Origin of the sequence: Lacticaseibacillus pantheris DSM 15945 = JCM 12539 = NBRC 106106, assembly GCF_001591865.1 — a bacterium.
Lineage (GTDB): Bacteria > Bacillota > Bacilli > Lactobacillales > Lactobacillaceae > Lacticaseibacillus > Lacticaseibacillus pantheris.
Genome location: NZ_BCVS01000001.1, coordinates 1 through 57,671, shown reverse-complemented (window position 1 = coordinate 57,671; position 57,671 = coordinate 1). Strand labels below are relative to the sequence as shown.

The following is a 57,671-nucleotide window of genomic DNA, read 5'->3' as shown; positions in this document are numbered from 1 at the left end:
GGCCGATATCAATTTGGCCATTAGTTCAGGAATCAAGCAACAGTTGATTGCCCGAGGGGTGTCCAGCGATAGTATTGAAGTCGTCTATAACCCGGCAACAATACCGGACACTGTAGTTGCTAAGCGTGAAGATACTCTTGCCGCTCAACCACTCCGGCTCCTATACGTTGGCAGAATTGTGTGGGCGGGTCAGAAGAACCTTAAATTACTCTTATCTGCACTTGTGGAATTTAAGGCGGACTGGCGCCTAGAGATTTTTGGGACGGGTCAGCAGTCTGATATTGATACCCTTAAAAGTTTTGTTAGTGGACATGAGTTGGAGGACAAGGTTTTTGTGCGTGGTTGGAGCGACAGCCCTTTTGAACATGCCTTGCCTGCTGATTACCTCATCTTAACGTCCAAATACGAAGGGTTCCCAATGGTCTTAATTGAAGCAGCCGGTTTGGGACTGCCATTAATATCGAGCGACTGTCCCACTGGTCCGGATGATATTGTCGTTGATGACAACGGATTCCTGTTCACAAATGACAGCCAGCAAGATTTGGTGGAAACTTTAGGTAATGCTCTGGCTACACGTGATACCTTTAAGCCAGAGGTTGTCCGAGATTCAGTTGAAAAATTTGAAACCGGTAAGTACTTTGAACGAGTTAGTGCAATTTTGAGTGCAGTCTAAGTAGAAAAGGGGAAATTACAAAATGGATTATTTAATCGTAGGTTCAGGTCTGTACGGGGCCGTTTTTGCAAATGAGGCTGCTAAGGCCGGTAAAACCGTCAAGGTGATTGAAAAACGTGATCACATTGCGGGTAACATTTACACCAAAGAAGTTGATGGTATTCAGGTACATATGTACGGTGCCCACATTTTCCATACCTCTGAGGACCGGATTTGGGACTACGTGAACCAGTTTGCTACCTTTAACCGGTATACGAACCAGCCAATTGCTAATTACCACGGCGAAATTTACAACATGCCCTTCAACATGAACACGTTCAACAAGTTGTGGGGTGTGGTTACACCAGACGAAGCAAAGGCGAAGATTGACGAACAGCGCCAAGTGTTGGGTGGCAAAGAGCCTGAGAATCTGGAAGAGCAGGCCATTTCGCTTGTTGGTACGGATATCTACGAGAAGTTAGTCAAGGAATATACCGAAAAGCAGTGGGGCCGGCCAACAACTGAGTTGCCAGCCTTCATCATTAAACGTCTGCCAGTTCGCTTTACTTACGACAACAACTACTTCAACGACAAGTATCAAGGAATCCCTGTTGGTGGTTATACGCAAATTGTAGAAAAGCTGCTCGACCACCCTAATATCGAAGTTGAACTCAATGCTGACTACTTTGCCAATCGGGATAAGTACAATGCAATGGCCGACAAGATCGTGTACACTGGCATGATTGATCAATTCTACGATTACAAGTTTGGTGAACTGGAATACCGGTCACTGCGGTTTGAGACCGAAGAATTGGACACCCCTAATTACCAAGGCAACGCGGTAGCTAACTACACTGATAAGGATCATGCCTTCACCCGGATTATTGAACACAAGCATTTTGAAGGTGCTGACACCGCAAAGACGATTATTACGCACGAGTACCCACAAACGTGGCACAAAGGTGATGAGCCATATTACCCGGTCAACGATGACAAGAACAGCGCACTCTACCGTAAGTATTACGAATTGGCCCGTCAGGACAACGATCGCGTGCTGTTTGGTGGCCGTTTGGGGATGTACAAGTACTTCAACATGGACCAAGTAATCGGGGCGGCACTATACGCGGCGAAAAAAGAGTTGAAATAGATGAAAATTGTCAAAAATTACCTCTACAACGTGGGCTATCAAGTCTTTATTTTGATAGTGCCGCTACTGACCACACCGTATATTAGCCGTGTGCTTGGTAGCTATGGTGTTGGGGTTAACGCGTACACAAATTCTGTCGTCACATACTTTGTTCTCTTTGGGAGCATCGGCGTGACGCTTTATGGTAACCGTACGATTGCATATGAACGTGATGATTTCAAAAAACGCAGTCAGTCGTTTTGGGAAATTAACTTTATGCGGTTTATCACCATCATTGGTGCGTACGTCGCGTTCGGTATTTTTTTCATGTTGACCGATAAGTACCAGGAGTTTTATCTTGCGCAGTCGTGGCAGATTTTGGCTGCCGCGCTGGATATTTCCTGGTTCTTTATGGGGTTAGAAGATTTCGGTAAGACGGTACTCCGTAACTTTGCGGTTAAAATTGTCTCCGTGGTCATGATTTTTATGTTCGTCAAGAATGCAGGGGATATTAACCTGTACATTCTGATCCTGACGCTCTCGACGCTGTTCGGTAATCTGACGCTGTGGCCATACATGCGTCGGTATGTGCGTAAACCCGACTGGAGCAATCTGCACATCTGGCGGCACCTGCGTCCATCCTTGGCGCTGTTTGTGCCACAAATTGCCACGCAAATCTACCTAGTTTTGAACAAGACCATGCTGGGATCAATGGATGGCGTGGACAGTTCGGGTTATTACGAATACGCTGACCGGATTGTAAAGCTGGTCCTGGCAGTGGTTACCGCCACCGGGACGGTCATGTTGCCCCGTATGGCGAACACGTTTGCCAAAAAAGACTTCAAAAAGTTGAACGAGTACCTATACCGTTCATTCGACTTTGTCACGTTGCTTTCGGTTCCGATGGCCTTTGGTACGGCCGCGGTTGCACCTAAGTTTGCCCCCTGGTTTATGGGGCAAGATTTTGCCATCACGGGCAAGTTGATTCCTATTGAGTCAATTATTATCGTGATGATTGCCTGGAGTAGTGCTTTGGGGACGCAGTACTTATTGCCGATTGGTAAGAACAAGGAATACACCATTTCAGTGACCGGTGGGGCAGTGGCCAACTTGGTGCTCAATGTGCCTTTGATTATCTGGCTTGGTGTGTATGGGGCAATTATTTCTACCGTTTTGTCGGAAATTGTGGTTACGGCCATTCAAGTTTTCTTTGTTCGTTCAAAAGTTGAATACAGCCGCCTGTTTTCTGGCCTGTGGAAGTACCTTTTATCAGGGGCAGTAATGTATGCAGTTGTTTATACCATGAACGTAAGGCTTAACGCCGGATTTAAACAATTTGCTCTGCAAATTATTGTAGGGATGATTGTATATGGAATTATGATGTTAATTACACGTCCAGCTCCTGTTCGGTATCTGGGAATCCTGAGGGAGAAAATTCGGCGATAAGGAGCTACAGAGGGATGAAGAATTGGTGGGAAAACTGATATGAGTAAGCACGCATACTTAATCATAGCCAATCGTAATTTTGAGCAATTGGCACAACTCGTTAAAGTTCTTGATGATGAAAGAAATGATATCTACATCCAGATAGATAGAACTAGTCGAGAACATAGAGTTGCTATTGAAACTAAAAAATCCGTATTGAAAATTCTTGATGAAATTCCGATCTACTGGGGTGACTATTCTCAGATACAGGCAGAATTGAATTTATTCTCTGCAGCCGCTGTGCAACACTATGACTTTTATCATTTGATGTCAGGGCTTGATTTGCCACTCGCCAATCAAGATGAAATTCATGATTTCTTTAGTCAACATTATGGTCAGCAATTTGTTACCTTTTCTGCGCAACAGACCGATGTTCAATTACGCGTTAGAATGATGCCACACACTTTTAGGCATCATTTTCGTGAACAGTCAGACGGATTTCTAAGTTTGATTGCTAGATTGTATAGACGCATGGAGAATAAAGCGCTCAGCATAACTGCTGCGGCTAAGACTAGCGTCGATAAAATTGAATATGGATCCAACTGGGTTAGTCTTAGTGATGATTTTGTACAGTGTATGGTTAATCCGGACAACCTGAAGCGTATCCGATCAAAGTTTTCAAAGGGGTATCTCGTGGACGAGTTGTTAGTACCCTTTGAACTCAACGATTTAGGATTTAGGGATACGGTATACTACAGTCAACCGGTCAATGATCTCCCGCGCGAATTTCAGGGTAATCTGCGGTACATCAACTGGTGGGATGGAAAGCCATACACCTGGCGTGAAAAGGACTTTGACACTCTCATTAGAGCGAAGAGAATGGGGCACTTGTTTTCCCGTAAATTTGATGAAAATATTGATGCAGATATCGTACAAAGTGTAGTACAGCTTAGCTTGAACAAGTAATTTTTCCGAACAATCCAGGTGTAGAGTTCAGCCGGGGCAAATAAAGGCGAGAGACGACATGTATAATTGCTAAATATATATCTGTTGGTGACGCAGTGATTTGAGGTTAAGTATGATATTACGTTTATGGAAGAAATACAATAGCATCATTGCGTACCTTTTTTGGGGCGTAGTTACGACATTAGTAAATATTGGCGTATTTATGCTGTGGTACCATGCGGGTGGTAATTATCAAGTAGGTACTGTACTTGCGTGGTTTTTATCAGTTCTGGTTGCGTTTTTTAGCAATAAGGTTTGGGTGTTCAATAGCCACTATACTGGTGTGGCCGACACTTTGAGAGAGATGCTCTCTTTTTTTGGTGCGCGATTGCTAACCTTAGTTATTGATATCGTAATTACATGGTTAGGTATTTCAATACTGCACTGGGATGTTCTTGTGGTTAAGATTATAGACAATGTTGTTGTTGTGCTTGCCAACTATGTGTTTAGCAAGCTGTTTGTCTTTAGATCTCGATGAAGTTAACGCTGAGTTAATACGGATTGGAGCGTTCTGGGTGTGAAGTTCACTAATTTAAAACCAAAAACAAGACGTGACGGATATTATGTTTTAGCATTCATCATCCCATTGTTTTTTATGATTGGTATTTTCGTGGGATTACATACATATCCGTTTGGTAATAATACCGTTGTGTCGGGTGATTTTAATAATCAGTATCTGGCACTTTTTTCCTACCTGAAGAATGTTCTTACTGGCCGCGACAGTGGCCTATATTCTTTATCCATGGGATTAGGTGGCAATGCATTTGGTGTTTTAACTTACTATTTGTTGAGTCCGTTTAATTTACTGGTTGTTTTTTTCTCGAGGAATCAGTTTCCTCTCTTTGCTACGCTGACGACTTTACTCAAAATCTCGTGCATTGGTCTTACAATGTATACTTATCTTGTTCGTGCGCAGATTTTGCAACGGTTCCGTAAAGGCGCTTCTGCCAAGCTTATTGCAAGGTCAGCGTTAATCTTTTCCTCTGCGTTTGCACTAATGGGGTACGTAATAGCCTATAAAGAGTGCATCATGTGGCTGGATGCGATTATTCTTTTACCATTGATGCTTCTGAGTATCGAGAGAATAATTTTACGCGGTAAAATCAGCTTTTACATCGTGTGTTTTTCTTTGGCCGTGATAACAAATTACTATTTTGGTTATATCATTGGCCTCTTCTCTGGACTCTGCGTGCTCGGATGGATATTGTACAGTCTGTACGCCAAGAAGCGTGGAGTTATTAAGGTTATTGCACTATATGCTTTTGCCAATATCGTTAGTTTGCTGTTAACAGCTTTTGTCATTGTACCCAGTTTTTTATCCACGCTAGGAATAGCAAAGAATTCAAGCCATTCATACCGACCGGTTTACAGTGCTGCTAATGTTATTGTTCAATTATTCCAGACCAACCCGGGTGTGAATAATACTCCACTTGTTTTTGCCGGGGCGGTTGTAGTGGCATGTGTGATTTTATTTTTCGTCAATAGCAAGATTCGTCTGACGGACAAAATGATTGTCGCGGCTGGACTGATATTCATGTTTGTTTCTTCATGGTTGGATATTCTCTATTTGGTTTGGCACGTTATGGCCTGGCCCAACGGTTATGTACAAAGAGAAGCCTTTTTGATACCGTTTGTGTTGTGCATCATTGGCTTCATAGGCCTAGTTAGTATTTTGTCGGCAGGTAAAGAAACCAGACATAGATCGGCAATATCAGCTTTCTTCGTTTTTTTATTTATCAGTGGGATTGCTACATCGGATGCGGCACTCAAGTATGTTTTTATAGCAATTGTCTTAGCCATGATAACGTATGTCATTGTGGGATTTTCTCCAGCAAGAAGAATTGCGGTAGTTCCGGTCTTTGTTCTCGTGATCAGTCTGTGTAGTTTGTTTGTGGTGGATTTTAAACTACAGTCAACAATTGCTGGTTATAGCATGAAATATTCCGAGTACAGTAAATTTGACCAGACAACGACTAGCTTAATTGCTAAAGGGACTTCTGGCGATACAGGCGTATATCGCATTGGCAATCGTTATCAGGCCAATGACAACGACCCATTACTTTTTGGGTACGCAGGTCTTTCTAATTACGTCTCGCAACAGCCAACGGAGGTTACAGACTTCTTATCCACTTTGGGGTATTATCAGAAGCATACTTGGAAGCGGTGGTCCAATTACAACAACGGCTCTACGCTATCAATGGACCGGCTGTTAGGTGTTAAGTATTCTTATGGCAACACATCCGGTGAGTATTCAAGTCAGATTAATCGTATAAATGCCTCTATGGGTGGAGATAATAATATTTTAAATGTTCCTGTGGCTACAGGTATCTCTGTGGTCAAACAAGGCAAGGGGTATATCACCAAGGACAAAGAGGCTTTTCCCGTTGCATTTCGTGTGAACGGAACGAATATTGCGGGCAGTTTAGTCGCAAATTACGATACAATGCATGATCCGTTTTCAGTACAAAATAATTTGTGGAACAGGTTGTATCCCGATTCGTTGATGTTCCAGCACCAACTAGTTCAACAAACGGACAGCAAAGGTGTGTATTCGGTATTAGTATCTTCTTCGGGCAATGCCTACATGTATATTCCTACCACTCGAGGCATTGATCCTAAATCTGTTGACGTATATGTCAATGGTAAAAAGGTCAGTCAACTATTTGTAAATGATACCGAGAACGGTATTGTTTATCTCGGACATTTTGACAAGGGCCAGCGGGTTAATGTTTCCTTTGGCAATCATGGTTCCAAGACGGACAAGGGCGGCAATGTTGAAAACACGCCAATTGTTGTTACTGAGAACAACACGGTATATGAACGAGCATACAGATTGATGGCATCTGCGGGCGTTAGCAAGCAACAGGTTAAGGACGCCCAAATCACTTTTTCCACGGATGCTCACTTTGTAAAGGGCAATGTCGTTATCACGGTACCGTATGATTCGCACTGGGCAGCATATGTTGATGGGAAAAAAGTTACCACGAGTAGGGCGTTAGGTGAGCTAATGGCAGTTAATGTTAGTCAAGGGGCACACCGGATTGTGCTAAGATATAATGTCCCTGGGTTAAAATTAGGTATTGCTATGGCTATTGTAGGTCTCGCTCTCATTGTTGGATTCGAATCGATTTCGATGTATCGTAGACATCGGGAAAACAATCACAAATAAACTAGTTTGTGGGAGGAGAACAAGATATTGACTGATTTTGCAGCTATTATTCCTTGTCATAACGAGGAAGAAAATGTCCCGCTGATATACGCTGAGCTCAAAAAGACATTTGCTAAATTACCTGACTACAGATTAATCACGTGGTTCATAAACGATGGGTCCACAGACAAAACGTTGATGGCCATCAAATTGCTACAGTCTGAAAATTCGGATGTGCATTACATCGACATGTCACGTGCGTTTGGCAAAGAAGCTGGTATGTACGCGGGCTTATCAACTGCTAAGGCAGACTTATATTGTATTTTGGATGCTGACCTGCAGGATCCGCCGTCCATGATTCCTGAGATGTTGAAAGGAATCGATGACGGTTTCGATGTGGTTGGCGCGGCCCGTACCAATAGGGAAGGTGAACCACCAATCCGCTCTTTTTTTGCCAACATGTTCTACAAGATTATTAATGCTGTCAGCTCAACCCCAATTATTCCGGGGGCAAGGGACTTTCGTGTAATGACCAAGCAGGTCGTTCAGGCAGTATTGTCGCTCTCAGAAAGCCAGCGGTTCAGCAAGGGCCTGTTTAGCTGGGTGGGTTTCAAAACTAAGTACCTGCCATATAAAAATGTTGAACGGCAGCATGGTAAGACGAGCTGGAACTTCATGAGTCTGCTCAATTATTCACTTGACGGCCTAGTAGACTACTCCGACGCCCCGCTCACATTAGTATCAGGACTCGGATTGGTCAGCTTTATCGGTGCGACCATAGCGTTAATTTTTATCGTTATCAGAGCGGCAATTTATGGTGATCCTACCGCAGGATGGCCATCAATGGTATCAATTATGCTTATGATGGGTGGCCTCCAACTGCTTGCTATCGGTATTGTGGGTAGGTATATTGGCAGAATTTTCTTAGAGGTAAAAAACCGGCCAATATATATTGCTCGCAAAATAGAGTAATCAAAAATTCCCGTTACGAGATCGCAATGAACGATGCGACCCGTAGCGGGAATTTTTTTGCAGCTATTCGTGCTTATTTATCGTTATAGCCGTTTGGATGCGTTGAGTGCCACTTCCAGGCAGTGGCGATAATCTTCTCAATATCGTCGTACTGTGGCTTCCAGCCAAGGATATCGCGCGCCTTGGAAGAGTCAGCTACCAAAGTGTCAGGATCGCCAGGGCGGCGTGGTGCGTCCTCTGCTGGAATTTCTTTACCAGTAGCCTTGCGGGCCGCTTCAAGAATCTGGCGGTTTGAGAAGCCGGTTGCTGAGCCAAGGTTGAAGGCGTTACTTTCGTTACCCTCGGCCAGATACTTGAGGGCAAGAATGTGGGCATCAGCCAAGTCTACAACGTGGACGTAGTCGCGGACATTGGTGCCATCCGGAGTATCGTAGTCCGTACCAAAAATCTTCAAAGTGTCGCGCTGACCATTCGCCACCTGCAGAACGATTGGTACTAGGTGTGTTTCGGGACCGTGGTCTTCACCGATTGAACCATCTGCCTTAGCACCCGCAACGTTAAAGTAACGGAGTGCGACGAACTTAATGCCGTATGCCAGGTCGGACCAGTGCATGATTTTTTCCATCATCAGCTTGCTTTCACCGTAAGGGTTGATGGGCTCCTGTTTATCAGTTTCCTTGATTGGCACACTTTCGGGAGTGCCATATGTAGCGGCGGTTGAACTGAAGACGATCTGCTTAACGTCAAATTCGTTCATTACTTCAAGCACGTTAATTAGACCAGCGGTGTTGTTGTCAAAGTAGTCCAGTGGCTTCTCCATACTTTCCGGTACGATAGAAAAGGCCGCAAAGTGGACCACTGCATCGATGTTTTCTTTTTTAAAGACTGAACGCATGAATTCCTTGTCGCGTACGTCACCCTCATAAAAGCGGGCCTCGGGGCGTACAGCAGCACGGTGCCCTTTGACCAGGTTATCTACGACGGCCACATCCGTTTGTTGGTCGACCAGCCGATCGACCATATGGGAGCCGATGTAGCCGGCGCCACCCAAAACCAAAACAGTCATAACAGTTACCTCCAAAATGGTGAATTGTGAAATTCTTGTTACAGTATAGGCTCAGTGTAGCATACTGTACGTGGTTTCATGGTATGATTCTACTCGTGCGTGTTTGTGTAGTGTAGCGCATGCCTGATTGTATAAGGATTACTTAATAATCTACCTGACAAACCTCCTTCTGTCCTGGACGTAGGGGTGAGCGTGGTAATATAGACGTATGTTAGGGTTTGTGGTAAATTCACCATCAGTGAGTTTACGCTAAATGTTTGAACCGGAGATAATGCCACTCCCAAGTGTCTGTGTTCTGGCGACAATATTTTAGGAGAGTATAAAATCATGAAAGCAAGTAGTAGAACTACTGGAGTTGAACTTATGCGTGCCAGCACAATATTATACAAGGTGACGAAGCGCTTGATGGATATCGTCGGCAGTTGTATCGCATTAGTCCTCTTTTCACCGATAATTTTATATATTGTTATTGCCATTAAACTTGAGGATCGCGGGCCGGTTTTATATAAACAAACGCGTGTTGGTAAGGACGGTCAGGAATTTGAATTGTGGAAGTTCCGCTCGATGGTCCAAGGTGCCGATAAAATCAAGGGCGAGTTGGCTGATCAAAACGAGATTGAAGACGGGCCGATGTTCAAGATGAAGGATGATCCACGAATTACTAAGACTGGTAAGTTTATCCGCCATCATTCGTTGGATGAGGTCCCTCAGTTTGTCAATATTCTTAAGGGCGATATGAGTCTTGTTGGGCCGCGACCAGCATTACCTAAAGAGGTTGCTGAGTATAGTGAGCGGGACAAGGAGCGTCTACAAGTAATCCCTGGGTTAACCGGACTTTGGCAAGTGAGTGGCCGAAGTAAATTAACCTTTGCGCAGATGGTTGATTTAGACTTGCAATACATTGGTCAGCGTTCAATCAGCTGTGACGTTAGGATTATCGTCAAAACCTTTTTCCAAATGTTTGACCCTAAAGATACTGGAGCTTATTAGAATTTCTTCATTAAATATCAAAGCATAGCGAGTAGTCGGTTTGTAATTTACAAACGATTACTCGCTTTTTTATTTGGGCAAAGCTAATGGTTTCTACAATTTTTATGTAAATGTTGGTTATTAGATACTGGTTGGGATATGATTAATACCATGAACTGGTTTTAGGTACAGGTTTCGTTTACATATCGGGGAGAATTTTATGGATTCAAACAATAGGGAAAATAGTAGTATTTGGTTTAGGTTATCACTGATTGCTGCTGCCGTGGTGGCAGGATGGTTTGCAATTTTTTGGAAAACTAGTCCGGAGGTGCTCAGCGCTCAGACAATTAGCGCTAAGTATGAATTGGCAATCATTTTGAAGCAGTTCACCGGCGTAGCAATTCCGTTCATACTGATTGCACTCGGATATATTTTTGCCAATTACGATGGTGTTCGAATTAGACTTTTGTGGATGGTGTCGGTCACGACGGGCCTGCTATTGGCCGTGGTGATGGTTGTTGTATACAAGGTATTCAATATTTCCTTCATTTACGATGCGGTTATGCCTGTACTTCGAAACACATACGCCCCTGTAACGGGTGTGGCCATAGGTGCAGTCTTTCTGCCGGCAATTAAGAGATTTGTGGCTGATATGGGCAAACGTGCGTTTTATGGGGCCACTATATTAGTGCTTGTTGTGCCGGCTGTTTTCAATAAGGATGTATTTTTGTTCAACGGCGGTAATAGCCTGTGGTTTGGTTTTTACTGTTTTATTATTGGTGTGGGTCTCTTCGAGTATCACCAGCGGCGCGGTTTAATCTACACAGGACTTCAGACCACACTCATGATACTCATGGGCGCGTTGGCAACTGTTTTGATGACGCATATATCCAGCGTTAATTATGACGATATGTCGGCAAGTGTTAGGTTTGTCAGTTACAGCTCAATCTTTTCTGTTTTAACTGCAATTAGCGCGGTCCAATTTTTTACTGTTGGTGCCGATCGACGAACACGCAACATTTCATGGGACCTCACAATTGGATTCGTTGGTTTGATGATTGGTACGGGCGACTGGCTTGCGACTGGTTCTCTGGGCATCATTAATAGCTTTAATGTGGTGGGCACCAAAGCAACGGCCGTAATTGCCCTATTATTGGCTGCGGGGCTTCTTTTGATAGGTGTGGCTACTGCGACAGCTTCTGAAAGGTTATACTCCCGTTTGACCGAATTTAAGATTTGGTCCTTTGGCTCTCTGAGTGAGGCGATTAAGTTCATTTTATCAGGGGTTAAACATGGACTTAAAGTTGTGAGGAGTAGACTGGCCTTATTCTCGATGTTGATATGGATGTTATTGTTGTCAGCCTTGTCGATTATTGGGTCAAACTTTTCCTGGCAAATAGTGCCGACTGCAAAAAGTGAAAACCTGATTTTGTACGTTCTATTTGACCGGTTTTCAATCATACTTTTAACTTTCCTAGTAGTCTTATCAATATTTTTTGTGATACTGGCAGTTACTACACGCTATTGGGTCAGTGTTAATTTAACTACTATTATTGTTGTCGGCTTCGTGGTTGTTAACCGATTGAAGTCGGCGGCCAGACAAGAACCACTATTACCGTCCGATTTATCCATGATTAAGGCGTTCCCGAGTCTATTGGGTATGGTAAGTATACCGTTCATAGTAGCTACTGTTATCGTTATGGTATTGGTTGTATTGTTAACTGTATGGTTGGAACGGGCGCATCCGGTCCATATGGGAACATGGAAGTTACGGGTTTTGGCGTTGGTACTTCCGTTATTGATGACAGGGTTTGTATCACGCATGAACCATACTGGTGGTGTCTCCTCTACCATTGCAATCGGTATGGGCGATGGGCCGCGGTTCTACAACCAATTGGCTGGAGCGGAAAATAATGGTGCTGTCATGCAGTTCTTGAACAATGTGGACATGACCGCAATGAACGAACCCCAAGGTTACTCTAAAGCAGCGATGATGCGGATTAAAAGCGAGTACGTTGCTGAGGCCAAAAAACTGAACAAAACCAGGGCGAATGATTTTGCCAAACAAACGATTATTTTGAATTTAAGTGAAAGTTTTGCGGATCCTACCCGCGTTCCCAATCTTAGTCTGAATAAGGACCCGATTCCGTACATTCGATCACTAAAAAGACAAACTACGGCAGGGGTAATGATGAGTTCCGGGTATGGTGGGGGAACGGCCAACATGGAGTACGCTTCATTGACCAGTTTGGATTTAGCGGCATTTGCACCGTCCTTATCAACACCCTTTACGCAGTTACCATTCACGAATTCGTACGGTCCCTCGATTGCCAAACTATTTACCGATACTAGTGGAATTCATCCCAATACTGCCCTGTATTATCGTCGAATCCACGATTACCCAAAGTTAGGAATTAAAAAATTTTATTATCTTGGTAGCAAGTACAAAATTAAGCATCAGAAGAAAATTGAGAACAGTCCATATCTTTCCGATGAGACGGCGTACGATAACGCTGAACTAAGGATTAATAGTACGCAGTCGGGACAGTTTATTAACCTGGTTACTATGCAGAACCATTATCCTTACAGCGATCATTACTACACCAACAAAGGGTTTGAGGCATCCGGATCCGCCCTGAGTAGTAATACTGATACTGATGAAGTAGAACAGTTTGCTACTGGATTATCGTACACGGATACCGCAGTCAAAAAGTTCATCAAGGAAATAGACAACATCAACAAGCCAATTACCTTTATCTGGTACGGTGATCACCTTCCAGGCGGCATTTATGATGGACTCGACGTGACGAAGAACAACGTAGCCCTGCACGAGACTGACTACTTCATTTATTCCAATAAGTACGCCCGCGAGCACGAGGGGGCGGCCAAGAAACTGAATTATTCGGTGACTGATCCGAGTCAATTCACTTCGCTGGCGATGATGCAAACCAATTCTAAGGTGTCGGCATACTACGCCATGATGAACGATGTCACCAAAAAGTTACCGGCTATGTCAGTCAACCTTAATGCAACTGAATCAGATACCAACCGAGCACTGATGGTTAACGAGCAGGGCAAGCAGGTTAACGCATCCAGTTTGTCCGCAAAACAGAAAAAATTGTTGCGCGATTATAAACTAATTCAGTACGATACGGTGTCTGGTAAACACTATCTGGGAGATGATTTCTTTACCAAAATCATCAAATAAACTGATAGTTTGTTATCCATAACTGGTGTTAAAGCCGTCTACGGGGTAAAATACCCGTGACGGCTTTTTCAGTAAATATGGTGGTGTACTCTTTGGGCATCACGTAACTACGAGGAGAATTATAATGACAACGACATTTCCCGATGATAGCTTAGCGCTACATACGGATTTGTACGAAATTAACATGATGTATACGTACTGGCGGGAAGGCATTGCTGAGCGTAATGCCGTCTTTGAATCGTATTTCCGTACGATTCCGTATGGCAACGGATACGCCGTGTTTGCCGGCCTAGAACGGGTTGTGCAGTATTTACAAGGTTTACGGTTTAGCGACACGGATATCGCGTATCTGCGGGAGACGCAGGATTACGATGAGGATTTTTTGCAGTACCTCAAAGATATGCGATTGGGGCTAAGCATTCGTTCTGCAGTTGAAGGGGACTTGGTTTTTAACAATGAACCCGTTATGCAGATTGAGGGCCCATTGGTTCAGGGTCAGCTAGTCGAAACCGCCATCTTGAACATCATTAACTACCAAATTCTAATTGCGACCAAGGCTTCTCGGATTCGTTCCGCAGCAGGCAGTGACCCGCTGCTGGAGTTTGGCTCCCGGCGCGCCCAAGAGATGGACGCGGCTCTGTGGGGAACGCGGGCTGCTTATATTGGTGGTTTTGATGCCACTAGTAATGTCCGCGCAGCGAAGATTTTTGACATTCCGGCTAGTGGGACGCACGCACATTCGCTTATTCAAACCTACCGTAATGATTACGAAGGTATGATGGCCTATGCACGCACGCACCATGACTGTGTATTCCTGGTTGATACGTATGATACCTTGCGTAGTGGGGTTCCTAGCGCGATTCGTGTTGCCAAAGAAATGGGCGACAAGATTAGCTTCCAGGGCGTGCGTATCGACAGTGGTGACATGGCCTACATTAGTAAGCGGGTCCGGCAGCAACTAGACGAAGCTGGCTTCGATCAGGCTAAGATCTATGCGTCTAACGACCTGGATGAAAAAACCATTCAGAACCTGAAGATGCAAGGTGCGAAGATTGACGTCTGGGGTGTGGGTACACGTGTCATTACGGCTTACGACCAGCCAGCTTTAGGCGCTGTATACAAGCTGGTGTCAATTGAGAGTGATGATGGTAGCATGGTTGATACCATTAAGCTATCGAGCAACGCCGAAAAGGTATCGACACCTGGTAAAAAGCAAGTGTGGCGGATTACGGATACGAAGGATGGCAAGTCGGAAGGGGATTACGTCGCTGTTAGCGATGAAAATCCGGCTGCACAATCTGAGCTGTACATGTTCCACCCTAACTACACTTATATCAATAAGACGTTGCACAACTTTACTGCACGCCCAGTACTACAGGATATCTTTGACCACGGCGAGCTGGTGTATGAATTACCAAATTTGCACGCGATTCGTGCTTACGCGGCCAGCAACATGGACTCGCTTTGGGACGAATACAAGCGGGATCTCAACCCACAGGAATACCCGGTTGACCTTTCGCAAAAGTTGTATGACCACAAGATGGACTACATTCAGCAAGTCCGTGCAGCGGTAGCCAAGTCGATTGATGAACTTAATTAGTGGGGGAACTACGGATGCGAACATTACAGAAGAAAATTATTACGGCCTTACATGCAGTGCCTAGTATTGATCCAGAGAAAGAAATCCGGACTCGCGTCGACTTTCTCAAGGACTATATGAAAGCTAACTCGTTTTTGAAGACTTATGTCTTAGGAATCTCAGGCGGTCAGGATTCCAGTCTGGCGGGGACGTTAGCGGAACACGCTGTTACCGAACTACGCGCAGAGACTGGTGACGATTCGTACCAGTTCATTGCTGTCCGGCTGCCATACGGTGAGCAGGCTGACGAGGCCGACGCTATGCAGTCCATAGAATTCATGCAGGCCGACCAAACCATGCGCGTTAACATTAAGTCTAGCGTCGACGCGATGGAGCAGGCAGTCGTGGCTAACGGCATTGAAATTTCTGACTTCAACAAGGGTAACATCAAGGCGCGCGCGCGGATGATTGCCCAATATGCGATTGCGGGTCAAACCCACGGTGTCGTGATTGGTACTGACCATGCCGCCGAGGCCGTTACTGGCTTCTACACGAAGTTTGGTGATGGCGGGGCGGACTTAACCCCGCTTACTGGGCTCAACAAGAGTCAGGGGGCGTCCATGTTGAAAGCTCTGGGTGCACCAGCGCACCTCTACGAAAAGGCGCCCACTGCTGATTTGGAAGATAACCGTCCTGCACTAGCAGATGAGGTTGCGTTAGGGGTCACCTACCGCAACATTGACGATTACCTCGAAGGCAAAGAAGTGGATGACGCCGTGGCGGAGAAGATTGAGGCTTGGTACCTGAAGACCGAGCACAAGCGGCACCTACCGGCGACGGTATTTGATGAGTTTTGGAAATAGCTACACGGTATGAATGGAGGAACACCATGTCTTTAGGCTCTTTTACTGGGTTAGAACCTAAGCGGCGGTCAAGATTTAACAGCCGGATTTTGCGTTTTGGTGCAAAGTCGCTGGGCACAAGTGGTCAAACCACTATTAGTACGTCTGTGGGGGCTGTGCTCTAGATGAAGGCTAGGTATAGAATCCCCATAACTGTTGTTTATTATTTGGCACTGTCTTTGGTAATGGTTTATCCATTATACAAGACAGGGTTTTTGTTTAATGGCTATGACCAGGTATTCCATCTATCTCGAGCACACGAGCTCGCAACTGCTTTTAAAGCAGGTCATTTTGGATACAGCTATGCGATGAATAGCTTCAACGATGTTGGCCAGGCAGTGGGTGTGTTTTACCCCAGTCTTAGTGTTTTGGTATTGGCCATATTCCAGTTGTTGTTTAGCAATCTTGTCTTGAGCACTTACATGGCGGTTTTTGTTACTGTCTTCCTGGGGCTATTAATTAGCCATTACGCCATAATGAGATTGAAGAAGGGCCACCTGACTGCGGCCATTTTTTCCAGCCTATACATTGGGTCTACCATATTTTTGAATGTTTGTTTCGTGTGGTTCGACATGGGGTGGTTGTGGGCACTGATTTTTATTCCGTTAGTTTTATCGGGATTCGTGCAAATATTTGCTCATCGTAGCGCAACGGTCACTGACTTTGTCATTGGGATAGCTGCGCTCCTGCTTAGCCACATAGTTAGCTTTTTTGTAGTATTGTCTGGCCTCGTGGTAGTTACAGTTATAATTGCTTTCTATCGTTCTGATTTTTACTTCTACCTCAGAAAGTTTATTCTTGGTGGCCTGGTAGCTATGGGATGCACAGCCTTCTTTTGGATTAAGTTTGTGCGCATTTACTTAACAAACACGATTAGCGGAGTGAACAAAATAGATTCATCGTTCTACGCTTTAAAGCCAGGAACCATTTTCACGGATTCGCTTAATAATACATCGGTTACAGGAAATATTGGCGCTATAATTCTGTTGGTCTTAATCGTATTACTCACGCAGAAAAATAAATTTGATTTGTTAGATGGTTCGGCATTGGCCGGTTCGATTTTGTGCTTGTTTTTATCTAGTTCACTATTCCCGTGGATTCACGTTCAAAAATATCTTGGTAGTTTCATTCAATATCCGGTGCGGTTTTTAAGCGTAGCCATGGTGGGACTGGCATTTGTTGCCGCTGATGTATTGTCCCAGATGTTGTCGACTAAAGAATATAGATTTAAAACTTTGACTACCAGCGGTTTAGCTTTGGGCCTGATCCTGACGGCTTTTTCGTCTGCGACTGAGCTTTCCAGTCATCTTGATACAAATGATCAATTACGGACGCCATCTATCAATGTCCTCGCGCAGCCGTCCAATAAATTCAATGAAAATGCTGCAAAGCACATATTCAGCGAAAGATTTTTGATGGCCGGGCAGTTCGATTATTGGCCTCAACAAAGTATTAAATTCGGTCAGGATATTATCAGGCACGTTGGAGCAATCAATGGTAAAAAAGTGCGATTGTCCCCGACACCGGTGAAAAATGGTCTCTCCTACCATGTATCCCTTAAAAAGGGTGATCAGGTCGATTTACCGCTTTTGTCATACGGCGATGGGCTTAAGGTGCCTAATGGCCTAAAGGTGACCACTAGTCACCGGGGAACGGTTCTAATTACGAGCAACAAACCGGTTAAATCGATTGTGGTTGAAAGAACTAACAGCATCATTGATATTTTGGCAAATGTAGTCTCTGTTTTGGTGGCGATTTCCTTCGCATTTTTATGGGCACACAAGAAATTCGGTTTAAAAAGAATATTCTAATTGCAATGGTCAATTGAGGGCTACTAAAAGAATCCCGTTTCGTCAGTGTCTGACGAAACGGGATTTTTTTTAGGTGTTTACTTTTGATAGTTTTCCATGTCGGATTCGGTTACTTTCTTGTGTCCATTTTTCTTTGCGTTAAGTACAGCTTTGGCAATATCCGAGTTACTCCAAGAGGATGTATCTACGCCCTCGGATTTTAAGTCAGCACGCGCTTGGCTAATTTCTGCACTAGTGACGCCGGATACAGAGCTATTTTCAGCACTCGTAGAAGCAGATGCTGATGAACTTGAACTACTAGTGTCGCTGGAACTTGCCGACGAGCTGCTTGCCGCTGCGCCGTTATCGTCGGTGGACGAAGTGTTTGTCGGCGTTGTGGCTGATGCCCCGTTTAGCAGTGACGCCTTCAATTCTAAGGCCTTAATTTGAATTTGGTAGTAGGGCTTAGATTGAATATCTTTGTCGCCTAGTAAATCGTTGATTGTTCCCAAGGCTGACGCTGTGTTGCCGGACTTTGCGGATTGCTGGGCGAGCTCAATTTCGTGGTTAAACGCCTGAGCAGTTTGTTTCCGTACGGTGATCTTGCGAACCAACTTTTTCCGGGCGGAGATAATCGCCCTGGTTCCGCCCTTAACGGACTTTGCTTCGCTCAGTGCGGATGTTAGTTGGTAATCGTCCATCTTTTGATTAGCGTTGTCCAGCTTTGAAGCCTTGGAGTAGTACCCCTTTGTCTTGCTATCACTGCTATATTTGCTGGCAACCTTGTAGTATGTAGCCGCGGCCGAGTAGTCGCCCTTAATGATGTTTGTGTTACCAGAACTAACGGCATCCTTTGATACGTTATTATCGTTATTGCCACATGCAGCAGCGAAAAAAGACAGCGCCAAGACCGTCGTGGTTGCTACTAATAAACCCTTCTTTTTCATTTTTCCAACCCCCAGTATTATTGACGAACCATAACACTAATCATAATGGATAAAGTTGTGACAAAACGCAACCCCTCAATCTGATGATTGCAACAAATACGTAATGAAAGATTTAAGAAAGTTTTGTATAATAACGTTATGAAAGGTTGTTGGGTAGTTTTGGAATGATTATTGGGTAATGGGTGATGAAATATGAATAAATTAGCAAAGTCGGCCACTGTTAGCATTGTGACCTTGATGTCCGCTGCTGTTCTTGCGGGGTATGCTGGAGACGGCATACATAATGTCGATGCGGCGGTGATTACTCCCAGTGAGTTACATACCAGTTCGTCAATCAATAGCTATATTGCCGACCACAAAATTCAGCCGGTTGGTATAACTAAGGAACTACATACGTTTGACATGTTTAATTACAGCACGTCAGGCCAGAAGCCAGAAGGTGTTGTGTTCCACTACACCGATAACGCTACTAACTACAGCGCTCGGAACGAAGCTAACTACGAGATTAATGGTGGGTGGGAGAACGCCTTTGTGCATACTTTTGTTGACGCGGGCACAATCCTGAACATCCATGACACCAATTTTGGCTGCTGGGGATCCGGACCAAACGGAAACAAAAAGTTTGTTCAGTTTGAGCTGGTAACTGCGCGCAATCGCGATGAATTTGCACGGTCAATTAGTAATGCTGCGTGGTACGTTGCGTACTTGGCGCACGAATACGGTTGGAATTTGACCTTGGCCTCACAAAATAATGGTAGCGGCACCTTGTGGACACACTATGATGTGACGCACTACCTAGGCGGGACGGACCACACCGATCCGATTGCTTACCTGAATAGCTGGGGCTATAACACCACTCAGTTCCTCGATTTGGCCAAAGCATATTATCAGTACGGCGGTTTTTATGACACGATTACCTCTAACGTTGCCAAGACGTATAACGCGACGATTACGCAGGATAACCGGAATGATGGCTTGTATGCAACTGGTCCATACAACACAAGTGATGAGACTAAGGCGGTGGCGGCGGTCACTGCCAAATCATTAAGCGGCCAAACAGTCCAAGTACTGCGCGAGGCAGTGACGAAGCTAGGAACGTGGGTGCAAATCAAGACAGCTGACGGCCAAACTTGGTGGATGGATAAGCAGGGCGTTAAGGTTAATTACGATCCAATTATTTCGTCTAAAAAGGTCAACTATGGGGCATACTTGGACCAGTCATCTAGCAGCTATGGTCTGTACAAGGATGGGCCCTACATGACAGGTGCCTCCACGTTCGTGTACGCGTCCAAACATGCATCTGGTTTTAGCAACGAACCAATCACTGTACTGGCCGAAGAAGTTACGAGAACTGGAACTTGGGTACAAATTCGGTTGAGTAACGGCGACACTTGGTGGATGGATAAGCAAGGTATCAAGAGTTACGATACGGTTACCAATCAGAAGTCACTCAACAACACTACGGTTCGCATTACCCAGGACAGTCGGAATGATGGCATGTATGCGAGCGGGCCATACCACACGAGTGCAGATACTGTGCGTCCCGCTGCGAAGTCTCTGAAGAAATTCAACGGGCAGACTGCTACTGCGCTTCAACAAGAAAGCACGGCTTTAGGGACGTGGGTACAGTTGAAGCTTGGTGATGGTTCCACTTGGTGGGTTGATGAACGCGGAATTACCTTCTTTGATCCAATTCTGTCTAAAAATTCTAATTCATCCGTTGTGACCGTTAAGCAGGATAATCGGAATGACGGACTATATGAAACTGGCCCATACATGACGAGCAATTCAACCTATACCGTCGCTTGGAAATCGGCTAAGAAATATAATGGTCAGCGGGCTACCGTGCTAGGTGAAGAGACAACTAAGCGTGCAACGTGGGTTCACATTAAGTTCAGTGATGGTTCAACGTGGTGGATGGACAAGGCGGGCGTGGCACCGTTTGATTATGACAAAGTGTTATCAACCAACAATGTCACATACAGTGCGCAAATTAATCAGTCTGGTCGGTCTGACGGTTTATACCAAGATGGGCCGTTCATGACTGGTGCCACCACACTTGCGGTTGCAGCAAAAACCGCTAAGCCATTTAATGGACAAACTGCTAATGTTTTGAAGGAAGAAACTACCGTTAAGGGGACATGGGTACAGGTCCGCTTTGCCAATGGCGAAACGTGGTGGATGGATAAGCGCGGTATTTCTGCGTTTGACACCATTACTAATCAAACGAACACCACGTATAAGGCCACCGTTAATCAAAATGGCCGCAATGACGGTCTGTACCAAACAGGTCCGTATTACACTAGCAGTGACACCAAGAACGTCGCCGCCAAAACCGCTAAAAAGTATAACGGTCAAGACGCTACGGTACTGGGCGAAGCCACCACTAAGCGCGCTACCTGGGTCCACGTCCAGTTCGGTGATGGTTCAACGTGGTGGATGGATAAGCAGGGCGTAGCTGCATTTGCCTATGACAAGGTACTTTCATCGACAAATGTGACTTACAATGCGCAGGTTAATCAATCCAATCGTACTGATGGACTATATCAGGATGGGCCGTACATGACTGGTGCGACGACTAGAGCGGTTGCGGCCAAGAACGCCAAGCAGTTTAATGGTCAATCAGCCACAGTTTTAAAGGAAGAGACAACCGCTAAGGGTACCTGGGTACAGATTCGCTTTGCTAATGGAGAAACCTGGTGGATGGATAAGCGCGGTATTTCCGCATTTTATCCAATTACAAATCAGACCTCCGTCAACTATCAAGTCAAAGTAAATCAAGACAATCGCAACGATGGGCTTTATCAGACGGGCCCGTACTATACCAGTCTTGCAACCAAGAATGTGGCCAATAAAACTGCTAAGCAATATAATGGTCAGTCTGCAGTGGTAACAGCAGAAGCTACAACGCCAACGGCAACGTGGGTATTAGTTAAGTTTGCTGACGGTTCGAGCTGGTGGATGGATAAAAACGGCGTGACAAAGCAGTAATTGAAGTTTTGCGATGGTTCTGCGGACGATATATTTACGCGAATATTCCCTTGCGCCGCATCTATGTATTCATGTATACTAACCTTAAAGATAAGGGAGTAACCAGCCGGCATTCGTGCCGGCGGTAGTGCCACCAAGGATAAATCCTGGTACTACCTTAAACAGGTGAGACTTATGGACTTGAGCCGAACGCGGCTTTGAGTGCATAAGTCTTTTTTATTCCCAGACTAAATACAAGGGGGCAACAAAATTGGCCAACAAGCCTAGTTACCAACGTGATACTCAATCAGTGATGCAGGACCAAAAGACCACAGCGGATGGTCTTTCTAGCCAGGAGGCACAAGACCGTCTTAATCAGTATGGCCCCAACGCTTTGGCCGCAAAGAAAAAGAAGACACTGCTGGGGCGGTTCCTCGACCAATTCAAGGACTTCATGATCATTGTGCTACTTGTGGCCGCTTTGGTTGCGGGGGTAGTTGTGCACGAGTGGGCCGATGCGGCCATTATTTTGGCCGTTGTGCTCTTGAACGCCGTGTTTGGGGTGTTCCAAGAAAGCAAGGCGGAACAAGCGATTGAATCACTTCAGGCGATGACCAGCCCTAATGCCAACGTACGGCGTGATGGCAAAGTGGTAGTGGTACCCAGTTCAGAAGTGGTGCCAGGTGATATCATTTTGCTGGAGGCGGGGGATGTGGTGCCCGCCGACTTGCGGCTCATTGAGTCTGCCAATTTGCAGATTGAAGAATCGGCTTTGACGGGTGAGAGTGTGCCGGTCAACAAGCAGATTGACACAATTGATGAAGAAGCCGGCATCGGTGACCGGACCAACATGGCGTTTATGAGTACTAACGTTACGTACGGCCGTGGCCTCGGCGTTGTGACTGGCACGGGGATGCAGACTGAGGTGGGACACATCGCCTCTATGTTGGACAACCAAAAGGAAATGCAGACGCCGCTACAGGCTAACCTAGCAAAGTTGGGGCGTGCACTAACCGTATTGATTCTGGTAATTGCGGCGATTGTCTTCGTGGTTGGTCTGGCGAAGGGATCAGAGGATCCGGCCAACATGTTCCTGACGGCGATTTCTTTGGCCGTGGCGGCTATTCCGGAGGGCCTGCCGGCGATTGTGACCATCATTTTGGCGTTGGGTACGCAAAAGATGGCCAAGCAGAACGCCTTAGTGCGCCGGTTACCTGCCGTGGAAACTTTGGGTAGTACGGAAATCATCGCCTCCGATAAAACGGGGACGCTCACGCAGAACAAAATGACCGTTGAGCAGACCTACTACGACGGCGAGTTGCACCCCGCAACTGAGGGCGTGGCTGATGATAGCCGGTTACTCCAAATTATGAGTTTTGCCAACGATACCAACGAGCAGGATGACGGTACACTCTTGGGTGACCCCACCGAAACTGCGCTGGTGGCTTTTGCTAAGCTGCACGATTTTGACTACCTTGCCGAGCTCCAGCAAACGCCACGGGTGGCCGAAGTACCGTTCGACTCGGAACGGAAGCTGATGTCGACCATTCACGACTTGGGTAACGGTCAGTTCTTGGTTGCCACGAAGGGTGCACCGGACGAATTGCTGCGGGTGTCGAGTAAGATTGACCAGCACGGCACGGTGCGCGACCTGACGGAAAGCGACCGTGATAACATTCTGGGCACAAACCATCAGCTGGCGACGCAAGCCCTGCGTGTTTTGGGGATGGCGTACCAGATTGTGGACCAAGTGCCAGTCGATGTGAATCCAATGAGCGTTGAGCAGGAATTAACCTTTGCCGGTCTGGTTGCCATGATTGACCCAGAGCGGCCAGAGGTACGGCAGTCCGTGGAGGAGGCCAAGCGTGCTGGCATCCGGCCGTTGATGATTACGGGTGACCACCGCGATACAGCCCAGGCCATTTCGGAACGGTTGGGTATCATCACCCCGGGTGAGGACCACGCCGTTATTACCGGGCGCGAGCTAGACCAAATTAGCGATGAAGACTTTGCGAACTCCGTGCAGGACTACTCCGTATATGCCCGTGTGGCACCAGAACACAAGGTTCGGATTGTGAATGCATGGCAGGGCCAGGGCAAAGTGGTGGCGATGACCGGTGACGGCGTGAACGATGCGCCGGCTTTGAAGGCGGCGGATATCGGTATTGCCATGGGTGTGACTGGGACCGAAGTGGCCAAGGGCGCTTCAGACATGATTTTAGCGGATGACAACTTTAGCACCATCGTGGATGCAGTCCGCGCCGGACGAAAAGTCTTTGCTAACATCACAAAGTCGATTCAGTACCTGCTATCGGCGAACTTGGGTGAGGTGTTGACGCTGTTCATGATGACCATGATTGGCTGGGACATCCTCGCACCCGTACACATTTTGTGGATTAACCTAGTGACGGATACGTTACCAGCAATCGCTTTGGGGGTGGAGCACACTGAACGTGGGATTATGCAGCAGAAACCACGCGGGCGAAATTCCAGTTTCCTTTCCGGCGGTGTTGGTACGGCGATTATTTGGCAAGGTCTGCTTGAAGGAGCACTGACGCTGGGTGTGTACTGGCTAGCGATCACGTTCCCAGTGCATACCAGTTCGGCGGCGATGCATGCGGACGCGTTAACCATGGCTTACGTAACTTTGGGGCTGATTCAGCTGTTCCATGCGTTCAACGTGAAGTCACTCCACGGCTCATTGTTCTCCATGCACGTTTGGAATAACAAGGCCTTCAACTGGGCAATTGGTGTGGCGGCGCTCGCACTAGCCGTAACGGTGGTAGTGCCAGGGTTCAACGGCTTGTTCCACGTAACCACATTGAACGCACTGCAGTGGGGGATGGTTGCCGGTGCCGGAATCTTGATGATTCTGGTGGTGGAAATCGTGAAGTTCTTCCAACGGCGCGTGTTAAAGGTTAAAATATAGTCTGTGAGACTAAAAGCGGCGCTCATGTGAGCGCCGCTTTTTGCGGATAGAGTAGGCTATAACTTGCTCTATTAAAAAACAGAATTAATCGTTAATTCAACTTGGAGGACTTTTTGATGAATAAGAACCAACAACGGATGTACAACTACGGTCGTTTGATTAACGACGTGATGTCGGATGTCGAAAAGTTACAGGACCGGATGAGTCCGCAGTTTCAGACGCTGCGTACCGCTATCGATGACGACAAGCTGGCGGATGTAGCCGCAGACGATTTTGCGGACATTCAAAGCAGCTTTGCCAACGGTACCGCGGAGTATCGGACATTAGCGGAAAAGCTGAATGCTGCCTCTGCGCCGGCAAGACTTTTGGGTAACCACAAGCTGTTGGTGGGGGCCTTCGACCGCTTTGTGCAGGGTTGTCAGGAAATGACCGATAGTTTGCAGGATGGCGGTAAGATTGACGTAGCCAAGTTTGATGCCGCCGAACAGGCGCAGGATGCGGAGACCGATAAAATCACGAAGTACATTCAGAAGATTTCTTTACTGGTCTAAAACCCATTGACATCCCCCCGCCCAAACGAGTACACTCATCACATACTAATGAAACGTTCAGAGGAGGAACCGACATGTTTAACCCAAGTACTAAGCTCAATGGTTGGTGGCAAAACTAACATGGGGTGGGTTGCGTAGACGCAAGCTGCCAAGACGCAGGTTGTGTCTATGTTGGTTTTCTTCACTTTGACCGCATAGGCATCCACAAAGGATATCCTATGCGGGGGCATTATCAGACTTCCGCAATTAACTTTGTGGGGGTCTTTTTCTTTGCCTGGGTCAAACGTAGTCATAATGGGAGAGGGAGAACGATTTTATGAAACGAATGATTGCATTTATCACCGCCTTGGTGCTCTTCGTCGGTGGCTGTTACATCGCTGACGTTATGCCCAAACATACTGCGAGTGCGAACAAGCCCCGCCAGCATCAAGTTGTGAAGAAGGTCGGCATTCTGCAGCTGATGTCGCACCCGGCCCTGAACGCCATCCACAAAGGAATTGTGGCCGGCCTCAAAGATGAGGGCTACACCGTGGGCAAGAACCTCAAGATTGATTTTCAGAATGCGCAGAACGACCAAAGTAACTTGAAGTCCATGGCGACGCGCTTCGTTAACGAAAAGGAGGACGCCACCGTCGGAATTGCCACGCCGTCCGCTCAGGCATTGGCTAACGCCACCAGCAAGATTCCGGTGGTGATGGGGGCCATCACCGACCCGGTTTCTGCCAAGTTGGTTAGCAGCGTGAAGAAACCTGGCGGTAACGTCACTGGGGTGTCTGACCAGGCACCAATTGACGCCCAGTTGCAGTTGATTCGCAAGATTGTGCCGTCCGCTAAGACCTTGGGGGTCATCTACACCAGCTCGGATGACTCGTCACAAGCCCAGGTCAAGTTGGTCCAGCAAAAGGCCCACAAGTACGGCTTTACCATCAAAACGTTCTCCATCAACTCAACGAACGACCTCCAGCAGGTCGCTCAGCAGATGGTGACGCAGGTCGATGCCATCTTTGTACCCACTGATAACACTATTGCCAGTGCCATGCCGACGCTCGCCAACGTGGCTAACGGCGCTAAGAAACCCATCTTCCCAACCGTGGATACGATGGTTGAGGATGGTGGGCTCGCCACGGTGGGCCTGAACCAGTATGATTTGGGCGTGAAGACCGGTAAAATGGTCGCCCGTATTCTGAAGGGTGACAAGACCGCGACCATGCCGGTTGAGTTTATGACCAAAGGCGACTTGATTATCAACCAGAAAGTTGCTGACGAACTGGGAATTAAGATTCCCGCTAAATTATTAGATGAAGCCAAGACTTCAGGAAAGGTCGTGAAATAAATGGGTGTATGGATTTCAGCAATTAGTCAGGGGCTACTCTTTGGTATCATGGGCATCGGTTTGTTTCTCACCTTCCGGATCCTCGATTTCCCCGACATGACCGTCGAAGGTACGTTCCCGTTTGGTGCCGCCGTAGCCGTGGCTGCGATTGCACACGGAATTAACCCCATCATTGCCACCATTCTGGCCGCCGTGGCCGGTATGCTGGCAGGGCTCGTGACGGGATTGCTCGCCACCAAGGGGCACATGCCGTTGCTGTTGGCGGGTATTCTGGTGATGACCGCGTTGTACTCAGTTAACTTGCGGATTATGGGGCAGTCCAACCTCTCGTTGTTGGGGATGAAGAACCTGTTCAACGGCAAGTGGATGAGCAGTATGCCGCCGTACATTGGCAGCGTCGTCTTTGGTTTTGTCGTCGTGACCATCGTGGTGGCGCTACTCATGGTCTTTCTCAACACACGGTTGGGCCAGGGCTTCATCGCGGCTGGTGATAACCGCAACATGGCGCGTTCCCTCGGGATTAACCCTGACCACATGCAGGTGCTGGGCCTCGTGGTCGGCAATGGCCTGATTGGTCTCTCTGGTGGCTTGGTAGCTCAAAGCGATGGTTACGCCGACGTGTCCATGGGTGTCGGCGTCATCGTCATTGGCCTGGCCGCCATCATCATTGGCGAAGTGCTGTTTGGCGAGCTGACCCTCAGCCAGCGTCTGATAGCCGTTGTCCTAGGCAGTATCGTGTACCGCTTTGTGATTGTCATCGTTTTGGACCTGGGCTTCTCGGCCGACGACCTCAAGCTGGTGTCCGCAGTGGTGCTTGCACTGTCGATTATTCTGCCACAGCTCAATGACCGTTTCCGGTTGAAGCGCACGTTACGCAAAGGGGTGCAAAGTGATGACTAAGACACAACTAGAACTCAAAGACGTGGCGGTGAACGTGGTCGCCGGACACGAAGTGAAAAATCTGTTGGAACACATTAACCTGACGTTGAACCAGGGCGACTTTGCTACCGTCATTGGCACAAACGGTGCCGGCAAGTCGACGATGTTTAATGCCATTGCGGGGGATCTCGAGATTACCCACGGGACGATTGAGCTGGCCGGTGAGCGGGTTGACCGCGAGTCACCCGAGAAGCGGGCCCGCCTGATTGCACGGGTGTTCCAGGACCCCAAGATGGGTACCGCCCCCCGGATGACGGTCGCCGAGAACTTGGCGCTAGCATCGCACCGGGGTGAACGCTTGGGGCTGCAGTCCCGTGCGTTGCGCGCCCAGATGGGCCATTTCAAGGACATTGCCGGCTTGGCACCGAACGGTCTTGATGAGGCCTTGAACAAACCGACCGAGGAGCTGTCAGGTGGCCAGCGACAGGCGTTATCGCTCCTGATGGCGACGATGCGGAACCCTGAATTGTTAATGCTGGACGAACACACGGCGGCGCTGGACCCACACACGAGTGCCGCGGTGATGGAGCTGACCGAGCAGATTGTGGCGGACAACCACCTAACCTGCTTGATGGTCACCCACCAAATGGATGACGCCCTGAATTACGGCAACCGCCTGATTGTGGTTGATGCGGGCCATATCGTGGCGGATTATAGTGGTGAAGAGAAGCAAGGTCTCTCACGTGCGGACTTGCTACAATACTTTGCCTAACGCAAGCAAAGGCGGCGAGCATGACCCCGGGTGGGGGTGCCCGCCGCCTTTGTGTGTAGTACAATTGGTGGCATTATTAATGAATGGGGGTACCGATGGTGGATACCAACGAATTACAAAGTTTAGTCGAAGAGGTGAGCGCACGCGACTTTGGCCGTCCGTTTACGGATCAGGCGGTGTTTAACGGCCGTTTGCGCACCACTGGTGGGCGGTTTTTCCCACGGGATATGCACCTGGAATTTAATACCCGCATGTTCGCGGCAGTTGACCAGACGACGCGGGTGGGTATTATTCGGCATGAGTTGACCCACTACCACCTGTACCGGGAGCACCGCGGCTTTAAGCATGGTGACCGTGACTTTCGGATCATGCTGCAGCAGGTGAGTGGTCTGCGTTACGCACCGTCATTGACGCCGCGGACCCCCACGGCCACTTTGCTGTATCGCTGTACCCGTTGCGGGACCGAGTACCCACGGCGGCGGCACATCAATACAGACAGGTACGTATGCAGCCGTTGCCGGGGGCGGTTGGCCCTAGTCGGTTAGTGGTTGTTGGAGCGTGGTGTATTGCGGCTTGTAACCTAGCTGGTGGTAAAGTGCGGTGGCAGCGTCGTTTTGGGCGGCGACGTTGAGTTGTATGAAATCAAGCGACTGGTCACGGGCCCACTGGCGAACGGCCGTGAGCAGTTCGGTTGCGACCCCCTGGCGGCGAACGGACGGTGCAACGTAAATGTCGACGAGGTAGGCAAAACGGTGGGGGATGATGCCGGGCCCCTTACCGGTAGTAGCGGTGGTGACGGTGGCAAAGGCGTCGTCGGGCGCATGGCCGTGGACAAAGGCGGTGGCGGAGTCGCCGACGATGTACTGTGCTACAGCCTGGAGGTCGGGTTGATCAAGCGGCTGAAACATGGTGGGGTTGAGTTGGGCGAGCTCGCCGATAAGTTGTTGGTGTAGGCGGGCGATTCCGGGGGCGTCGGTGAGGGTAGCGGTGCGAATGGACATGGAGGGTCACTCCTTAGTGTGATTTAAACTTTGTTTGAGAAAAACGATGGTGAGATTGGCATTTTTCCGTTGACATCGTTCCTGGTTCACGGCATAATAGTTCTTGTGCTTATGAGCACAGCATAGCAGAAATGCGGGCGTGGCGGAATTGGTAGACGCGCAAGATTAAGGATCTTGTGGCTTTCGGGCCATGGAAGTTCGAGTCTTCTCGCCCGCACTCGTTGGGACACCAGGGATGGTGTTCTTTTTTTATCGACAATTGGGTACGCAAGAGTAAACCGGCGTGCTCCATACGGCAATTGGACGTGAATTGTGTGTAGTTAGGACAGATAAAATGATGCCATAATGGGTGACGAAGCAACCTACTGATTGAATGCTTGACAGGGGTAACCTTTACGGCAATAAGGTTACTGAATTATTGTTAGCTGGTAGGTGGTTTAGGCGGTAATCCACTATGTTGGTCGTGTTGGGCTGGTGGTGGAGGTTGAGCGGGTGGTGACCGCGACGGCTGCAGGCCCGTAGTTCCGTTATGAGCGAAGCGAATTACGGAATCAAATTGGGTAGACCGAGGTGGTTTTGCTCGGGCTACCCAATTCGCGGTAGCCCGGTACGGGCGAGAGCGTGAGGCCAGCAGCACCGGTCGCGGTCACCACCCGCTCAACCGTAGCCGCCAGCCCAGCACGACCAGCACCCAGCCACCCTTGCGTTAGTGTAAAATGATGGTATTGAATAACAAGGAGGTCCCACCCCATGCGTCAACGTCGAAGCTCAGCTTACCGCCTCAGCATTATGTCACTGCTGGTGGCGCTGATTATATTGCAGTCATCATTACCCATGGTCGGTTACATTTCATTGGGCGGCATTTCAATCACCACGTTGCACCTGACCGTGATCACTGGCGCCGTGGTACTTGGTACTGGTTACGGTACGGCCTTGGGCGCCGTCTGGGGTCTGTCCAGTTTCATTATGGCGTTTGTGCGCCCATCAGACGTGCTGACGATACTGTTGTTCCGCAATCCCATCATTGCGTTCGTGCCGCGAATTTTAGCGGGGTTAGTGGCAGGGCTGCTGTTCAACCAGCTACTGCCAAAGGTGCGGACGGGACTCGGCGGCAGTATTAAGATGTCGCTGGCGGGTATCTGCGCCGCTTTGACCAACACACTCCTAGTGGTCGGTTTTACCTGGATCTTTTATGCCAGCAAAGCCGCGACAATGATCGGGCACGGCGCGAACACCAGCAACTTTGGGTTCGTCATGCTCGTCATGTTGGGTGTGAATGCCGTGGCTGAGGTCATCATGGCCGGCGTGGTCACGCCCATACTGGGGCAGGCACTAATTCGTTTTCGACGCCGGTAATGTGGTAACATCAAAGTAGTGTTGGCGTCGCGCTGGCGGCGCCTTTATTTTGCGTAACGTGGATTAGTTAGAGGGGGAGACAACTATGCGTATTGGCCTACGAACCGTTAAAACAGCGGTAGGTGCCGCGGTGGCTATGTTCATCGTTCAGGCGCTGGGAATTGCCAACTGGTGGGTTGCCGGGGTGCTCACCGTTCTGGCGGTGCGGGGCACAACGCGGGTTAGCTTCCGCTTGGCTTTGCACCGGATTATTGCCGCCATTGTGGCCGGAGCCATGGCGTCCGTCTTCTACCTGTTGGTCGGGTTCAACCCCTGGGCTTACGGACTGTGCTTACTGTTCTTTTTCCCAGTCATGGTGGCATTACGGATGACCGAGGGCATTGTGGAAGGAGCAATTGTTGCTACGGTCATTCTGACAAACGGGTTGGTCAACCGGACCCAGTTGACTGGTTTATTAATCATCGTTTTGGTCAGCTCGGCAGTGGGCGTGTTTCTCAACTTGTTCATGCCCAACGTGGACGATAAGATTCAAACTCACCAGACAGCCGTGACGAGTGTGATGATTGCCGCATTGCAAAGTATGCAGGAAGAACTCGGCGACGGCGTCGATGCACAAGCGACCGATGGTAATGGCAGTACGGCTGCCGACCGGGTGTGGGTGCAGTTGGCACAGGCTAAAGAGGCGATTGATCATGGCCGCCGATGGACTTTCCAACATTATGACAATCAAATACTGGCGGAAAACGATTATTATCGGGCGTATTTTGAAATGCGTAACCACCAGTACGAGCTGTTAAGGACCATGCAAACTTGCCTAGATGAAGGTAACGGTCAGTTGGAAGAACGGGAGGCCCTGCACGACATTATCGCGGCCACGGCCAAGCTTCTGGGCGAGGAAACGCCGTCCGCGACTTTGATGACCGCGGTGAAAAAAATAAAGCGCAATTTGTTACAAAATCCGTTAGCGTCATCTAATGATGGGTTGGTGATGCGCAACGAAACATTGCTGTTCGCGCGGAGTCTAGGGGAACTGCTCAACACCAAGCGCCAATTCGCGTTAGTCGTCAATGCCCAGAAATAAACTAAGAAAAGGGTTTCAAAAGCTTGCATGTGTGTGGGGAGCATGGTACTATAACAATGTACTTTTTGAATGGTCAAGGGTTCGATTGTTCGTCAGAATATCTCCTTTTGCACCAAACAAGAAATGCACACATTATTTTAAAACGCACTGATTAGGTGCAAGGAGGATTTTTCTGATGGAAAATGGTACTGTAAAGTGGTTCAACGCTGAAAAGGGTTACGGTTTTATTACTCGCGAAGATGGCAGTGACGTATTTGTTCACTTCTCCGCTATCCAGGGCGACGGCTACAAGACCCTTGAAGAAGGCCAAGCCGTAACTTTCGAAGTTGAAAACAGCGATCGTGGTCCCCAGGCGGTTAACGTCAACAAGGACTAATTAATTGCTTAAAGAGTCGCCCGGCTTGCCGGACGGCTTTTTTAGTACCATTATTTTGAGGTGATTACGCGTGTACATTAAACATCTATTACCAGGGCGCCGTGATTCGGCGTACGATTTGCTGCTTCTGGCTGATGAGGACGAGCAAATGCTGGGACGGTACGCCGAGCTGGGTGACATGCTGGCGATGTTCGATGAAGAGGATGATACTATCGTTGCCGAGGCGATTGTGGTGCCCATAGAGGATGGCGTCGAGCTTAAAAACATTGCGGTAGCCCCAGAGTACCAGCACCATGGCCTGGGTTCGCGGCTGGTAAGTGCAATTTGCGCGCAGTACTCCGGCCGGGTACCGTGGATAATGGTGGGGACGGGCGATGCCGACTTTGCTAACATCAGTTTCTACGAGCAGAACGGTTTTCGAGTGGTGGGGCGTGTCCCGGACATCTTTGCCCAGTATGATCATCCGATTGTGGTGAATGGCCTGCCATTGCGAGACATGGTGTATTTACGTCGAGATCTAGGCCCGGCGGTAGATAATGTTTCCTCCCGCAATAAGGTATAATGGATGGTATTCAATCGCTAGGGGGTGAACCGGTGGCTCGTAAACGCAAATCTAAGTTTCGTCGGCAGTGGGACCGGTGGGTGCGCAAACACCGCCTGCCCACGGGGTTAATTGCGACGCTTGCGGTGATTGTAGTCGGGGTCACCGTCATTGGGGTGCGCGCATTTCAGCAGCAGGCACAGCCTACCAACCAAGTTTCGTCAGCGGCTACCGAGCACCAGAAGTTTATCACCCACCTGGCCGGATACGCACAGACGTTGCAGGTGAACTCGGGGGTCCGGGCAAGTATTAGTCTTGGCCAGGCCATTCTGGAAAGCGACTGGGGTACCAGCACGTTGGCCAGTAAGTACCACAACCTCTTTGGTGTGAAGGCCGATGCGGATCAGGCAGGCAAGGAGCTGGACACCCAAGAATATCAGGACGGTAAGTGGGTCACCGTCACGGCGCGTTTCCGGGTGTACGCGAGCGATTATGCATCCATGCGTGAACATGCGGAGCTGCTTCAGCACGGAACAAGTTGGAATGCCCAACAGTACCAGTCGGTGATTAACGCGGCTACTTATCAGGAGGCTGCACAGGCATTGCAAAGTAGTGGCTACGCAACCGACCCCACGTATGCGGACAAGTTAATCCGGATTATTCGGCAATACCGTTTGTACCGGTACGATCAACAGACCAACAATAGCAGCAATTAGTTAACGGCGACCAGTAGCGGTCGCCGTTTTGTTGAATAATCGGTGCAAAGAGGTGGTAACGTTCCGTAATTTACGAACATTGATATTTTTGATTACCTTTTCATTCGGTTGTCTGATGGCAGGTTTTGTGTTAAAGTTATCAACATCTTAAAACACTTTTTTGAAAATTGGGAGGAAATTAACGGTGAAATTGCTTGAAGATCGTATCCGGCGTGATGGTGTAGTGTTGGGGGCTGACGTCCTAAAGGTGGATAATTTTTTGAACCACCAAGTGGATCCGGATCTAATGCAAGCGATGGGTGCCGAGTTTTACCGTCAGTTTCAGGACGCGAAAATCACTAAAATTTTAACGGTTGAAAGTTCGGGGATTGCTCCGGCTTTGGCTACCGCCATGGAATTCCACGTGCCGATGGTGTTCGCCCGTAAGCACAAGTCGCTGACGTTGAAGGACGACATGTTTACGGCCGACGTGTACTCATTCACCAAGCAAACTAGCAACACCATCTCCATTGCACACAAGTTCCTGAACGCTGATGACCGTGTACTGATCATCGATGATTTCTTGGCTAACGGTCAGGCCGTGAAGGGCTTAACCGAAATCATTGCGGCTGCTGGCGCAACTTTGGTCGGTGCAGGTATCGTCATTGAAAAGACGTTCCAGAAGGGACGGCAGATGTTGGACGAACAGGGGGTGCGTGTGGTGTCTTTGGCGCGTATCTCGGCCTTTGAAGATGGCCAAGTAGTCTTTGCCGACGAACAAGACGCTGAATAGTTAATCCGGGGAATAGAGGAGGTCATCATGGCACAAGATTCAACCCAGCGGCTCACTGAACCTGAAGCAGCGGTGTTGGGCATCCAACACTTGCTGGCAATGTATTCTGGCTCCATTTTGGTGCCCATTCTAATTGGGGCGTCGTTACACTTCTCATCTGAACAGATGACCTACTTAGTTTCTATCGATATTTTCATGTGTGGGGTCGCTACCGCCCTACAAATCTTTGCAAACAAGTTTTTTGGGATTGGACTGCCCGTAATTCTGGGCTGTGCCGTCCAGGCGGTTGCGCCACTAATTCTGATTGGGAAAAAGTTCGATTTCCCAACGATGTACGGGGCCATCATTGCCGCCGGTATCTTTGTGTTCTTGATTGCCGGTCTCTTTGCTAAAATTCGCAACCTCTTCCCGCCACTGGTTACGGGTACCGTCATCACCGTCATTGGTTTGTCGTTAATTCCGGTGGCCTTTCAGAATCTAGGCGGGGGCACTACGACCGCTAAGAACTATGGCGACATGCAAAACCTACTGGTTGGTGTCTTCACGCTACTGGTCATCCTGGTTATTAATGCGTGGGGTAAAGGCTTTGTTCGTTCAATTGCCATCCTGATTGGTTTGGTCGGCGGGACGTTGTTGGCCGGTGCCATGGGGATGGTCAGCTTGGCCCCGGTGGCCGAAGCTAGCTGGTTCCACGTACCCACGCCGTTTTACTTCGGCGTACCACACTTTGAATGGTCGTCCATCGTGACGATGATTCTGATTTCGATGGTGTCCATGGTCGAGAGTACCGGGGTCTTCTTTGCCCTCGGTGACATCGTGGGTCGCGAAATCAAGAGTGACGACTTGAAGCGGGGTTACCGTGCCGAGGGTCTGGCGGTGATGCTAGGCGGTATTTTCAATACTTTCCCGTACACCACGTTTAGTCAGAATGTAGGTTTGGTGCAGTTGTCGGGAATCAAGAGCCGCAAGCCCGTCATCTATTCGGCCTTCTTCCTGATCCTGTTGGGGCTTTTACCTAAAATTGGTGCGTTAGCGACCATTATCCCGTCGCCCGTTTTGGGTGGGGCCATGGTCGTGATGTTTGGGATGGTTGCCGTTCAGGGTATCCGGATGCTGGGTGAGGTCGATTTCCATAATGACCATAACCTGCTGGTGGCGGCAATTTCCATCGGCCTAGGTTTAGGTGTGACCGTGCAGCCTGACATCGTGCAGTGGTTGCCCAAGACGGTTCAGATGTTTGCCTCGTCAGGTATCTTGATGGCCAGCGTTTCTGCTGTTTTACTTAATTGGTTGTTTGGTCTCGGCCATAAACAGGCCTAATCTGCTACAATAACGGTATTAATATCGGGCGATAACGGCCAGCACGATGCGCCGTACGCCGATTGTAGACGGATAGGAGTGGAAGCTCATGACTAACTTTATTGAACCAGGTGCGACCGTGGGTATTATCGGCGGAGGTGCCGCGGCTTTGCAACTCGTGCGTGCCGCCCACAATTTGGGAATGCACGCGGCAGTTTTGGCGCGGACCAACGGTGACGCTGCGTTGACCGAAGCAGAATTTCCGCTTGTTGGTCGGAGTACCGACGTCGACGCGCTCCAACAGTTGCGCGACTTGTCTAGCGTTATTACCTACATTGACGAGTCTGTGGCCGACGCGACGACCATTGATGACCTCGTGCCGGCGGACAAGGTGCCCGGCGGGACGGATTTCCTGGCGATGACGCAAGACCGGTACTTGGAAAAGGTGTTCCTGGAAGACCTCAACATGAACGTATTGCCGTACGCTCAGGTGGTGACGGCGGACGACATTGATAAGGCCGTCAACGCGGTGGGGTTCCCGAGCATCCTCAAACCCATTCAGAAGGGCATTGGGCAGGATCAGCAGCTGGCCTTAACTAACGACGCCGATATCTGGCGGGCAAAGGGGCTGTTGGAAAAGCGGCCGTACATCGTTGAAGCTTGGCTCGATCAGCCGCGCGAGTTTGCCATCACGGCCATTCGCACTGCGGATGGTATGCAGGTGCTCCCTGCCGTCGAAAACAAGGTGGCGCAGCATGAACTCCAGTACACAATTTTGCCGGCGCAGGTTGATAGTACGGTGGCCGACGAAATGGAACGGATTACGCGCAAAGTTGGGGAGCAAATCACCCAAATTGGGTTGTTCACGGTGGAGTTTTTCCTGACCAATGAGGGTAACCTCTACGTTAAGCGGTTGTCGCCTGGTCCCCACCAAAGTGCGGATGTATACACGACGGCGACCACCACTTCCCAATACACTTTGCACATGCGGGCTGTTTGTGGCTGGCCCGTTGCCGAAGTCCGCGTGATGGACGGCGCCGTGATGAAGCCGTTACGTCCAGAACAACTCGGCGCGGTGAGCGTGCAAATTCAGATTAAGCCTGATTGGCATTGGCGGTTCTTCCCAGAAGGCAGTCATCTCTACGGTGAGCTCACCGTCCTCGGGGCCCCGGCCAAGGTAATTGAGGCGTTGAACGCAACGGGTGACCTGGCGTTAGACATGACTGCCGCTGAGTAGGAACGCTCGCTACCCGGCTTTGCACTGGCCTAAACTAAATCTATAGCTTCAAGTTAACACTAAGAACGTTGTTGTTGAGTTAGAGGGTAAGACAAGGGGGATAGGACAGATGATTGATCGCTACAGCCGTTCCGCAATGGCCGAAGTGTGGTCGGAACAGAACAAGTACGCTGCGTGGTTGGAAGTCGAGATACTAGCCGTTGAGGCGCACGCCCAGATTGGCGTGGTGCCGCAGGCTGATGCCGCCGCCGTTCGTGCACACGCGAGCGTGGATGCTGACGAGGTTGCGCGCCTGGAACTGGAGACGCGTCATGACGTGGTGGCCTTTACCCGCGCGGTTTCAGAAACGCTCGGGGACGAAAAAAAGTGGGTGCACTACGGACTAACCAGTACTGACGTTGTGGATACCGCTCAAGGTTACTTGCTGAAGCAGGCTGACGCCATTTTACGGCAGGATTTAGCCGATTTAGTTGCCGTGGTGAAGCGCCGGGCCCTAGAGTTCAAGGACACGGTGATGATGGGCCGCACGCACGGTGTGCACGCGGAGCCGACTACCTTTGGGCTGGTCCTTGCTAACTGGTACGCAGAGTTACTGCGTGACCAAAAGCGCTTTGATGATGCCGCGAGTGACGTTGAGGCGGGGAAGATTAGTGGCGCGGTCGGCACCTTTGCGAATACACCACCAGCAGTTGAGGCATACGTGACCGATCACCTAGGCATTCGGGCGCAGGACGTGGCGACGCAGGTGTTGCCGCGGGACCTGCACGCACATTACATACAAACCCTGGGGTTAATTGCGACCTCCATTGAGCGGTTTGCGACCGAGGTGCGGCACCTGCAGCGTAGCGAAGTCCACGAGGTTGAGGAACATTTCCGTCCGGGGCAAAAGGGGAGTTCGGCGATGCCGCACAAGCGGAACCCAATTGGCTCCGAGAACGTCTCTGGATTGGCGCGGATTATTCGCGGGTATGCGACGCCGGCGTTAGAAGACGTGAACCTGTGGCATGAACGCGATATTAGCCACAGTTCGGCCGAACGCATCATGCTACCAGACGCAACGGGGTTATTGGACTACATCTTGCACCGGTTCACGAGCATTATCGACCAGTTGGACGTGTTCCCGGAACGGATGTTGCAAAACATGAACGCCACCCACGGTTTGATTTACAGCCAGCGGTTATTGTTGGCGTTGATTGAGGTCGGTGGCCTGAGTCGTGAAGCTGCTTACGACCGCGTACAGCCGTTGACGGCACAAGCGTGGGACAACGGCCAGGATTTCCGCAGTTTGGTGGAGGCGGACCCGGTGATTAGTGAGACGCTGACGGCGGAGCAAATTGCTGACGCCTTTGATTACCACTACCACCTGAAGCACGTGGATGATATCTTCGCGCGGCTCGGGTTAGAGTAACTGAATACTGATTGTGGCGGCACGCGTGGTCCCGGTGGGGATTACGCGCGCCGTTTTTTGCGTTGGGGCACGGATTTCATTCAACGCTCCGTGGCCAACCAGTGCTGGAGCGAAACCTAAAGCCCTTTAGGTGTACTGGGTTAATGTGGAACGGGAATCAATCTAAGCTTGTGTGGTGGTTATGGCGGAGGCTGGTGGGGGGGACGCGGCCGCTGCGAGTCCGAAGTTCTGTAGGAGCGCAGCGACGTGCAGAATCAAGTTTTATAGACCGGCGGGTTTTGCCGGGCTAGAAAACTCGCGGTAGCTCGGTACTAGCGTGAGCGTGAGACTGGTAGCCCGGCCGCGTACACCACCCACCAGCCGGAGTCATAACCACCACGCTAGCTGGTCGACAATTCACCCGCCACCTTTTGTCGAGCCCGTTTTTTTGGTACCATTAAGTGTTGTTTACAGACGTAGAAAGAACACGGGGGCACTTCATCAATGGCAGCACAAACGATACTTAAAGGCATGAACGACAAGCAAAGTGAGGCCGTCCTAACCACCGAGGGCCCCGTGCTCATCATGGCGGGCGCTGGCTCCGGTAAGACGCGTGTCCTGACGCACCGTATTGCTTACCTGATTGAAGAACGAAACGTCAATCCATGGAACATACTAGCAATTACTTTTACTAACAAAGCAGCGCGGGAAATGCGCGAACGTGTCGGTGGCCTACTCGATCCGGAGCTGGCCCGCGACGTGTGGGTCTCGACCTTCCATGCCCTGTGCGTGCGTATTCTGCGGCGTGATATCGAAAAGTTGGGTTACAACCGCGCGTTCACCATCGCGGATTCGTCCGAGCAGCTAACGTTGATTAAGCACGTAATGCGCGACCAGAATATCGACACGAAGCAGTTTGACCCCAAGGCCGTGCTGGGGGCCATTAGTTCGGCTAAGAACGACCTGCTGACACCGAAGGATTACGCTGAGCAGGCCGCTAACCCCTTTGAGAAGATTACCGCGGACGTGTACAAGGAGTATCAGCACCGATTGCGTGGTGACTCCGCACTCGACTTTGATGACCTCATTATGCAGACCATCCTCCTGTTCCGGCAGGACGCCGACACGCTGGCCTACTACCAGCGCAAGTTCCATTACGTCCACGTTGATGAATACCAGGATACCAACGAGGCGCAGTACCAGCTAGTTCGCCTGCTGGCAGACGGTTATCACAACCTGTGTGTGGTGGGGGATGCTGACCAAAGTATTTATGGCTGGCGTGGTGCCAACATGCAGAATATCCTGGACTTCCAGAAGGACTATCCGCAGGCGCAGGTGATCCTGCTGGAGCAGAACTACCGAAGTACCCAAAACATCCTGGACGCCGCCAACTCGGTGATTAAGAATAACGTGAAGCGGCAAGTGAAGCATTTATGGACCGAAAACGGTACCGGCGACAAAATTACGTATTATCGGGCTCAAAGCGAGCGTGATGAGGCGTACTTTATCATCCGGCAGATTGAGAAGTTGGTACGGTCAGACCACTATAAGTATGGCGACTTTGCCATTTTGTACCGTACCAACGCGCAGTCCCGTTCCGTCGAAGAGGCGTTCCTCAAGAGTTCGATTCCGTACAAGATTGTTGGGGGTCACAAGTTCTACGACCGGAAGGAAATTCGCGATGCCCTCGGGTACTTTAGCCTGGTGGTTAACGGGGCGGATAACCTGAGCTTTGAACGGGTGGTGAACTCGCCCAAGCGGGGGATTGGTCCCGGTAGTATTGCCAAGCTGACGGCATTTGCTGACGAGCACGGCTGGTCGCTACTCGACGCCGCGGAGAACGTGGAGTTGTCGCCGTTACCGGCCCGCCCGCGCAAGCAGTTTGCGGAGTTTGCCCAGATGGTGACGGAGTTGCGCAAGAAGCGGTTGGACGGCACCATTAGCGACCTCATGGAGGCTGTACTGGAGGACTCCGGTTACCTAGATGCGCTGCGCAATGAGCATACGATTGAGGCGGACGCGCGGATTGATAACTTGCAGGAACTCCTGACGGTGACGCAAAACTTTGATGCCCATTACGAACCGGAGGACGAGGAGAGCGACATCTTCGTCGACTTCCTGGCCGAGTTGGCCCTAGTGTCCGATCAGGACGACGTTGAGGAGGAGGCGCAGGAAGTCACTTTGATGACGCTCCACGCAGCCAAAGGTTTGGAATTCCCGGTTGTCTTCCTGATTGGGATGGAAGAGGGACTATTCCCGTTGTCCCGTGCGGCGGCCGACGAGAGCGAGCTCGAGGAAGAACGGCGGTTAGCCTACGTGGGAATCACGCGGGCAAAGCGGAAGTTATTCCTGACGAACGCGTACTCGCGGATGTTCCACGGCCAGCACCAGAACAACCCGGCGAGCCGGTTCATTGATGAAATTGATGATAGTTTGTTGGACGTGGCGAATGCGGCGGCGCCGACAAGTGATATTCCGTTCATCAACAGGCGGGATTACGGCCGTACGGGTGGTACTGGCAGTACGGGTGCCGCGGCCAAGTGGGGCAAGGAACGTGATGCCCGGGCACAGAGTACGGCGTACGGACAGCATAGTGATCACGCAAAGGTGGTCGCGGGGGCGCCAACGACGGGTGCAGGCGCTGTTAGTTGGGCAGCAGGCGATAAGGTGACTCACCGCAAGTGGGGTGAGGGCACCGTGGTGAAGGTTGAGGGGACTGGTGAGGACCAGGAACTGGATATTGCCTTCCCAGAGCAAGGAATTAAGCGGTTGTTGGCGGCGTTTGCTCCGATTAAGAAAGAGTAGAGAGCGCAGCAGGCCGTTTATGCGGCGTCTTCTGGCCTGCGGAGCTCGTTTCCATACCTCACACTAACGCGTAAACAGCGCAGCATTTAACCACCAATTAATGAGCCCGCACTTGGCCTTTTGGTGAGAGCGGGTTACGCGCAGTTTTCTGCCTTGCGGAGCTCGTTTTAGAGAGTGCAGCCCCGCGGTTAGAAACCAGAGTATAAGTAGTTACGAGCGAGAATCCCGCACTTAGATTCTTGATCGTAACTGCTTATACGTCGGTTTCTGCGGGGTGGAGCTCGTTTCCATACCTCGCACTAACGCGTAAACAGGGCAGCATTTACCCACCAATTAATGAATGCCGGCACTTGACCTTTTACTGAGAGCGGCTCACACACAATCAGCCTCTACTTCAGTAATTCCTCACATCAAATTAAACCAGAGAGTTCTACAGCAACTACACCTTGCATCACAACCCTAACCCGGTGGCCCATCCCGGCCACCATTACATACACAAAAAGGAGGCCCCCAACATGGCTACAGAACCAGATATTGCAACGTTAACGTTGGCCGATGCGACCAATGAGGCGGCGGCGTTACGCGACCAGTTGAACCAGTGGCGGCGTGAGTACTACACGGAAGATGCACCCAGTGTGACCGATGCAGAATACGACCAGCGTTATCAGCGTCTGTTAGCAATCGAGGGGCGCTTTCCTGAACTCGTGGTCCCCGACTCCCCAACCCAACAAGTCGGGGATGTGGTCTCACCGGACTTTACCAAAGTTCCGCACGCGGTACCGATGCTGTCCATGGGCGACGTCTTTTCGCTGGAAGAACTTGGTGAGTTTGACGCCCGGCTCCGTAAGACTACTGACCAGGACTTTGATTACAACGTTGAACTGAAGATCGACGGCCTGTCGCTGTCCCTGGTTTACACAGATGGTGAGCTGACTCAGGCCTCCACCCGGGGCAACGGGCAGGTGGGTGAAGACGTGACGGTTAACGCCCGCCAAATTGCCGATATCCCGCAAAAGCTGAGCCGACCGTTGACGCTGGAAGTTCGGGGCGAGTGTTATATGCCCAAAGCAGCGTTTGCCGAGCTGAACGCTGAGCGTGAAGCGCAGGGGCTGGACAACTTTGCCAACCCCCGTAACGCGGCCGCTGGTTCACTGCGTCAGTTGGATCCCCAAGTCACGAAACGCCGGCAATTGGCGACCTTCATCTACACGTTGATGGATGTCGACCAATTTGGTGTCACCCGGCAGGACGAGGCCATTGCGTTCATGGCTGACCTCGGCTTCGCCACGAACCCGAGTTCCGAAGTGCACCACGACGTTACCACCCTGGCCGACTACATTGAACGGTATACGGCTCAACGTGACGGTCTCAGCTACGGCATCGACGGGATCGTGCTCAAAGTGAACGACCTGGCCCTCCAGCAAGCCATGGGCAACACGGTGAAGGTGCCCCGTTGGGAGATTGCCTACAAGTTTCCGCCCGAGGAGGCGGCAACCGTGGTTCGAGACATCGAGTGGACGGTTGGGCGCACCGGGGTGGTTACACCAACAGCCGTTATGGATACGGTGACCCTGGCCGGCACGCAGGTTAGCCGCGCGACTTTGCATAACCCCGACTTCATCGCGGCCAAAGACATTCGGGTGGGCGACACAGTGTACCTGCACAAAGCTGGGGACATCATCCCCGAAGTTTCGCGGGTTGACCTACAACGGCGCCCGGCCGATAGCGCACCGTACGCGGTGCCGACGCGTTGTCCATCCTGTGGCGCGGAGCTGGTCCACATTGAAGACGAGGTCGCATTACGCTGTATCAATCCGGCTTGCCCGGCACAGATGCAGGCGCGGCTGACTCACTTTGCCAGTCGTGGCGCCATGAATATTGATGGCTTGGGCCCCAAGATCATCGCACAATTACTCGACCGCGGTTTGGTCCACGACGTCGCGGATTTGTACACGTTGACGGCCGACAGTTTGGGCCAGTTGGATAAGTTTAAAGAAAAATCAATTGCGAACCTCTTGCAGGCCATCGACAATAGCCGTCATAATTCAGTTGAACGTTTACTCACCGGCCTAGGGATTCGCCACGTGGGGGGCAAAGCTGCGGCGCTGATTGCGGAGGCGTTTGGCGATGTCGATACCATGATGGCAGCCGACGCGGATGCCATTGCCGCCGTTCCTGGTGTAGGTCCAATTATTGCGGACGCAGTGGTGCAGTATTGTGCCCAGCCAGAGTCCGCGGCTTTGTTCACCAAACTGGCGGACGCGGGCGTGAACCTGCGTTACACTACCTCAGTACCGACCCCGGCTGCGGACAGCTTTGTGAGCGGCCAGACGGTCGTGATCACCGGTAAGTTTGAGGCGTTTTCGCGGCCTGAGTTGACCAAGCGGCTCAAGGCGTTGGGCGCCAAAGTGACGGGTTCGGTTTCTGGCAAGACGGACCTGCTGGTTGCGGGTGCGGATGCCGGTAGTAAGCTGACTAAGGCCCAAAACCTGGGTGTCCGGGTGATGGACGAAAATGAATTGATGCAGTCATTAGATGAGAATTGAGGCAATTATGAAAAAGCTTGTAACTGTTGTGGGTGCCTGTGCCGCCGCTTTGCTGTTGGCAGCGTGTGGCAACCTCAGCTTTGATACGAATAGTAGTGGCTCGACCAGTTCAACCAAGACTTCCAGTTACACGACGACGGGGACGGCTAGCGACGACACGTACCAAAGTGTCATCGAGGGCGGTAAGTACAAGGTTTCCAAGTCGCGCGGACTGCAGCTGACGGAGAACACCCAGAACGACAACACCTACAACGTGCGGAGTATGGAAAATGGCTTGGTGGATTTGTCCAAGAAGCAGTTTTCCACGACGAAGTATCTGTTTGAGGAGGGTCAGTTACTGAGTACGAGCACGCTGGAAAATTGGCTGGGGCGTTACAGCAGCAGTAATAAGCTAGGGTTAAACCCAGAGGACAACGGCAAGACGGGTGAGAATGACCGGAACCCGATGTACCTACAGACCGTTTTGGAACAGGATTACATGTTGCAAAGTGGTAGTAAGCTCAAGCTGGGGGGTGTATCCGTTGCGTTGGGGATGAACTCCGTTGATTACTACACCAAGGAGAGTTACGGTGCCCAGTATTCGACAACGATTCCCACGGCTACTTTGACGGCTAAGGGCAAAGAGATGGCTTCCAAGGTTGTCGCCCGGTTACGGCAGAAGAGCAGTGTGGGCAACAGTACGCCGATTTTAATTGCTATCTATAAGGGCAACACGCAGGATGCGCTGGTTGGCGGCACGTTCGTCACGTACGCGGTCAGCAAGTCCGGTAACTCGATTGCCAGCTGGAACGATGTGAACGAAAAGAACGAGACGTTGCCGGTGGTGAACAACAAGACGCCGATTAATTCAACGGTATCGAATGATTTCAACACCTTTGAGAGCAAGGTTAAGTCGTTCTTCCCGAAGCTGGCCGGGGTTACGGCCCAGGCGCACTACGAGAAGGGGCAACTGCAGGGCCTCAATATTGACGTGACGACCCAGTTCTACGGGCAGACGGAAATCAATAGCTTCACGCAGTACGTGGTCACGGCCGCAAGCAAGTACCTGCCGTCCGACGCGGAGATCCAGATTAACATCAAGTCGGTACAACAGATGGAAGCATTTGCGGAACGGAAATCGGGCTCCAAGTCGTTCTACACGCACGTGTTTAGTAGTTATTAATGGGGATACCTTAAAGTACGGTTTTTCTCTAAATATTTAGGTTGGCGTGGTGGAGGCACACCCATCACGTCAACCGGCCGCCGAGGCACATTCAAACGGGTATAACCGTGGTGCCTGTGGTAGAATTAGCTAGTTAGTAATATGGATGAATAAATGGGAAGTAGGTAATAGGTGCATGATTACAAAGGAATCTGTAGCCCACGTAGCCGGATTAGCCAAGTTGCAGTTCACTGATGAGGAACTGCAACACTTTACCGGTCAACTGGACGAAATTCTGAACATGGTTGACCAGCTCAGCGAAGTTGACACTGAAGACGTGCCGGTCACCACCCAAAACGTGGTGCTCGAAAACGTTTTGCGTGCGGATGAAGCGACAATGGTGACGCCGCGAGCAGAATTGATGCGTAACGTACCAACCGAAAAGGACGGCCTCATTCAGGTGCCGGCCATCATTGACAAGGAGGAGGACTAGCGCGTGGATTACTATAAGACCGATATTGAGCAGTTACACTCCGACTTGGTGGCTGGTAAAACGACCAGTGCTGACCTGACCGATGCCACGTTCAAAGCCATTGCGGCCAAGGACGACGACGTCCAGGCCTTTTTGGCGTTGAATGAAGAAACGGCCACTAAGGATGCCCAAGACCAGGACGCCCAGGGCATTGCCGCTGACGCGACTTTGGCCGGGATCCCGGTTGCCATCAAGGACAACATTGTCACGAAGGACCTGACGACAACGGCTGCTTCCAAGATGCTGGCCAACTTTGTACCCATTTACGATGCAACGGTAATTGAACGGCTGCGTCAGGCGGGGATGATTGTTGTTGGTAAGACCAACATGGATGAATTTGCCATGGGTTCTTCAACGGAAAATTCCGCCTTCAAAACCACTAAGAACGCGTGGGACCACACCAAGGTACCAGGTGGTTCTTCCGGTGGCTCCGCTGCGGCTGTCGCTTCCGGCGAAGTTTTGGTCGCTTTGGGTTCCGATACTGGTGGCTCAATTCGCCAGCCAGCCGCGTTCAACGGTATTGTTGGTTTTAAGCCAACGTACGGTCGCGTGTCGCGCTGGGGCCTGATCGCCTTTGGCTCCAGCCTGGATGCCATTGGGACGTTGACGCGTTCCGTGCGTGATTCCGCGCACGTGATGAACGCCATCGTTGGCGCGGACGAACGCGATACGACGACCGTTCCCCGTGCGCAGGAAGACCTGGGTGCGAAGATTGGTCAGTCCATTAAGGGCATGAAGATTGCTTTGCCGAAGGAGTACCTGGGTGAAGGGGTCGATGCCGGCGTGCGCGAGCGCATCGAAGCTGCTGCTGAACAGTTTCGGGCAATGGGTGCAACTGTTGAGACGGTCAGCCTGCCACATACACAGTACGCGGTGCCGACTTACTACATCATCGCTAGTTCAGAAGCTAGCTCGAACTTGCAGCGTTTTGACGGGATCCGTTACGGTTTCCGGGCCAAAGACGTGCAGTCACTCGAGTCGGTTTACGTGCGTTCCCGCTCCGAAGGCTTTGGCGACGAGGTCAAGCGGCGGATTATGCTCGGGACCTTCAGTCTGAGTGCTGGGTTCTACGATGCGTACTTTAAGAAGGCCGCACAGGTGCGGACCCTAATTAGCCGCGACTTTGAGGATGTCTTCAAGGATTACGACCTGGTGATGGGCCCAACCACACCGACGCCAGCTTTTGAAGTTGGCTCGAAGGTGACGGACCCGCTGACGATGTACATGAACGACATCTTGACGATTCCCGTCAACTTGGCTGGCCTACCAGCTGCGTCGATTAACGGTGGTTTTGTCGACGGTATGCCAATTGGCCTGCAACTGATTGGTAAGGCCTTTGATGAGGCCACGATTTACCAGGCAGCGGCTGCGTTTGAGGATGCTAACGACTACAAGGACCAGACTCCAGGGGGGCAGAACTAATGAACTTTGAAACCACCATTGGGCTCGAGGTCCACATTGAGTTGAAGACCAAGAGTAAGATGTACTCACCGTCACCGGTAACGTACGGTGCGGACCCTAACACCGCTACAAATGTCATTGACTGGGGGTACCCAGGGGTACTACCGTCCGCAAACCGCGGGGCGTACTCACTAGGAATCATGGTTGCGTTGGCCCTGCACGCCGACGTTACCCGCTTTACCCACTTTGACCGGAAGAACTATTTCTACGCCGATAACCCCAAAGCCTACCAAATCACCCAGTCCGAAACCCCGTTAGCCACCAATGGTTACGTGGAGATTGAGGTGGATGGCAAGACTAAGAAGATTGGGATTGAGGAGCTGCACGTCGAAGAGGATGCGGGTAAGAACACGCATGCTGACGACGGTTATTCCTACGTTGACTTGAACCGGCAGGGGACACCTTTGATTGAAATCGTGTCGAAACCGGACATCGAATCACCCGAAGAGGCGTACCAGTACCTTGAAACACTCCGTCAAATCGTGCAGTTTACCGGGGCTTCCGACGTGAAGATGGAGGAAGGTTCCATGCGTGCCGACTCTAACTTGTCGGTCCGGCCGATTGGGCAAAAGGAGTACGGTACCAAGACCGAAATCAAGAACGTGAACAGTTTTAACTACGTTCGGAGCGCGCTGGCCTTTGAACAGAAGCGTCAGATTGGCTTGCTGATGGCGGGCCAGACGATTCGTCCGGAGACTCGGCGTTGGGATGAACCTAGCAAGTCAACCATCCTGATGCGGGTTAAGGAAGGTGCGGATGATTACCGTTACTTCCCTGAACCTGATCTGCCGCCAGTCGTGGTATCACAAGACTGGGTGGATGAGGTTGCCGCTAAATTACCAGAGGCACCCAAAGTCCGCCGGCAGCGGTACGTTCAAGAGTTGGGACTGCCCGAATACGATGCTGGTGTGCTGACTAACACCAAGGAAATGTCAGATTTCTTTGACCAGGTCGTGGCACTTGGTGCGGACGCTAAGCAAGCGTCCAACTACCTGATGGGTGACGTATCCGCCTACCTAAACGATCAGCAGGTGGAATTGCCCGACATTGCGTTGACGCCAGAGCACCTCGCAGCGATGATCAAGCTGATTACCGACGGGACAATCTCTAGCAAGATTGCCAAGAAGGTGATTGCGGAAATCATCAAGAACGATACCGACCCAGAGGCATGGGTGAAGGCTAAAGGCATGGTGCAGGAATCCGATCCTGCCGTGCTGACACCGATTATCACGGACATCCTGGATGCCAATGAACAGAGTATCGAGGACTTCAAGAACGGTAAGGACCGTGCCATTGGGTTCTTGGTGGGTCAGATCATGAAGCAGACTCGTGGTAAGGCCAACCCTAAGGTCGTTAACCAGATTTTGATGAGTGAGATTAAGAAGCGCTAGCCGACGTGGATTACGATTGGAACCGCGTTGGTACCCGCAGTAATTGTTGAGGAGGAGTCACATGCAGCCGCGTGCACGATTAATTTATAACCCGACCAGTGGTAACGAAGGTATGGGTAAATACGTTGCCGACATTTTGGACGTGATGGAGAGTGCCGGCTACGAGGCTTCGGCTTACCGGACGACACCCGCACCACTGTCGGCACGGGATGAAGCCGCCCGCGTGAGCAAGGCTGGCTTTGACCTAGTGGTTGCCGCCGGTGGGGATGGCACCATCAACGAAGTGGTGAACGGGATTGCCCCGTGCAAGCACCGTCCCCGGATGGGTATCATTCCCGCCGGCACCACTAACGATTACGCGCGGGCGCTTCACATCCCGCGGGAAGATCCGGTTGCCGCCGCCAAGGTGATTGCACGCGGTCAGACGCTACGCATGGACATCGGGAAGGCCAACGATAAGTACTTTATGAATATCGCTGGTGGTGGTTCATTGACCGAGTTAACCTACGGGGTGCCCAGCGAGTTCAAGTCCATCTTTGGCTACCTCGCGTACCTAATCAAAGGTGCCGAAATGTTACCCGCCATGAAAAACGTGCCGATGCACATCAAGTTTGACGATGGTGAGTATGATGGGCAGGCGTCCATGTTTTTGATTGGCTTGACCAACTCAATTGGTGGTTTCGAGCAGATTGTGCCTGACGCTGAATTGGGTGACGGTAAGTTCACCATGATTGTGGTTAAAACCGCGAACTTGGGTGAAATTCTGAAGCTAATTGCCATGGTCTTCAACGGTGGTAAGCACGTGGACGATGACAATATCATCTACGCAAAGACGGCCAAAATTGAGGCCACCCGCACTGATGGGGAGCCGTTGAAAATCAACCTGGACGGTGAGTATGGCGGTGATACGCCGATGACGTTCTTGAACTTGAGCCGCCATATCGAGATGTTCGCCAACGTGGATGATATTCCCGACGCCAACATTGCCCCGCAAAATCAGCTCTCACAAGAGGAGCTGATGAACGAGGTGGAACGCATCTCGGAACAGGATCTCAACGGTGACGGTACGATTGGCGGATCGGACGACGAGTTCAAGTAGGCTAGTTGTTTGTGGCCGCATTATGGCGGTGACGGTGGCAGTACGTTAACCGCGTTGTTGCCACCGGTAATTTAGTCAGTTAGTATTATCAATAGTTGATAAAGGAGTCGGGGCGATATTTCCGGCTCCTTTAGTCAGTATGTAAGCAATTGGTGTTAGTGCCCGTAGAAAGAGGTATTTCAATAATGCAAACACCCGTAAAGAAGAACCAGGAAGTTAAGGTGACCGTCAGTGACCTATCGTACGAGGGGATGGGGGTCGCCAAAGTTGACGGTTACCCGCTGTTCGTGGATAACGCGTTGCCGGGCGAGGAAGTATTAATCCACGTCACTAAGGCAAACAAAAACTATGGCTTTGCCTTCGTGAAGCAGTTTTACAAGGAATCACCCGACCGTGTGGCAGTGTCTAACCGCGTGTACGCGCAGACTGGCATTGCCCCACTGCAGCACCTGGCCTATCCTGCACAGTTGAAGTTCAAGCAAAATCAGATTGAGCAACTATTTAAGAAGTCGCATCTGGACATCCACGTAGCCCCGACTTTGGCAGCACCCATGCAGACCGGTTACCGCAACAAGGCGCAGATTCCGGTCCGCGAGGTTAACGGACAACTGGAGACCGGCTTCTACCGGCGGCGCAGTCACACTTTGATTCCCATCGAGGATTACTACATCCAAGATCCGGCCATTGACCAAACCGTTCTGGTTGTGCGTGACCTATTACGTCAGTACAACGTGCCGGCGTACGACGAGGCCCACAACACGGGTGTGATTCGGCACGTGATGGTGCGGCGCGGGTATTACACCCACCAGACGATGGTGGTACTAATTACCCGGACGCGCGACCTACCTCACGCTGATGAAATTGTGGCGGGCATTACTGCCGCCATTCCTGAGGTGTCGAGTATCGTGTTGAACATGAACCCGGATGCCACGAACGTTATCTTGGGTCGGCGTTCCCGGACCCTGTACGGCCACGATTACTTGGAAGACCAACTGCTGGGCAGTACGTTCCGTATTTCGGCGACCAGTTTTTACCAGGTCAATCCGCGACAAACCGAGAACCTTTACAAGCTGGCCGTGGACGCTGCTGGCTTAACGGGCAAAGAAGTTGTCATTGATGCGTACTCTGGTATCGGGACGATTAGCCTAACGATGGCCCGTCACGCGCAGCACGTCTATGGTGTTGAGGTGGTCCCGGCTGCAGTTGCTGATGCGCGGGTGAACGCAGAAATTAACGGTATCGACAACGTCACCTTTGAACTAGGCAAAGCCGAAGACGTAATGCAGACGTGGCGTGAGAACGGTTTGGCCGCCGACGTGTTGATGGTTGACCCACCGCGCAAAGGTTTGGCGGGTGATTTTATTGATGCCGTGGGTGTAATGCTGCCCAAGAAGGTGGTCTACGTTTCGTGTAACCCGGCCACACTTGCCCGCGACATTGCTTTGCTGCAGGACTTTGGTTATCACGCCGAAGAAACCCAGCCGGTCGACATGTTCCCGCAAACCACCCACGTGGAAAGCGTGACGGTGTTGACGCGGGGGTAGATTCGTTGGTGGCAGGAGCGACGCTAAAACGGCGCTGTCTACTGTAAGCAACCTTGAATTATTAGGGGGCGGTTGTTGTGAAACGACTAGTGTGGATTATGCGCGGACTGGATGCCGTATTGGTGATAGTCGGTCTGGTGCTACTGGTGGTTAGCCACGGGCGGGTCGTGACGCACTGGAACGGTAATGGGGTAGTGGATGCCACGGGACCGCGGTACATGGTCTTTACCATTCCGGTAGTTTTGGTTGTATATGGCGAAGTCAGCCTGTGGCTCGCACGTCGTCGCCGCCGTGTTGACGGGCTTGAGGGCATTAACGTGATGTTGGCTAACGAATGGCGCTATGTTGGTGGTGCTGTTGTGCTGACCGTGGTTGGTTTGATTACCATGCCACTACAGGTTGGGCTCCACCTGTTTTAACGGTGTAATTAAAAAGTTCATTGCTTCTATCCGTTGCGTATGGCGGTCAGAAGTAATGAACTTTTTGTTTGGTAATGATGCTGTGACGACGTTAAGCTGCGGCTTTGCCTAAGCGGTTGGTGAGAAACAGTGACGGTAGCATGAGCACTGCCGTGAAGATGACGGCCCATAGGAACCCCTGCTGGTAGCTCACCGCGATGTGGCTTAATGTGCGGCTGTGTTGGTTCTGAAAGTTGACCACGACCGTGGCGAGGACGGCGGAACCAAAGGCGCCACCAACATTTTGCATTATCCGGGTAGCAATGGATACCTGCCCGGAAAGCTTTGGATCCGCCCCTACAAAGGCGTCGGTCATTAGGGGACTGAGAATTGCGCCGGCACCAATACCCCGGACGAAGAGGACGATGGTTAATAGCCAATAAGCGGTGTGTTGGTCAAAGTAGATAAAGGGCACAGACCCGACCATAGTGATGGCTAGGCCACCAACTGCTACCCACCGTGCACCAATACGGTCGATCAATTGGCCAACCACTGGACGGGCGAGGAGCATACCGATCCCTTGTGGCAGTAATGATAGACCGGCGATGGCGACTGATTCTCCCCGTAAGTTTTGGAAGAATAGTGGCAATAAGAGCATCGGGCCGTTGGTAACGATACCTGCAATGAATAATCCCAGCATTGAAGCTGAGAAGTTGATGTGGTGAAAAAGTGATAGTGGAACCACTGCACTAGTTGGTCGTAACCACGCGTAAATAACGTACGCGGCCGCGAGTGCGATCCCAATTAACACGTAGGTAAGGGTTGTGCTATTGGTCAGGTTAGCTTTTTGACTTGCCTGGACAATACCGTAGATAATGCTGGCGGACATCAACGACAGTAGCGTAACACCGATCCAATCAAACCGGGAGTGTGGGTTTTTGGGTGTCATCTGGGGAAGACGGAACCAGATAAGGGTGACCGCAATTATTACTACGGGGATGTTAACAAAGAAGATCCAGCGCCAGTTAAGGTACTGGACAATCAGACCACCAACCACCGGACCAACGATTGGGCCGAGCATAATCGGTAACCCCACAATGGCCATAAGCCGCCCCATAGCTCCTGATCCCGCGACGTCAACTAGTAGTGTAGTTAGAAGTGGGGTGATGAGTCCGGCACCAAAGCCCTGAAATAAGCGGAATGTAATTAAACTGGTGATGTTCCAGGACAGCGCCGCACCCAGTGACATCACACCAAAGATAATTTCAGCAATCAAGAATACGGTTTTGCCACCAAACCGGTCGTTCAGCCAACCAGTGAAGGGGACCGCCACCACCATGGCGAGCATGTAACCCGTTACGACCCACTGAACGGTGTCGAGACCGGTGTTGAAGCTACGAGCCAGGTGATCAAGTGCAATGTTGACCATGGTTGAATCTAATAAGGGAGCGATGGCCCCCAGTACAATAATCCATGCTTGATTCACTACTGATCGTGGCAGTGCGTTTGTTTTGGTAGTTCTTGCAGTCATATGTTAATGGCCTCCTCAAATAAGGTACTTTAGTTTCTAAAATTGGGTACTCGAGTACCTTAAACCTACGTTAAAAGAAAGTCAACCGTAATTGAGGTCGGGATTACTTTGTTGGTATTGGTGAGCAGTCTGCCAGTTACATGGCGAACGGTGAAACTAACGCTAGGAGTGGAAACGTATGGTAAAATTATCTGGAATCATTACGGGGGGCGGTTGAATGACTGAACAAACTGATCAAAATCACGGTCAAGCCAAGCGCACGCGCCGACGTGGAGCGGCGCTGGAAGCAGACATATTAGCTAGTACACTCACATTGCTGGAAACTACACGGTATGAAGATTTGACCATGGAACTGATTGCACGTCACGCTCACACCAACAAGAGCGTGTTGTACCGTCGCTGGCCCTCCAAAACAGATGTTGTTTTGGCGGCCATTCGGTCAAGAATTCCAGTTCAGCAATTTAAGGAGCCGGATACTGGTACCGTCCACTCTGATTTATTGGCGATGTACGATGAAATTTTCACCGTCATGGAACAAATGCACTACGGCAACATTATGGGGCTGTTACGTGAACGGCTACACGGTATCAGCATTGGGGATTTTTTTGATCGGTTTGCCGGGCGGAATTATCTCACCCAAATTGTGCGCCGGATCTTTGGCCGTGCTGCCGAGCGGGGCCACGTCAACCTTGATGATGTGGATGACTTGATGTATGAATTACCAGTATTAACGGCTGGGTCGATTTTCTACGGCCATCGGGACGCCCCGAGTCGTGCGCAGTTGCATGGGTTGGTAGAGCGGATATTGATGCCCGTGTACGCGCGGATACTCGATACGCAAGAATTGTAATTAATGCTGAGATCGTAACGGAAGGATAACTTTGATGAACTCGACTTTGATTTTTGGCACCGCGCTCGTAGACGCACTGATGGACATCCCCGGAGTGCCGGTTAGCGGGGGCAACGTGCTGGGCGACTTTACTGAGTACCAAGTGGGAGGCTGTGCCATTAATGCGTTTTGTGCACTACGCTATGCGGGTGCCCAGGCCGACTTGTTTGTACCGGTTGGTCACGGTCCTAACGCAGACCATATTAGTGACCACATTCGGAAAATTGGTGAAACGCCGCACGTTATCCCGGGTACGGCGGATAACGGCTGGACCGTGGCCATGATCGAACCGGATGGGGAGCGTACCTTCATCGTGTTGCCCGGGATGGAGCAACTGATGCGTGCTGATTGGCTGAAGCAACTGGACATGACGCAGTATGACTATTTGTACCTGAGTGGCTTTCAACTGACGAACCCACAGGTGGCCCAGGACGTCGCGGCTTTCTATAGCCACCGCCGTCCGGACTCAACCGTCTTATTTGATGTGGCCGCGCGTATTCAAAGCGTGGACCACGCGTTACTCATGGATTTATTACGCTCGGGCGTGATGGTGCACTGCAACGAGGTTGAGTTGCCGCAGGTGGGCGAAGGGGACACCTTTGATGAACGGGTGGCCTATCTGCATAACCTCACACATCAGCCGGTCATCGTAACCCTGGGGGCTCAGGGTACGTATTATTACGTTAGTGAGACTGACAAAGGTGTCGTGCCGGGTGAACACGTCGATGTGGTCAACACGGTTGGTGCGGGCGATAGTCATTGTGGTGGGATGCTCGCAGGCTTGGCTCAGGGCCTATCGGTGCGCGACGCCGTGGGCCTGGGTAACCGGCTGGCGGCGAAGGTTTGCGGAATGCAGACGAACATGCTGCCGGTAGTGGGTTAGGTGCGGATCAAAAAATGCAAGAAAAACCGTTGCGCAATCGCCAAAGTTTTTGGCCGGCGCAACGGTTTTTGTATAGTCCTAATAATCACCCGCAGTCATGTGTCCTCGATCAATCGCGTCAGCGTCTAGGAACCAGTGACGATGCCAATCGCCGCTGAGGGCGGTGAAGGGTATTGGGGTCTCGCCCGCTGCAGTAACGGCCTGTAACAGATAGTTGCGCAATATCCACGGATCATTCAGTGATTGTTGCTGGAGGGTCATGAGCCTTTCTAGCTTGGTGGTAGTAATGTGTAGGTCAGCAGCAACCGCTGCCGGTGTTTTGCCCGTGAGTTCAAAGTTAGCGGCAAACTCGCGCTTCGTGTCCTCAACCTGTTGTTGTGTCAGTGACATAGGTGTACCCCCATCATTTGCTTAAAGTTGTAATTACAAGTGTTTCGCGAATAGTGTACCTTTTTGTACGTAGGTTGTCAAAGCAACAGTTGTTAATTAAACTGTTAGTGAGACAGCATGGAGGCGGGAAAATGCGAGTTAACGGTCGTGGCGGTCTGGTTGAGGCCGTCTTTGAATTTAACCAGGTGAATCAATTATATTTTGAACAGCAGGTGAAGGCCCTTGGAATCACCATGTATCAGGCCCGCATCCTGAACTACGTGGCTGCTCACCCTGGGACCATCCAGCGACCATTGACCACGGTGCTGGGTAAGCCCGCAGCGACGGTGACCAACATACTCAAGGTGATGGTCCGTAATCACTTACTTGAGCGACGGGTGCCCCAAGATAACGGGCGGCAAAAGCAACTTTTTCTGACGGCTCAGGGACGCTCGCAGTTCAGTGCAGTGGAGAACATCTTTGCGGAACGTGACCAGCAGGTAACCCAGTTGGTTGATCCGCAGTTACTGGACTCGCTACTCAGCACAGTCCGCAGGGTAACTGAACAAATATTGGCCAATCAGTGAAGCCTATTGGCGTGAACGCAAATCAAGGCAAAGTGTGCCTAGGTATATGGGGTGCGCGTGGAGGAAAGAATAATCATTATGACGTTAACAGAAGAGTACCAGCATGACGTGCGGGAATTACTCGCGCTCATGACACCCGCCAATCAGCCGGTGGTAATGAAGGCAATTGAGCTGGTCAGCAAGTATGCTGGCCACCGCACCTCGGCGCAACCAGTGGCGACCACGCCCAGTGTTGCGGCCGTGTCGTTGGCTGCTGCCAGCAGTGGCGCCGCAAATTACGATTACGCACCAGCCCCTGACGAACCGGTGCCCGCCGCACCTACGGATATCTTTCGGGTTGAGCGGCGCTTAATCGGCGCCGAGGTTGGCGACCAGTACGTTTCCGAAAAGCAGGTCCGTACGTTGGGACTGGATGACGGGGACACCGTGCAGTTAGACACTGACGACGCGGTGCCCGGCCAGGCACCCAACATCCGGCTTGTAGCCAAATCCAAATCAACGGCGACCCCGCAAATTAATGGCGTGCAGTTTGCAGTTTTGCAACGGGATAAGCGGTTGCCCGCAGACTATACTTTGAGTGCCACCAATAACTTCAATCAGCACCCATTATTAACAACGGACGACGATGTACCGTTCAAATTTCTAATTCGCCCCGCCGACGTGGAGCGGTTGGGCCTGCAAGCCGGCGACATTGTGGACCTCTCGTGGTATAGCGCCGAGGGCCCGCAACGCGCAGTCGTGTCTTGGGTTCACGGTGATGATGACGCTGACCTTGCGGCGATGGCGCAGAAGCGGGGGACCAAGAAGACGGTCAAAGGGGACCTGGACGCCACGCCCAAAGGTTACACGGTGAAAATACCGTTTGATTTGGACGGCCGCCGGGTATTGTTTGTCGGAAACGCCGCCAACAGCAACGATATGGCTTTGGTTGTAGCTGCGCATAACGGTGGTCAGGTAACCGCCACCGACGCCACGAAGGGAAGCCAGCTTAAAACCAAGGTGGGGCACGCGGATTTGATGGTACTGATTACGGATGAGGTGCACCACGTGACGACCAACACGAGCGTCAAAATTGCGAAGAGCCAGAAGGTACCGTATGCCGTTTCCAGCAGCGACGCGCCGTTCAGCATTGAGCGTGCGTTGTACCGCGCGGTGACTGGGATGCCCGCATACGAGCCAACGGCGGGAACGTTCGACTACCCAACCGTTTAAAGCAAGGGGGATACTGTCATGGACACACCAAGTGAACTGGTTGCTACTGCAGTTGGTAGACACGCTCCAATTTTGCCGCAGGTCGAACAACTATACGTGGACGCATTTCCAGCGGCGGAGCGGGTGCCATTCAAGCGGTTAGTGCAAAGCCCGCTTAATGGCTACACGGATAAGCTATGGGTGTTTACGCGCAACGACGAGTTCTGTGGTTTTATGACTACCATCACTCGTGCTGATCTGACCCTGGTAGGCTACTTTGCCATGATGCCGGCACTGCGCGGGCAAGGTAATGGTAGTGCCGCTTTGCAGCTGATGCGGGGGATGATGCCGCAACAGCGGATTGCTTTAGAGATTGAGGTGCTGGACCCACAGGCGGCTAATTACTCAGAGCGCGTACGCCGCCGGGATTTTTACATTCGTAATGGGTACCGAATGACGTCCATTCAATACTGGACGTACGGGGTGCCGTTTGTGGTGATGGTTAACGGCGCTGATATTAGTGCGGAGGAATACCATCAATTCTATGATCCGCTGGTAAAATCGTAATTCGGAGGAACGTTATGCGGAATAAACAGCCAATTTACGCAGACACCTTTGCCAAACACCGACGTTGGGGCATTACCGGCCTGGCGGTGGCGGTCGTATTGATTATTGTTGCGACGGTGGCTTACTTTGCGCTACGTAATCCGCGCCCAAGCGTGCATCGATATCCGGTTTTGGGGGTGCAGTTGACCCAAAGCGACGGTACGCAAAATTTCACCTCTCTGCATACACAGGGGGTGACCTTTGCGTACCTCAAGGCGACGCAGGGCAGCAGTTACTTTGATGATAATTTCAACACGAACTATAGTGCGGGAATCGCGTCCAGTGTGGACGTTGGTGTGTACCACTACTTTAGTTTTGACAGTACGCCCACTGCGCAGGCGGACTCCTTTTTCAAGCACGTGGGGAGTAATACGGGGACGTTACCGATTGGTGTATACGTGACGGCGTACACGGAGTTGCCTAGTCGGGAGCGGTTGTCCCAGAACTTGCAGCAATTCGTTAATTTGTTGACGCAGCATTATACCGGGCGGCGAGTGGTGATCATGGGCAGTCCAACGGTGTTGAAGTTGGTACAAAGTGTGGCCAAAGGGGCACCACGGATGGTGATTAGCACGCAGCATGGGGATGTGGGCACGCACGCGTTTTGGGAATACACGACGGGCGCACCGTTGCCTGGTGGAACGGGGACTAGGTATACGGCCATTGTTTATAACGGAACGAGGGCGGGGTATAGGGAATTGTTGAGGTA

48 protein-coding genes and 1 tRNA gene (1 of these 49 running past the window's edge) are annotated in these 57,671 nt (G+C 50.6%); 44 read left to right on the top strand and 5 right to left on the bottom strand.

Going from position 1 to position 57,671, the window contains the following annotated elements; translation table 11 throughout:
- From LPA02S_RS00250 to LPA02S_RS00220, 7 genes are all read left to right on the top strand, one after another.
- Positions 1-673, top strand: the 3' portion of a protein-coding gene (locus tag LPA02S_RS00250; protein ID WP_056956535.1) for a glycosyltransferase. Its footprint begins 404 nt before the window's first position; 673 of the gene's 1,077 nt are visible here — the last part of the coding sequence; the start codon falls outside the window, past its left edge; it ends in the stop codon at positions 671-673.
- A 22-nt stretch (positions 674-695) separates the two neighbouring features.
- On the top strand, positions 696-1,799 hold the full coding sequence (glf, locus tag LPA02S_RS00245) for a UDP-galactopyranose mutase (RefSeq protein WP_056956536.1): 1,104 nt from the start codon (positions 696-698) through the stop codon (positions 1,797-1,799).
- Entirely contained in the window at positions 1,800-3,224 is a 1,425-nt protein-coding gene (locus LPA02S_RS00240; RefSeq protein ID WP_056956537.1) for a flippase, read from the top strand. It begins immediately after the preceding gene.
- 39 nt (positions 3,225-3,263) lie between these two features.
- Positions 3,264-4,169 (top strand): beta-1,6-N-acetylglucosaminyltransferase, encoded by a 906-nt coding sequence (locus LPA02S_RS00235; protein ID WP_056956538.1) that lies wholly within the window; start codon positions 3,264-3,266, stop codon positions 4,167-4,169.
- Between the two features lie 112 nt (positions 4,170-4,281).
- A complete protein-coding gene (locus tag LPA02S_RS00230; RefSeq protein WP_056956539.1) occupies positions 4,282-4,686 on the top strand; it encodes a GtrA family protein in 405 nt (134 codons plus the stop codon).
- A gap of 39 nt (positions 4,687-4,725) precedes the next feature.
- Positions 4,726-7,377, top strand: a complete 2,652-nt coding sequence (locus tag LPA02S_RS00225) for a YfhO family protein (protein WP_056956540.1) — start codon at positions 4,726-4,728, stop codon at positions 7,375-7,377.
- A 27-nt stretch (positions 7,378-7,404) separates the two neighbouring features.
- Positions 7,405-8,328 (top strand): glycosyltransferase family 2 protein, encoded by a 924-nt coding sequence (locus LPA02S_RS00220; protein ID WP_056956541.1) that lies wholly within the window; start codon positions 7,405-7,407, stop codon positions 8,326-8,328.
- Between the two features lie 73 nt (positions 8,329-8,401).
- On the opposite strand, the gene galE is transcribed toward LPA02S_RS00220, so the two are convergent.
- Entirely contained in the window at positions 8,402-9,394 is a 993-nt protein-coding gene (gene galE, locus LPA02S_RS00215) for a UDP-glucose 4-epimerase GalE (protein WP_056956542.1), read from the bottom strand.
- A gap of 327 nt (positions 9,395-9,721) precedes the next feature.
- On the opposite strand from galE, the gene LPA02S_RS00210 reads away from it, so the two are divergent.
- The 5 genes from LPA02S_RS00210 to LPA02S_RS00190 all read left to right on the top strand — a co-directional run bounded on the left by LPA02S_RS00210 (position 9,722) and on the right by LPA02S_RS00190 (position 17,863).
- A complete protein-coding gene (locus LPA02S_RS00210) occupies positions 9,722-10,384 on the top strand; it encodes a sugar transferase (RefSeq protein ID WP_054648691.1) in 663 nt (220 codons plus the stop codon).
- 199 nt (positions 10,385-10,583) lie between these two features.
- Positions 10,584-13,571, top strand: a complete 2,988-nt coding sequence (locus LPA02S_RS00205; protein ID WP_056956543.1) for an LTA synthase family protein — start codon at positions 10,584-10,586, stop codon at positions 13,569-13,571.
- Positions 13,572-13,695: 124 nt separating this feature from the next.
- On the top strand, positions 13,696-15,171 hold the full coding sequence (locus tag LPA02S_RS00200; protein ID WP_061777609.1) for a nicotinate phosphoribosyltransferase: 1,476 nt from the start codon (positions 13,696-13,698) through the stop codon (positions 15,169-15,171).
- A gap of 14 nt (positions 15,172-15,185) precedes the next feature.
- Positions 15,186-16,013, top strand: a complete 828-nt coding sequence (gene nadE, locus LPA02S_RS00195) for an NAD(+) synthase (RefSeq protein ID WP_054648703.1) — start codon at positions 15,186-15,188, stop codon at positions 16,011-16,013.
- Positions 16,014-16,177: 164 nt separating this feature from the next.
- On the top strand, positions 16,178-17,863 hold the full coding sequence (locus tag LPA02S_RS00190; protein WP_056956545.1) for a putative glycosyltransferase family protein: 1,686 nt from the start codon (positions 16,178-16,180) through the stop codon (positions 17,861-17,863).
- 77 nt (positions 17,864-17,940) lie between these two features.
- Here LPA02S_RS00190 and LPA02S_RS00185 read toward each other — a convergent pair whose 3' ends face one another.
- Positions 17,941-18,789 carry a hypothetical protein gene (locus LPA02S_RS00185; protein ID WP_056956546.1) on the bottom strand — a complete coding sequence of 283 codons (849 nt, stop codon included), beginning with the start codon at positions 18,787-18,789 and terminating at the stop codon, positions 17,941-17,943.
- Positions 18,790-18,981: 192 nt separating this feature from the next.
- On the opposite strand from LPA02S_RS00185, the gene LPA02S_RS00180 reads away from it, so the two are divergent.
- The 7 genes from LPA02S_RS00180 to LPA02S_RS00150 all read left to right on the top strand — a co-directional run bounded on the left by LPA02S_RS00180 (position 18,982) and on the right by LPA02S_RS00150 (position 28,768).
- Positions 18,982-21,780 carry a GW dipeptide domain-containing protein gene (locus LPA02S_RS00180; protein ID WP_056956547.1) on the top strand — a complete coding sequence of 933 codons (2,799 nt, stop codon included), beginning with the start codon at positions 18,982-18,984 and terminating at the stop codon, positions 21,778-21,780.
- A gap of 250 nt (positions 21,781-22,030) precedes the next feature.
- Entirely contained in the window at positions 22,031-24,688 is a 2,658-nt protein-coding gene (locus LPA02S_RS00175; RefSeq protein ID WP_056956548.1) for a cation-translocating P-type ATPase, read from the top strand.
- 116 nt (positions 24,689-24,804) lie between these two features.
- Positions 24,805-25,239 (top strand): hypothetical protein, encoded by a 435-nt coding sequence (locus LPA02S_RS00170; protein ID WP_054648715.1) that lies wholly within the window; start codon positions 24,805-24,807, stop codon positions 25,237-25,239.
- 316 nt (positions 25,240-25,555) lie between these two features.
- Complete coding sequence (trpX, locus tag LPA02S_RS00165; protein ID WP_056956549.1) at positions 25,556-26,572, top strand: tryptophan ABC transporter substrate-binding protein; 1,017 nt, start codon at positions 25,556-25,558, stop codon at positions 26,570-26,572.
- Positions 26,573-27,472: an ABC transporter permease gene (locus LPA02S_RS00160; protein ID WP_054648717.1), complete on the top strand. Its 900-nt coding sequence runs from the start codon at positions 26,573-26,575 to the stop codon at positions 27,470-27,472. It abuts the gene before it with no gap.
- Positions 27,465-28,223, top strand: coding sequence for an ABC transporter ATP-binding protein (locus LPA02S_RS00155; RefSeq protein ID WP_054648719.1), 759 nt, complete (start codon positions 27,465-27,467; stop codon positions 28,221-28,223). Before LPA02S_RS00160 ends, LPA02S_RS00155 begins: the two co-directional genes overlap by 8 nt.
- A gap of 95 nt (positions 28,224-28,318) precedes the next feature.
- Positions 28,319-28,768, top strand: a complete 450-nt coding sequence (locus LPA02S_RS00150) for a SprT family protein (protein WP_054648721.1) — start codon at positions 28,319-28,321, stop codon at positions 28,766-28,768.
- Here LPA02S_RS00150 and LPA02S_RS00145 read toward each other — a convergent pair.
- Positions 28,757-29,224, bottom strand: a complete 468-nt coding sequence (locus tag LPA02S_RS00145) for a GNAT family N-acetyltransferase (protein WP_054648723.1) — start codon at positions 29,222-29,224, stop codon at positions 28,757-28,759. The genes LPA02S_RS00150 and LPA02S_RS00145 overlap by 12 nt on opposite strands.
- Positions 29,225-29,357: 133 nt before the next feature.
- Between LPA02S_RS00145 and LPA02S_RS00140 the strand changes: the two genes are divergently transcribed.
- The 19 genes from LPA02S_RS00140 to LPA02S_RS00045 all read left to right on the top strand — a co-directional run bounded on the left by LPA02S_RS00140 (position 29,358) and on the right by LPA02S_RS00045 (position 50,927).
- Positions 29,358-29,441: transfer RNA gene (locus LPA02S_RS00140), tRNA-Leu, on the top strand.
- Positions 29,442-29,974: 533 nt separating this feature from the next.
- Entirely contained in the window at positions 29,975-30,580 is a 606-nt protein-coding gene (locus LPA02S_RS00130) for an ECF transporter S component (protein WP_054648727.1), read from the top strand.
- Positions 30,581-30,665: 85 nt separating this feature from the next.
- Positions 30,666-31,661, top strand: a complete 996-nt coding sequence (locus LPA02S_RS00125) for an aromatic acid exporter family protein (protein ID WP_056956550.1) — start codon at positions 30,666-30,668, stop codon at positions 31,659-31,661.
- A 175-nt stretch (positions 31,662-31,836) separates the two neighbouring features.
- Positions 31,837-32,037 (top strand): cold-shock protein, encoded by a 201-nt coding sequence (locus tag LPA02S_RS00120; RefSeq protein ID WP_054648734.1) that lies wholly within the window; start codon positions 31,837-31,839, stop codon positions 32,035-32,037.
- 70 nt (positions 32,038-32,107) lie between these two features.
- Positions 32,108-32,599: a GNAT family N-acetyltransferase gene (locus LPA02S_RS00115; RefSeq protein WP_056956551.1), complete on the top strand. Its 492-nt coding sequence runs from the start codon at positions 32,108-32,110 to the stop codon at positions 32,597-32,599.
- Between the two features lie 32 nt (positions 32,600-32,631).
- Positions 32,632-33,294 carry a glycoside hydrolase family 73 protein gene (locus tag LPA02S_RS00110; protein WP_225350166.1) on the top strand — a complete coding sequence of 221 codons (663 nt, stop codon included), beginning with the start codon at positions 32,632-32,634 and terminating at the stop codon, positions 33,292-33,294.
- 184 nt (positions 33,295-33,478) lie between these two features.
- Positions 33,479-34,066, top strand: coding sequence for a xanthine phosphoribosyltransferase (locus tag LPA02S_RS00105; RefSeq protein ID WP_056956552.1), 588 nt, complete (start codon positions 33,479-33,481; stop codon positions 34,064-34,066).
- A 27-nt stretch (positions 34,067-34,093) separates the two neighbouring features.
- Positions 34,094-35,386 (top strand): nucleobase:cation symporter-2 family protein, encoded by a 1,293-nt coding sequence (locus tag LPA02S_RS00100; RefSeq protein ID WP_056956553.1) that lies wholly within the window; start codon positions 34,094-34,096, stop codon positions 35,384-35,386.
- 88 nt (positions 35,387-35,474) lie between these two features.
- On the top strand, positions 35,475-36,602 hold the full coding sequence (locus LPA02S_RS00095; protein WP_056956554.1) for an ATP-grasp domain-containing protein: 1,128 nt from the start codon (positions 35,475-35,477) through the stop codon (positions 36,600-36,602).
- A gap of 109 nt (positions 36,603-36,711) precedes the next feature.
- Positions 36,712-38,010, top strand: coding sequence for an adenylosuccinate lyase (gene purB / locus LPA02S_RS00090; protein WP_056956555.1), 1,299 nt, complete (start codon positions 36,712-36,714; stop codon positions 38,008-38,010).
- A gap of 483 nt (positions 38,011-38,493) precedes the next feature.
- Positions 38,494-40,794 (top strand): DNA helicase PcrA, encoded by a 2,301-nt coding sequence (pcrA, locus tag LPA02S_RS00085; protein ID WP_056956556.1) that lies wholly within the window; start codon positions 38,494-38,496, stop codon positions 40,792-40,794.
- Between the two features lie 515 nt (positions 40,795-41,309).
- Positions 41,310-43,340, top strand: coding sequence for an NAD-dependent DNA ligase LigA (ligA, locus tag LPA02S_RS00080; RefSeq protein ID WP_056956557.1), 2,031 nt, complete (start codon positions 41,310-41,312; stop codon positions 43,338-43,340).
- A gap of 7 nt (positions 43,341-43,347) precedes the next feature.
- Positions 43,348-44,502: a CamS family sex pheromone protein gene (locus LPA02S_RS00075; RefSeq protein ID WP_054648742.1), complete on the top strand. Its 1,155-nt coding sequence runs from the start codon at positions 43,348-43,350 to the stop codon at positions 44,500-44,502.
- Positions 44,503-44,677: 175 nt separating this feature from the next.
- Complete coding sequence (gene gatC / locus LPA02S_RS00070) at positions 44,678-44,974, top strand: Asp-tRNA(Asn)/Glu-tRNA(Gln) amidotransferase subunit GatC (RefSeq protein ID WP_054648744.1); 297 nt, start codon at positions 44,678-44,680, stop codon at positions 44,972-44,974.
- Positions 44,975-44,977: 3 nt separating this feature from the next.
- Complete coding sequence (gene gatA, locus LPA02S_RS00065; RefSeq protein ID WP_054648746.1) at positions 44,978-46,435, top strand: Asp-tRNA(Asn)/Glu-tRNA(Gln) amidotransferase subunit GatA; 1,458 nt, start codon at positions 44,978-44,980, stop codon at positions 46,433-46,435.
- Complete coding sequence (gene gatB / locus LPA02S_RS00060; protein WP_056956558.1) at positions 46,435-47,865, top strand: Asp-tRNA(Asn)/Glu-tRNA(Gln) amidotransferase subunit GatB; 1,431 nt, start codon at positions 46,435-46,437, stop codon at positions 47,863-47,865. Before gatA ends, gatB begins: the two co-directional genes overlap by 1 nt.
- A 61-nt stretch (positions 47,866-47,926) precedes the next feature.
- Entirely contained in the window at positions 47,927-48,964 is a 1,038-nt protein-coding gene (locus LPA02S_RS00055) for a diacylglycerol kinase (RefSeq protein ID WP_054648748.1), read from the top strand.
- 182 nt (positions 48,965-49,146) lie between these two features.
- Entirely contained in the window at positions 49,147-50,508 is a 1,362-nt protein-coding gene (gene rlmD / locus LPA02S_RS00050; RefSeq protein WP_174520298.1) for a 23S rRNA (uracil(1939)-C(5))-methyltransferase RlmD, read from the top strand.
- 77 nt (positions 50,509-50,585) lie between these two features.
- Positions 50,586-50,927, top strand: a complete 342-nt coding sequence (locus tag LPA02S_RS00045) for a DUF1648 domain-containing protein (protein ID WP_056956560.1) — start codon at positions 50,586-50,588, stop codon at positions 50,925-50,927.
- Positions 50,928-51,018: 91 nt separating this feature from the next.
- On the opposite strand, the gene LPA02S_RS00040 is transcribed toward LPA02S_RS00045, so the two are convergent.
- Positions 51,019-52,437, bottom strand: a complete 1,419-nt coding sequence (locus LPA02S_RS00040; RefSeq protein WP_056956561.1) for an MDR family MFS transporter — start codon at positions 52,435-52,437, stop codon at positions 51,019-51,021.
- 217 nt (positions 52,438-52,654) lie between these two features.
- Between LPA02S_RS00040 and LPA02S_RS00035 the strand changes: the two genes are divergently transcribed.
- Together LPA02S_RS00035 and LPA02S_RS00030 are read left to right on the top strand one after the other, a co-directional pair.
- The gene (locus LPA02S_RS00035) at positions 52,655-53,287 is read left to right on the top strand and encodes a TetR/AcrR family transcriptional regulator (RefSeq protein WP_056956562.1); all 633 of its coding nucleotides are present in this window, start codon (positions 52,655-52,657) and stop codon (positions 53,285-53,287) included.
- A 34-nt stretch (positions 53,288-53,321) separates the two neighbouring features.
- The gene (locus tag LPA02S_RS00030) at positions 53,322-54,209 is read left to right on the top strand and encodes a PfkB family carbohydrate kinase (protein ID WP_054648756.1); all 888 of its coding nucleotides are present in this window, start codon (positions 53,322-53,324) and stop codon (positions 54,207-54,209) included.
- Between the two features lie 78 nt (positions 54,210-54,287).
- Here the strand turns inward: LPA02S_RS00030 and LPA02S_RS00025 are convergent, their stop codons facing one another.
- Complete coding sequence (locus LPA02S_RS00025; RefSeq protein WP_054648758.1) at positions 54,288-54,599, bottom strand: DUF2316 family protein; 312 nt, start codon at positions 54,597-54,599, stop codon at positions 54,288-54,290.
- Positions 54,600-54,730: 131 nt separating this feature from the next.
- Between LPA02S_RS00025 and LPA02S_RS00020 the strand changes: the two genes are divergently transcribed.
- The 4 genes from LPA02S_RS00020 to LPA02S_RS00005 form a co-directional block, all read left to right on the top strand.
- Positions 54,731-55,165: a MarR family winged helix-turn-helix transcriptional regulator gene (locus tag LPA02S_RS00020; RefSeq protein WP_054648760.1), complete on the top strand. Its 435-nt coding sequence runs from the start codon at positions 54,731-54,733 to the stop codon at positions 55,163-55,165.
- A 78-nt stretch (positions 55,166-55,243) separates the two neighbouring features.
- Entirely contained in the window at positions 55,244-56,377 is a 1,134-nt protein-coding gene (locus LPA02S_RS00015; protein WP_056956563.1) for a DUF2325 domain-containing protein, read from the top strand.
- An 18-nt stretch (positions 56,378-56,395) separates the two neighbouring features.
- Positions 56,396-56,923: a GNAT family N-acetyltransferase gene (locus LPA02S_RS00010; protein WP_054648764.1), complete on the top strand. Its 528-nt coding sequence runs from the start codon at positions 56,396-56,398 to the stop codon at positions 56,921-56,923.
- A 14-nt stretch (positions 56,924-56,937) separates the two neighbouring features.
- Positions 56,938-57,671, top strand: a 734-nt coding sequence (locus LPA02S_RS00005) for a GH25 family lysozyme (RefSeq protein ID WP_082405277.1), incomplete at its 3' end; no start/stop codon positions are given.

Coding starts and splice junctions, on each gene's coding strand:
- LPA02S_RS00030 (WP_054648756.1), top strand. CDS start 53,322: ATGAACTCGACTTTGATTTTTGGCACCGCGCTCGTAGACGCACTGATG.
- LPA02S_RS00095 (WP_056956554.1), top strand. CDS start 35,475: ATGACTAACTTTATTGAACCAGGTGCGACCGTGGGTATTATCGGCGGA.
- nadE (WP_054648703.1), top strand. CDS start 15,186: ATGCGAACATTACAGAAGAAAATTATTACGGCCTTACATGCAGTGCCT.
- LPA02S_RS00185 (WP_056956546.1), bottom strand. CDS start 18,789: ATGAAAAAGAAGGGTTTATTAGTAGCAACCACGACGGTCTTGGCGCTG.
- LPA02S_RS00040 (WP_056956561.1), bottom strand. CDS start 52,437: ATGACTGCAAGAACTACCAAAACAAACGCACTGCCACGATCAGTAGTG.
- LPA02S_RS00205 (WP_056956543.1), top strand. CDS start 10,584: ATGGATTCAAACAATAGGGAAAATAGTAGTATTTGGTTTAGGTTATCA.
- LPA02S_RS00025 (WP_054648758.1), bottom strand. CDS start 54,599: ATGTCACTGACACAACAACAGGTTGAGGACACGAAGCGCGAGTTTGCC.
- LPA02S_RS00210 (WP_054648691.1), top strand. CDS start 9,722: ATGAAAGCAAGTAGTAGAACTACTGGAGTTGAACTTATGCGTGCCAGC.
- LPA02S_RS00190 (WP_056956545.1), top strand. CDS start 16,178: ATGAAGGCTAGGTATAGAATCCCCATAACTGTTGTTTATTATTTGGCA.
- purB (WP_056956555.1), top strand. CDS start 36,712: ATGATTGATCGCTACAGCCGTTCCGCAATGGCCGAAGTGTGGTCGGAA.
- LPA02S_RS00155 (WP_054648719.1), top strand. CDS start 27,465: ATGACTAAGACACAACTAGAACTCAAAGACGTGGCGGTGAACGTGGTC.
- galE (WP_056956542.1), bottom strand. CDS start 9,394: ATGACTGTTTTGGTTTTGGGTGGCGCCGGCTACATCGGCTCCCATATG.
- LPA02S_RS00180 (WP_056956547.1), top strand. CDS start 18,982: ATGAATAAATTAGCAAAGTCGGCCACTGTTAGCATTGTGACCTTGATG.
- LPA02S_RS00150 (WP_054648721.1), top strand. CDS start 28,319: ATGGTGGATACCAACGAATTACAAAGTTTAGTCGAAGAGGTGAGCGCA.
- gatC (WP_054648744.1), top strand. CDS start 44,678: ATGATTACAAAGGAATCTGTAGCCCACGTAGCCGGATTAGCCAAGTTG.
- gatB (WP_056956558.1), top strand. CDS start 46,435: ATGAACTTTGAAACCACCATTGGGCTCGAGGTCCACATTGAGTTGAAG.
- LPA02S_RS00015 (WP_056956563.1), top strand. CDS start 55,244: ATGACGTTAACAGAAGAGTACCAGCATGACGTGCGGGAATTACTCGCG.
- LPA02S_RS00160 (WP_054648717.1), top strand. CDS start 26,573: ATGGGTGTATGGATTTCAGCAATTAGTCAGGGGCTACTCTTTGGTATC.
- LPA02S_RS00075 (WP_054648742.1), top strand. CDS start 43,348: ATGAAAAAGCTTGTAACTGTTGTGGGTGCCTGTGCCGCCGCTTTGCTG.
- LPA02S_RS00055 (WP_054648748.1), top strand. CDS start 47,927: ATGCAGCCGCGTGCACGATTAATTTATAACCCGACCAGTGGTAACGAA.
- LPA02S_RS00010 (WP_054648764.1), top strand. CDS start 56,396: ATGGACACACCAAGTGAACTGGTTGCTACTGCAGTTGGTAGACACGCT.
- LPA02S_RS00020 (WP_054648760.1), top strand. CDS start 54,731: ATGCGAGTTAACGGTCGTGGCGGTCTGGTTGAGGCCGTCTTTGAATTT.
- ligA (WP_056956557.1), top strand. CDS start 41,310: ATGGCTACAGAACCAGATATTGCAACGTTAACGTTGGCCGATGCGACC.
- LPA02S_RS00170 (WP_054648715.1), top strand. CDS start 24,805: ATGAATAAGAACCAACAACGGATGTACAACTACGGTCGTTTGATTAAC.
- trpX (WP_056956549.1), top strand. CDS start 25,556: ATGAAACGAATGATTGCATTTATCACCGCCTTGGTGCTCTTCGTCGGT.
- LPA02S_RS00230 (WP_056956539.1), top strand. CDS start 4,282: ATGATATTACGTTTATGGAAGAAATACAATAGCATCATTGCGTACCTT.
- LPA02S_RS00120 (WP_054648734.1), top strand. CDS start 31,837: ATGGAAAATGGTACTGTAAAGTGGTTCAACGCTGAAAAGGGTTACGGT.
- LPA02S_RS00145 (WP_054648723.1), bottom strand. CDS start 29,224: ATGTCCATTCGCACCGCTACCCTCACCGACGCCCCCGGAATCGCCCGC.
- LPA02S_RS00125 (WP_056956550.1), top strand. CDS start 30,666: ATGCGTATTGGCCTACGAACCGTTAAAACAGCGGTAGGTGCCGCGGTG.
- LPA02S_RS00240 (WP_056956537.1), top strand. CDS start 1,800: ATGAAAATTGTCAAAAATTACCTCTACAACGTGGGCTATCAAGTCTTT.
- LPA02S_RS00200 (WP_061777609.1), top strand. CDS start 13,696: ATGACAACGACATTTCCCGATGATAGCTTAGCGCTACATACGGATTTG.
- glf (WP_056956536.1), top strand. CDS start 696: ATGGATTATTTAATCGTAGGTTCAGGTCTGTACGGGGCCGTTTTTGCA.
- LPA02S_RS00130 (WP_054648727.1), top strand. CDS start 29,975: ATGCGTCAACGTCGAAGCTCAGCTTACCGCCTCAGCATTATGTCACTG.
- pcrA (WP_056956556.1), top strand. CDS start 38,494: ATGGCAGCACAAACGATACTTAAAGGCATGAACGACAAGCAAAGTGAG.
- LPA02S_RS00035 (WP_056956562.1), top strand. CDS start 52,655: ATGACTGAACAAACTGATCAAAATCACGGTCAAGCCAAGCGCACGCGC.
- LPA02S_RS00235 (WP_056956538.1), top strand. CDS start 3,264: ATGAGTAAGCACGCATACTTAATCATAGCCAATCGTAATTTTGAGCAA.
- LPA02S_RS00100 (WP_056956553.1), top strand. CDS start 34,094: ATGGCACAAGATTCAACCCAGCGGCTCACTGAACCTGAAGCAGCGGTG.